The organism is Variovorax sp. GW821-FHT10C12 (genome assembly GCF_059415405.1).
In genome coordinates this window covers 1-56,043 of the sequence record NZ_JBWKNE010000007.1, presented here as the reverse complement: position 1 = coordinate 56,043, position 56,043 = coordinate 1, and the positions used below count along the sequence as shown (strand labels likewise).

Here is a 56,043-nt window from a genome sequence, read left to right as displayed (position 1 = left end):
TGCGCTCACCATGAGCAGCACCGCCATCGTGGTCAAGCTGATGGCCGAGCGGCTCGAGCTGGAGAGCGAACACGGCAAGCGCGTGATGGGCGTGCTGCTGTTCCAGGATCTGGCCGTGGTGCCGCTGCTGGTGCTGATTCCCGCCCTGGGCGCGCCGCCCGAGGCGCTGGCCAAGGCGCTGGGCTTCGCGCTGGTGAAGGCCACCTTCCTCATCGGCGTGCTGCTGTACGGCGGGCCGCGCATCATGCGCTGGTGGCTCACGCTGGTGGCGCGGCGCCGCAGCGAGGAGCTGTTCATCCTGAACGTGCTGCTGATCACGTTGGGCCTGGCCTGGCTCACCGAGCTGGCCGGCCTGAGCCTGGCGCTGGGCGCCTTCATCGCCGGCATGCTGGTGTCGGAGACCGAATACAAGCACCAGGTCGAGACCGACATCCGCCCCTTCCACGACGTGCTGCTGGGGCTGTTCTTCATCACCGTCGGCATGTCGCTCGATTGGCACATCGTGGTCGAGCGCTGGCTGCTGGTGGCCGTGCTGCTGCTGGTGCCGCTGCTGTTCAAGCTGGGGCTGGTGACGGTGCTGGCGCGGGTGCTGGGCGCCACTTCGGGCGTGTCGCTGCGCACCGGCCTGTACCTGGCGCAGGCCGGCGAGTTCGGCTTCGTGCTGCTGGCGCTCGCGCAGGACCGCAACCTGCTGCCGCCGTGGCTGGCCAACCCGGTGCTGGCGTCGATGGTGCTGTCGATGCTGGCCACGCCCTTCATCATCATGTACAGCAACGCCATCGTGCGCAAGCTGGTGGCCAGCGACTGGCTGCAGCAGTCGCTGCAGATGACGAGCATCGCGCGCAAGACCATCAACACCGCGCAGCACGTGATCATCTGCGGCTACGGGCGCTGCGGCCAGAACCTGGCGCGCATCCTGGAGCGCGAAGGCATTCCCTACATGGCGCTCGACCTCGACCCCGACCGCGTGCGCCAGGCCGCTGCGGCCGGCGATTCGGTGGTGTTCGGCGACGCGGCGCGGCTGCAGGCGCTGATGGCGGCGGGCCTGGCGCGCGCCAGCGCGGTGGTCGTCACCTACCTGGACGTGGGGGGCGCGATGAAGGTGCTGGCCAACACCCGCGCCCACGCGGCGCACGTGCCGGTGATCGTGCGCACCCAGGACGACCACGACCTCGAGAAGCTGCAGGCCGCCGGCGCGACCGAGGTGGTGCCCGAGGCCATCGAGGGGTCGCTGATGCTCGCCAGCCATGCGCTGGCGCTGGTCGGCGTGCCGATGCGGCGCGTGATCCGCGTGGTGCAGGACCAGCGCGACGCACGCTACAACCTGCTGCGCGGCTACTTCCACGGCGCCGACGACGACAACGCCGACGAGATCGATCACGAGCGCCTGAACAGCTTCACGCTCACGCCGGGCGCACGCGCCATCGGCCAGACGCTGGGCCGGATGGCGCTGCCGACGCTGGGCGTGCGCGTGGCCAACCTGCGCCGCCAGGACGGCCAGGCGCGCGTGCCGGACGACGACACGCTGCTGTCGGACGGCGACACGCTGGTGCTGTCGGGCAAGCCCGCCGCGCTGGCGATTGCCGTCGAGCGGCTGCAGAAGGGCTGAGGCGGCCGGCGCGGGCGCGCGCTCAGTTCAAGAGCGACGGGTTGCGCTTTTCTTCGTCGATGCGCTGCTGACGGCGCACCGCTTCGCACTGCGCGTGCGACTTGTATTCGGGCTTCGTGCACTGGGCCGCCATGCATTGCGCCTTGGCGATGAAGTTGCGGTCGCCGCATTGGGCCTGCGGGTCGGCCGGTGGGGACGGCGTCGCGGGCACAGGGGCAGGCGCGGCAGCCACAGGCGCCGCGGCGGCTGGGGCCTGGGGCGCTGGCGCTGCAGGCGTCACCGGCTTGCGCGGCTTCGCGACGGGCGTCGGCTTGGGTGCGGTTTCCGCGGGCTCGGCGACCGCTTCTGCGGGCGGTGGTTCGGCCACGGGCGGTGCAGGCTCGGTCGCGAGGGGCGGTGGTTCGACTGCCGCCGGCGTCGCGGCGGGAGCCGGCGCTGCGACAGGAGGCGGTGCCACGGCCGGCTCGGGCGCCTTGCTGCCGGTCCCGTAGCCCAGCCAGCCTGCGACCACCAGCAGCAGCGCGACTGCGAGCAGCCCCAGCCACAACCCGATGCCGCGGGGACGCAGCACCGGCTCGGGCGGCTTGATGCGCTTGACCTTGATCCGCGTCTTGGGCCGGTCGGCCCGCGGGGACGGAGGCAAGGACGACGCCGCGCCTGCGCGCCCCGGCGCCACGATCACGGTTCGTTCATCCGCCGGCGGCGGTGGGGGTGGCGGCTCGGGCATCCAGCCGTTGGACGCAGGCGACGACGCGCGCTTCGACTCGGCAGGGTCGAACAGCGGCGCAGGAATGGTCGGCGCGCGCAACTGGGCGGGCGCGGTGGTGGCCCATTCGCGGTCGGCAGGACTGGGCGCCGGCGGCGGCACGCGGTCGGCGGCCGACAGCCGGCCACCGCAGCTTCTGCAGAAATTGGCACCGTCGCGGTTGTCCGCGTCACAGACCGGGCAGATCAAGGCCATGGCTCACCAGCAATTCTCAGGATCGGAAACGAAGACTTGTTCTTGTTGTTGCGGCGGCTGGCAGCGCGCGGCGAGCTGGAAGGCTCAGGTGACGGCCACCCGCTTGGACCGGTGCGCCATGCGCTTGGCGATCACGGCGCCGAGTGCCATCGCGATGTCCAGCGCCATGTTGGGCTGGCGGTTCGACATCTCGGAAAACCGCACGGCGGTGAGGCGCCACACGCGCCCCGCGCCGGTGACCACCACGTTCGCCGCATGCGGCTCGCGCGAAAAGAACGAGCCTTCGCCCACCACCGAGCCCGGCGACAGCACGGCCAGGCGCATCTGCTCCTTGCTGCCGACGCGGTGCACGCTGATGGCGCCGCTTTCGATGAAGAACACCGAGCGGTCGTGCGTGCCTTGGGAGATCAGCACGTCGCCGATGCTGGTTTCGATGGGCTGCAGATAACCCGCGAGCGTGTCCCACTGCGCGACGCTCAAGGTCAGCGCGAACGCATCGGCGCTCAGGTTCTCCGCGATGGCGCGGCTCAGGTTCTGGATGGACATGTTTTTCTCGACCCCCGCAAGTGATCCGAAGTATCCGCGAAGGCCCCGAGGTTCGGCTACAACTGTTTACGCTTTCACCGGCAAAGCGCAGGCATGTGTCGCTATTTCCCGATACAGAAGCGCGAAAAGATGACACCCAGCAGGTCGTCCGCGCCGAACTCGCCGGTGATCTCGTTGAGCGCGTTCTGCGCCAGCCGCAGCTCCTCGGCCAGCAGGTCGAGCAGCTGGGCCTGAGCCGCCAAGTGGGCTGCCGCCAGCGCGAGGTGCGTCTCGACACGGGCCAGCGCCTGCACGTGGCGCGCGCGTGCCAGGTAGACGCCTTCGGGCACGGCCTGCCAGCCGGCCATCGCCAGCAACTGGTCGCGCAGCGCCTCGATCCCCGCGCCGGTCTTGGCCGACAACGCGATGCCTTCGGAGGGCGGCGCGGCCGAAGCCGCCGCGTCCTGCTTGTTCCACACATCGAGCACCGGCACGCTCGCCGGCAGCTTGCGCCGCAGGCCGGCCAGGATCTCGGCATCCGCGGCCGCGTAGTCGGGCTGGCCGGCGCGCGTGAGGTCGTGCAGGAACAGCACGGCATCGGCGCTTTCGATCTGCCCCCAGGCACGCGCCACGCCGATCTGCTCAACCTCGTCCGTGCTGTCACGCAGGCCGGCGGTGTCAGCCACATGCAGCGGCACGCCGTGGATCTGGATGGTCTGCGAGACCACGTCGCGCGTGGTGCCCGCGATGGCGCTCACGATGGCCAGCTCGGCGCCGGCCAGCGCATTGAGCAGCGAGCTCTTGCCCGCATTGGGCTGGCCCGCGATCACCACCTTGATGCCTTCGCGCAGCAACGCGCCCTGTTTGGCGCGCTGTTGCACGGCGGCCAGTTGCGCCTGCAGCCGCTGCAGCTGGCCGGTCGCGTCGGCTTTCTGGAGGAAGTCGATCTCTTCCTCGGGGAAGTCGAGCGTGGCCTCGACCAGCATGCGCAGGTGGATCAGCGCATCGCGCAGCGTGTGGATCTCGCGCGAGAAGGCGCCCGACAGCGAGCGCCCGGCACTGCGCGCGGCCGCCTCGGTGCTGGCGTCGATCAGGTCGGCGATGGCCTCGGCCTGCGCCAGGTCGATCTTGCCGTTGAGAAAGGCGCGCTGGCTGAACTCGCCCGGCTCGGCCACGCGCAGGCCCGGCAGGCGCGGGCGGCCGGTGGCCGGATCGATTTCGGCCGCGGCCTCGAGGCAGCGCGACAGCAGCAGCTGCAGCACGACCGGGCCGCCATGCGCCTGCAGCTCGAGCACGTCTTCGCCGGTGTAGGAATGCGGCGTCGGGAAGTGGATCGCCAGGCCGTGGTCGACCGGCTCGCCCTGCGCATCGCGAAAGGGCAGGTAGGTGGCTTCGCGCGGCTTGAGGGCGCGGGCGCACAGCGCCTGGACCAGCGGCGCCAGCCGGGCGCCCGACACGCGAACGATGCCGACCGCCCCGCGCCCCGGGGCGGTGGCGATGGCGACGATGGGATCGGTGGTGCGGGCGAGGGTCATGACAGCGCGATTCTTTCAGCAAAAAGCAAAGGGCCGCGGATGCGGCCCTTTGCGGGTGGCGGAGGCCGGCTGGCTTACTTGCCCAGCACGCCCAGTCGCTTGTTGATGAACCACTGCTGCGCGATCGACAGCACGTTGTTCGTGATCCAGTACAGCACCAGGCCGGCCGGGAAGAAGATGAACATCACGCTGAACGCGAGCGGCATGATCCACATCAGCTTGGCCTGCATCGGATCGGGCGGCGTCGGGTTGAGCCAGGTCTGGAACAGCGACGTGGCCGTCATCACGATCGGCAGGATGTACCAGGGATCGGGTGCCGACAGGTCGGTGATCCAGCCGATCCACGGGGCGTGGCGCATTTCAACCGACGACAGCAGCACCCAGTACAGCGCAATGAACACCGGAATCTGGATCACGATGGGGAAGCAGCCGCCCATCGGATTGACCTTTTCGGTCTTGTAGATCCGCATCATCTCTTGCTGCATTTCCTGCGGCTTGTCCTTCAGCCGCTCGCGCATTTCCATGATCTTGGGGTTGATGGCCTTCATCTTGGCCATGCTGGCGTACGCCTTGGCGTTGAGCCAGTAGAAGGCCGCCTTCAGCAGCACCACGAGCGCGACGATCGACCAGCCCCAGTTGCCCAGGATGCCGTGCAGCTGCGTGAGCAGCCAGTACAGCGGCTTGGAGATGATCGCGAAGATGCCGTAGTCCTTCACCAGGTCCAGGCCGGGGGCGATGGCTTCGAGCTTCTTTTCTTCTTCGGGGCCGGCGAACAGCGCGCTGTTCACGACCTGCGTGGCGCCCGGGGCGATCTTCGGCAGCGTGGCGACCATGGCCACGGTGAAGAGGTTGTCGCCCAGGTCCTTCACGCGGAATTCGCGGCGCAGCTGCTCGCTGGCCGGGTCGCCCTTGAGCAGCCAGGCCGACGCAAAGTAATGCTGCACCATCGCGATCCAGCCGTCGTTGGCCGGCGGCGGCGGCTCGATCTTGCCCTTGGCGATGTCCTTGAAGTCGAGCTTGTGGAACTTCTTCTCGTTGGTGTACGCGGCCGGGCCGGTGAAGGTGTTGGTACCGAACATGGTGCCGGCAGCCACGGTGCCGTGGCGCAGCAGCTGCATGTACAGCTGCGCGTCGCGCGGCTGGTCGCTCACGTTGACCACTTCGTGGCGCACGCCGATGACGTAGTCGTCACGCTTGAACACGTAGGTCTTGATGTACTTCAGGCCGCCAACGGGGGCGCTTTCGAAGCTCACCTCGAGCGTGTTCTGGCCGTCGGCCATCGCGCGCGGACCGGCCTTCGGCGTCATGGCCGTCAGGTGGTTGGGGAAGGCTTCGCCGGCGACGGGGTTCAGCAGGCCGGTCTGCGCCACATAGCGCGTGGCGGGCGAACCGTTCTCGAACAGCACGACGCGCTTGGTGCGGTCGGCTTCGTCGTACTTGAGCAGTTCGAGGTGGTTGACCGTGGCGCCTTCGCTGTCGATCGTCGCCTTGAACAGGTCGGTGGTCACCACGACCTGCTCGCGCGGCGCGGCCGGGGCCGCCTGCGTGGGCACGGCACCTGCGGTGCCGCCGGCTGCGGCAGCCGCGGTCGGCACGCCGTTGTTCGTGGCAGTACCGGCAGCCGGTGCCGTGACGGCGGGCTTGGTCGACGGCAGGAAAGTCGGCTTGTTGCCGTTGAAGACCTGCCATTGGTCCCACAGCAGCACGAGCGAGAAACCAAAAATCACCCACAGGATCGTGCGGCGGATATCGTTCATGACGAAGACTTCTTGTCGGAGGAGAGAAGAGACGAAAACAGCGAGCCTGACCGCTCAGTGCGACGCTGTGATTTCGGTGGAACCGGATCGTGGCCGCCCTGGCACCAGGGCTGGCAGCGCGCGATGCGGTGCAGAGTCAGGTAGCTGCCCTTGAGCGCGCCGTGCACTTCCAGCGCCTCGATCGAATACACGGAGCAGGTCGGCGTGAAGCGGCACGACTGGCCGAGCCAGGGGCTCAGCAGCAGACGGTAGGCCTTCACGAGGCCGATCAGCAGGCGTTTCATGCCGGAGCGCGTGCAGGGGAGGGGCCGGCCGGTGCCGGCGGGCGGCCGGCGCGCGCCAGCAGTTGCTGGAGCTCGGCGCGCACGGCGGCCTTGAGCTGGTCCGAGGAGGCGCTCACGAATACCTTGCGATCGAAACCGGCGCGCAGACGCACCACGTGCGCGGCACGCGGCAAAGCAACGCCAGGCGCGGCGCTCACGGTGTAGATCTGGCGCTTGATGGCGTTGCGCGTCACCGCGCGGCGTGCCCAGCGCTTGGGCACCATGGCACCCAGCCAGACCTCATCGGACGGAAACAGCGAAGCAGCGCCCGACGCGGAAGCATCGAGCGCACAGCGGTGCAATGCGAAATGGGCAGTGCGCGCCACGGTGGCACCTGCGAGGACGGCCTGGAATTGCGCGCGGGTCTTGAGCCGCTGCATGGAAGCCGGGCCGCGTACGTCGCTGCTGGCGGGGCCAGGCGCTGGGGCTGCAAGAGCCTGCGCGGACGTATCGGCGGCTGACAACGGCAGGTGAGGTGCCGTCAGACGGCCAGGCGCTTGCGGCCCTTGGCGCGGCGTGCGTTGATCACGGCGCGGCCGCCACGGGTCTTCATGCGGACCAGAAAGCCGTGGGTACGGGCGCGGCGGACTTTGGATGCTTGGTAAGTGCGTTTCATGATGGTTTCCTGATTCCCTGTTTGCGCCGGTTTCCGCATGAAGGCATGCACAAACCCGACGAGCGCTGGGGGAGCGAGTTTCGGATGGCCCCCGAAAGACGCTATGAAGGCTTTTCAGGGAAACCCGCAATTATCGCAAACATTGGCCGCCGGAACAATCTTCGACTGCATTTGCGGGCCTTTCCATGTGCACTGCAGCATGTGGATAAGGTTTTGACAAGTTAGAATGCCCGGCGCCTTCCAGCAGAGAATATCCACAATACCTATACAAGAAATGCCCGAAGGTTCCCTCACTTTTTCAAGCACCCATGTCGACTGACGGCATCGGCGAAAGCCTGTGGCAAGCCTGCGTCGACCAGCTCGCGCAGGAGCTGTCCGAGCAGCAGTTCAATACCTGGATCAAGCCCCTCCATGCGCAGGTCGCCGACGACCTTTCGCGCATGACAGTGTTCGTGGCCAACCGCTTCAAGCTCGACTGGATCCGTGCCCAGTACGCGGGCAAGATCGCGGCCATGGCCGAGAAGATGTACGGCCAGCCGGTCGCCATCGAGTTAGCGCTCGCTCCGCGTGAAGTCCCCGTCCGTGTTGCCCCCATGGCCGTTCTGGCCGAAACGGATGTGCCACGCGACGTGGCCGGTCCGGGCGAAGAGCCCGTTGCCGCCGGCTTCAAGAACCGCCTCAATTCGGGGCTCACTTTCGACACCCTGGTCGAGGGCACGGCCAACCGCATGGCACGCGCTGCGGCGATGCACGTGGCCGGCATGCCGGGCCATCTTTACAACCCGCTTTTCATCTACGGCGGCGTCGGCCTGGGCAAGACCCACCTGATGCATGCGGTGGGTAACCGGCTGCTGGCCGACCGGCCCGATTCCAAAGTTCTCTACATCCACGCCGAGCAATTCGTGTCGGATGTGGTCAAGGCCTATCAGCGCAAGACTTTCGATGAGTTCAAGGAACGCTACCACTCGCTCGATCTGCTGCTGATCGACGACGTGCAGTTCTTCGCCAACAAGGACCGCACGCAGGAAGAGTTCTTCAACGCGTTCGAGGCCCTGCTGGCCAAGAAGTCGCACATCGTGATGACCAGCGACACCTACCCCAAGGGACTGGCCGACATCCACGAGCGGCTGGTGTCGCGCTTCGATTCGGGCCTCACGGTGGCGATCGAGCCGCCCGAGCTCGAGATGCGCGTGGCGATTCTGATCAACAAGGCCCGCGTCGAAGGCACTGAAATGCCCGAGGAAGTCGCCTTCTTCGTGGCCAAGAACGTGCGCTCCAACGTGCGCGAGCTCGAAGGCGCCCTGCGCAAGATCCTGGCGTACTCGCGCTTCAACCAGAAGGAGATCTCGATCGCCTTGGCGCGCGAGGCGCTGCGCGACCTGCTGTCGATCCAGAATCGGCAGATCTCGGTCGAAAATATCCAGAAGACGGTGGCCGACTACTACAAGATCAAGGTCGCCGACATGTACAGCAAGAAACGCCCGGCCAGCATTGCGCGGCCACGGCAGATCGCGATGTACCTGGCCAAGGAGCTCACGCAGAAGAGCCTGCCGGAAATCGGCGAGCTGTTCGGCGGTCGCGACCACACGACGGTGCTCCACGCAGTGCGAAAGATTTCGGGCGAGCGCCAGCAGCTCACCGAACTCAACCAGCAGCTGCACGTCCTCGAACAGACCCTCAAAGGCTGAAGCCGAATGTCATCAAGAACGCCCCTCGCGACAGCGGAGAATGGCGTCCTGAAAGCTGATTCAAAGAGATAAGAGAAGAGGAAGAAGACATGATCGTTTTGAAGGCAACCCAAGACAAAGTTCTTGCCGCGCTGCAGTCGGTGGCCGGCATCGTGGAACGGCGTCATACCCTGCCGATCCTGGCCAATGTGCTGATCCGCAAGACCGGCGGCCAGCTGCAGCTGACCACCAGCGACCTCGAGATCCAGATCCGCACCACCGCCGAACTCGGTGGTGACGAGGGCAACTTCACGACCACCATCGGTGCGCGCAAGCTGATCGACATCCTGCGCACCATGCCGGCCGACCAGACCGTGAGCCTCGAATCGAGCGCCAGCAAGCTGGTGCTCAAGGGTGGCAAGAGCCGCTTTACGCTGCAGTCGCTGCCCGCCGAAGACTTCCCGCTGGTGCAGGAAGCCGCCAATTTCGGCCCCGTGTTCAGCGTGCCGCAAAAGACGCTGAAAGACCTGCTCTCGCAGGTGTCGTTCGCGATGGCCGTGCACGACATCCGCTACTACCTGAACGGCATCCTGTTCGTGGCCGAAGGCAAGCAGCTGAGCCTGGTGGCCACCGACGGCCACCGCCTGGCGTTCTCGTCGGCCCTGCTCGACGTCGAAGTGCCGCGCCAGGAGGTGATCCTGCCGCGCAAGACCGTGCTCGAAATGCAGCGCCTCTTGTCCGACGCCGAAGGCGCCATCGAGATGCAGTTCGCGAACAACCAGGCCAAGTTCAGCTTCGGCGGCATGGAGTTCGTCACCAAGCTGGTCGAGGGCAAGTTCCCCGACTACAACCGCGTGATTCCCAAGAACCACAAGAACACCGTCACGCTCGGCCGTGCACCGCTGCTGGCCAGCCTGCAGCGCACCGCCATCCTGACCAGCGAGAAGTTCAAGGGCGTGCGCCTGAACATCGAGCCGGGCACGCTGCGCATCGCGTCGAACAACGCCGAGCAGGAAGAAGCCCAGGACGAGCTCGACATCGACTACGGCGGCGACAGCATCGAAATCGGCTTCAACGTCACCTACCTGATCGACGCGCTGTCGAACATGGACCAGGACATGGTCAAGCTGGACCTGGCCGACTCCAACAGCTCGGCCTTGTTAACCATCCCCGAGAACGCATCTTTCAAGTACGTCGTGATGCCGATGCGCATCTAGACCCCCCAGGACACAGCGCCTTGCGCACACAACCCGCGGCCCCCCGCGGGTTTGCGCTTTCAAGAGGCGGCGAATTGAGCTTTTGAGAGCCCGAAAAATCACGGGAAACCCGTGAGAGACAGAGGAATTTCCGAATGAGTGCAGAAGAGAACAAGCCCGACGTGCCGCACACCGAGCCGGTCTATACCCCTGAAATCCAGATCGTGGCGCCCGAAGGCGCCCCCGCCGACACCAGCTACGGCGAAGGCTCGATCACGATCCTCGAAGGTCTGGAAGCCGTGCGCAAGCGCCCGGGCATGTACATCGGCGACACCTCCGACGGCACGGGCCTGCACCACCTCGTGTTCGAAGTGGTCGACAACTCCATCGACGAAGCGCTGGCGGGCCATTGCGACGACATCGTCGTGACCATCCACTCCGACAACTCGATCTCCGTCACCGACAACGGCCGCGGCATCCCGACCGGCGTGAAGATGGACGACAAGCACGAGCCCAAACGCTCGGCCGCTGAAATCGCGCTCACCGAACTGCACGCCGGCGGCAAGTTCAACCAGAACAGCTACAAGGTCTCGGGCGGCCTGCACGGCGTGGGCGTCTCGTGCGTGAATGCGCTGAGCGTGAAGCTGCGCCTCATCGTGCGCCGCGAAGGCAAGATCCACGAACTCGAATTCAGCCGCGGCTTCGTGCAGAACCGCCTGCTCGAGACCGTGAGCGGCGTCGAGGTCTCGCCCATGAAGATCATCGGCGACACCGACAAGCGCGGCACCGAAGTGCACTTCCTGCCCGACACGGAAATCTTCAAGGAAAACAACGATTTCCACTACGAGATCCTGAGCAAGCGCCTGCGCGAGCTGAGCTTCCTGAACAACGGCGTGCGCATCCGCCTGCTCGACGAACGCACCGGCAAGGAAGACGACTTCTCCGGCGCCGGCGGCGTGCGCGGCTTCGTGGAGTTCATCAACAAGGGCAAGACCGTCCTGCACCCGAACTCGTTCTACGCGGCGGGCGAAAAGCCGGCCGACACCTACGGCGGCATCCCCGGCACGCACATCGGCGTCGAAGTGGCGATGCAGTGGAACAGCGGCTACAACGAGCAGGTCCTCTGCTTCACCAACAACATCCCGCAGCGTGACGGCGGCACCCACCTCACGGGCCTGCGCGCCGCGATGACCCGCGTCATCAACAAGTACATCGAAGAGAACGAATTCGCCAAGAAGGCGAAGGTCGAGGTCACCGGCGACGACATGCGCGAAGGCCTGTGCTGCGTGCTGAGCGTGAAGGTGCCCGAGCCCAAGTTCTCCAGCCAGACCAAGGACAAGCTGGTGTCCAGCGAAGTGCGCGCGCCGGTGGAAGACATCGTCGGGCGCCTGCTCACCGACTACCTGCAGGAACGTCCGAACGACGCCAAGATCATCTGCGGCAAGATCGTCGAGGCCGCCCGCGCCCGCGAAGCCGCCCGCAAGGCCCGCGAAATGACGCGCCGCAAGGGCGTGCTCGACGGCATGGGCCTGCCCGGCAAGCTGGCCGACTGCCAGGAAAAGGACCCCGCCCTGTGCGAGGTCTACCTGGTGGAGGGTGACTCCGCCGGCGGCTCCGCCAAGCAGGGCCGCGACCGGAAGTTCCAGGCCATCCTGCCGCTGCGCGGCAAGATCCTGAACGTCGAAAAAGCGCGCTACGAGAAGCTGCTCACCAGCAACGAAATCCTGACGATGATCACCGCGCTGGGCACCGGCATCGGCCGCGCCGGCGCGACCACGGCGGGCGGCGGCGCGGACGACTTCAACGTCGCCAAGCTGCGTTACCACCGCATCATCATCATGACCGACGCCGACGTGGACGGCGCGCACATCCGCACGCTGCTGCTCACGTTCTTCTACCGCCAGATGCCCGAACTGGTCGAGCGCGGCCACATCTACATCGCGCAGCCGCCGCTGTACAAGGTGAAGGTCGGCAAGGAAGAGCAGTACCTGAAGGACGGCCCCGCGCTCGACGCCTTCCTGCTCAAGGTGGCACTGAAAGACGCGAGCATCGACACCGGCGGCGCCACTTCGACCACGCTGTCGGGCGACACCCTGGCCGAGCTGGCGCGCAAGCACCAGGTGGCCGAGGCCGTGATTGCGCGCCTGCGCAACTTCATGGACGCCGAAGCGCTGCGCGCCATCGCCGACGGCGTGGCGCTCGACCTCGACACGCCGGCCGCCGCCGAGGCCTCGGCCGTGGCACTGCAGGCCAAGCTGCGCGAACTCAACACGACCGGCGTGCCGGCCGAGGTGAGCAGCGAGTTCGACGCCCGCACCGACAAGCCGCTGCTGCGCATCAGCCGCCGCCACCACGGCAACATCAAGTCCAGCGTGATCTCGCAGGACTTCGTGCACGGCGCCGACTACGACGCGCTGGCGCAGGCCGCCAACACCTTCCGCGGCCTGCTGAGCGCCGAAGGCGCGCTGGTCAAGCGCGGCGAGGGCGAACGCGCCAAGGAAGAAAAGGTCGACGACTTCCGCCAGGCCATGAAGTGGCTGATCGGCGAAGCCGAACGCGCCACCTCGCGCCAGCGCTACAAGGGTCTGGGCGAGATGAACCCCGAGCAGCTGTGGGAAACCACCATGGACCCGACCGTGCGCCGCCTGCTGCGCGTGCAGATCGACGACGCGATCGAAGCCGATCGCGTGTTCACGATGCTGATGGGCGACGAGGTGGAGCCGCGCCGCGAGTTCATCGAGCAGAACGCGCTGCGCGCGTCGAACATCGACGTCTGATCGATCGATGGCGCGGCACCGGTGGTGTCGCGCTGTTCACCAAGGGGGCGCCTGCAAGCGCCCCTTTTTTTTGGCTCCTCTTACTGCTTGCGCTGCACGAACAGGTTGCGCTTCGCGTCCTCGGGGTACGCGAAGGTGATCTGCCCGTTGCGCACCACGCCCATCACCAGCATGTTGGGCGACAGCGCGTCCTTGTCGTTTTCCGAGAACGACTTGTCATACGTCGTGACCACGCCGTAGTACGGCCGCTTGGGCTGCTCGAGCGCGGCCTTGATGAACGGGCCTTCGAGCTTGCCGCTGGGCACATTGAACATCGCGTGGGCCAGCAGGTACGTGGCGTCGTAGGCCTGCGCGGCGGCCATCGGGACCGGGATGCGCTTGGTGTTGAATTTCCGTACGTAGTTGGACAGAAACGACGAGCGGCGCTCGTTGCTGGGCTCGGCGATGAAGCTCTGCGCCATCAACGCGCCTTCAGCGGCCTCCCGCGCGCCGTCGATGAACGAAGGGAAGGACAGCGGCCAGGCGCCGACCTGCGGCACCTTCCAGTTCAGGGCCTGCCGGCCGCGTGCGATGACGGCGTTTTCGGGGCCCACGGTGTAGCTGAAGATGACGTCCGCGCCGGCCGCCTTGGCCTCCGACAGCTCCTTCGTCAGGTCTTTCACACCGAGCTGAAAGCGGCCCACGTACACGGGCTTGAGGTTCCTGGCCGCCAGCGCCTTCTCCACATCCTTCACGCCCGCCTCGCCGTACCCGGTGGTGTCGTGCAGCACGGCAACCCGCTTCCAGCCCCGCGCCAGCAGATCGTCGACCACGAAAGGCGCCTGGATGCTGTCCTTGGGCGAGGTGCGAAACACATAACTCGTGGCCGGCGGATAGGTCGAGGTCAGCGGCGAGCCGGTGGCGCAGGGCACGATCAGCGGCAATTTCGCGTCATTGAAAACCGCCAATGAATTCATCGCCACGCCGGTATTGCAGAAGCCGATGGTGGCGACCACTTTTTCATTGACGAGGGCCTGGGATTGCGAACGGCCGACGTCCGGATTGGCCTGATCGTCCTTGATCACCAGTTCGAGCGAGCGCCCGAGATATCCGCCCACGGCATTGATTTCGTCGACGGCCATCTTCACGCCGTTGAGCATCGGCAGGCCGAAATCGGCCGATGGCCCGGTGAAAGGGCCGATGACACCGATGCGGATCGGCGCCGGTTGCTGTGCGCTTGCCTGGGCGGCCAGTCCCAAACCCATCAACAAGAAAATGAATCGACGATTTGGATGAGGCATTTGGTTTGCGCGCTTTGGAAAGAAGCGCCGAGCCTAATTTCTTTGCGCCTCCTCCCATAGCTAGGGAATGCCCAGTCAATTGCGCACGAATTCCGTCTTTTGTTGCCAATTCAGTACAGGCCGCGGGGCCGGCGACGGGCCGAAACGGGCTCGTTCGCAACGCGTCCGGGGCCCCGTCTCAGGGTTTCCGATGAAGGACACCCGAAAAGCGGAACTGAGGCCCGTCACACGGGCGTCACCAGCTATGAAAACAATAGCATTCACCTGCGCAACGCAGAAGCTTCCTCGTAAACGCTATATCTAGCCCGACTCTTGCTAAGCAAAATTCCTGACGGATTTCCTGTCACGCAAGATCGAGGACACACAGAGCAATGAACCCCAAGCGTTTCCAACAGCCCGTGGCTGCACTGGTTCTGGGCGGCGCATCGGTCGCCGCGGCCTTCCTCGGGGCCGTGTCGCCGGCCCATGCGTTCTCGAACCCACCGATCCAGGTCGCGCAGGGCATCGAATACATGTGCGGCGGTGCCGCCAAGGGCGAAGCCGCCTTCCTGGAAATGGTCGCGCCGCGATGGGCCGCGACCATCGACTTCCGCGTGAACGACGGCAAGGGCGCGCAGCAGGCCGGCTTCCCGGCCAAGGCAGCGATCCAGATCCGCCAGAAGTACACGGGCCAGACCGTCATGGAAGTGCAGACCCAGGCGCCTTACATGCTCGCGCGGCTCGAGCCGGGCGCCTACGACGTCGACGTGACGCTGGGCGGGCTCACGCTCACGCAGCAGCTGGTCGTGATCGCCGGCATCCCGGCGCGTGCCTCGTTCGTCTGGCCGTCGAACTTCGACATGGCCTCGGTCGCGCCGCCGCTGCCCCAGGCGCTGGCACAAACCGCCGCGCGCTGACCCGACGCGGGCCGCTGCGGCCCGCGCGCAGTTAAGTTTTCCTTAAGTCGTGCCCGGCACAGTGCTTTCCTGCGTGGCCTGTCGCCACCACCGCCCGGAAAGGAAGGCTTCGATGTCTCTCACCACCACCACCCCCCTGTTTCTGTTCTCGCACGCGCGGCCCATCGCCGCGGCGACGGGCGCCGCCTTGCTCGTGCTGCTCGGCGGTGCGCTCTCGGCGCAGCCGGCCCAGGCCGCGATGAACCCGCCGATCCTCATGGCGCACGGCGTCGAGTACATGAGCGGCGGCATCGGCCAGGACGAGGCGCAGCTGATGGAAACCGTGTCGCCGCGCTGGCCCGCGAGCTTCGAATTCGCAATCAAGGACGGCCGCCGCGCCGACTTCGCGGCCGGCGTGCACGTGACCGTGCGCGACAGCCACGGTACCGCGCTGCTCAACAACGTGGTCTCGGGCGGACCGTTCATGGTGGCGCGGCTCGAGCCGGGCCGCTATGAAGTGGAGGCTCGCATCGGCGGCCAGACGCTCAAGCAAACGCTGCAGGTGTCACTGGGCGCGCCGACCAAGGCGGTCTTCGAATGGCCGGCGGGCACCGACATGGCATCGGCCGGCACGCGCACGGTGCGGTAAGCACAGCGGCACCGCGCCGCAGCAGACACCGAACCGTCACGCCCGCGGCGCCCCAACGCCCGCTATCCGGTTGCCTTGCGCTATAGAAAAAATAGCGACCCAGGCAGCTTTCGACGCCTTGAATGCGCGGCATGCGCCTTGCAGATGACGTGTCCCGGGCGATGCCCGCGTCCCCCCAGTCCTCATGCCGATCCGTCCCCTGAGCGTCCTGACCGCGCTGCTGCACGTCTACATCGCGCTGCGCCTGCTGCCTGCGCTGGCGTCGCTCACGCCTGCGTGGCCGCTGGCGCTCGTGCTGCTGGCGGTGTCGGCGGTCACGATGCCGCTGCCGTTCGTGTCGCGCAGCCAGAAGGCCGGCCGCAAGGCGAAGCCGGCGGGCGAGACGCTGCACTGGATCGGCCTGATCAGCATGGGCTGGTTCTCCTCGCTGTTCGTGCTCACGCTGGTGCGCGACCTCGGCCTGCTGCTGGCCTGGCTGGCCAGCGCGCTCGGCGGCCTGCAGGTGCCCTGGGACAAGGTCGGGCCCTGGAGCACGCTGGCGGTGCTGACGCTCGCCACGGGCGTGTCGCTCATCGGCTTCATCAACGCGCGCCGCACGGCCGGCGTGAAGCAGGTCGAAGTGCCGATCCGCGGCCTGCCCGCGGCGCTCGACGGCTTCACCATCGCTCAGCTCAGCGACATCCACGTGGGCCCGACGATCCGCAACGGCTACATCCAGCGCATCGTCGACGCGGTGAACCGGCTCGGCGCCGACGCCATCGCGATCACCGGCGACCTGGTGGACGGCAGCGTGCCCGAACTGCGCGAGCACATCGCGCCGCTGGCGGGGCTGCGCGCACGCCACGGCACCTTCGTGGTCACGGGCAACCACGAGTACTACGCGGGCGCGCACGCCTGGATCGACGAGCTGCGCCGCCTCGGCCTGAAGGTGCTGCTGAACGAGCACGTGGTGCTGCAGACGCGCAACGTGCGCGGCGCGCAGACCGACGAAGAGCTGTTCGAGAGCGCGCTGGTGCTGGCCGGCGTGACCGACTTCACCGCCGGCCATTTCGACGCCGCGCACGCGAGCGACCCGCACCTGGCGCTGTACGACGCGCCGCCGCTGGTGCACACGCGCGTGCTGCTGGCACACCAGCCGCGCAGCGCGCCGGTGGCGGCCGCGGCCGGCTACCAGCTGCAGCTGTCGGGCCACACGCACGGCGGCCAGTTCTTTCCGTGGAACCTGTTCGTGCCGATGCAGCAGCCGTTCACGGCCGGCCTGCACAAGCTGCACGACATGTGGATCTACGTGAGCCGGGGCACCGGCTACTGGGGGCCGCCGAAGCGTTTCGGTGCGCCGTCGGAAATCACGCTGGTGACGCTGGTCCCGGCGCAGCCCTGAAACGCAGCGGCTTCAGGCCTGCAGTTCGGCCAGCAACCGCCGCGCGTTCGACGTGGCGGCGGTGTGGATCGGCTTGAGGCCTTCGCGCGCAATGCGCGCCGCCACGCCCGTGAGCTGACCCATCGTGCTGGCGCCGCGCGCCGTGGCCTGCACGAGCGCGTCGCCGTGCGTGGCCGCCTGCGCCGGCGTGAAGCTGCCGGCCAGCGAGAAGAGGGCGGTGGTGCCCTGCAGCCATTGCTGCCATGCGCGCTGGGCCAGCGAGGCCTGGCTGCTGTGCCACTGCCTGGCCATCGCCAGGCCCGACTCGCTGGCTGCCGCGAGCTTTTCGTGGCCCATCAGCTGGAACTCCGCGAGGTCGGCGGCGCTGGGCGTGAGCCCGGCTTTGGCGATGCGCTCGGTGCGCATGCGGATCACCGTGCCGGACGACAGCAGGGTCTCGTGGGTCTTGAGGGCCAGGTCGACCCATTGCATCAGCGGGCTGGCCACGCGGGCGGTGGTACTGAAGGACGACATGGGAAGAGGGCACGTAGGGGAACAGAGGGCCACTATAGGCCTGCAAAGTGAAAATTGTTGCAGTGCAACAATTCCTGACCGTCATTTCACCGATCGATTGCTTTCTGCGGGCAATATTTAACGTTTGTTGTGGTTGTTGCCGGCATCCGCGCGCAAACGCCCTGCACGCGCCTCGGTGACGAGGTAAGCGACCAGCGCCACGGCCAGCGGCAACAGGTAATACAGCGCGCGGTAGGCCAGCAGCGCCCCCAGCAGCCGGGTGCTGGGCACCTCGTGCGCCAACAGCGCCACGAACACGGCCTCCAGCACGCCGAGCCCCGCCGGCACGTGCGTGACCACGCCCGCCACGGCGGCGACCAGCAGCACCGCGAGCACCTGCGGATACCCGACTTCGCCCTGCAGCAGCACCCAGATCACGCCGCCGATGAGCGACCAGTTGAGGCACGACATCGCCAGCTGCAGCAAGGCCATCGGCAAGCTCGGCGTGCGCAGCGCATGGCCGCGCACGCGCCAGACGTGGCCATCGGAGAACGCGCACAGCGCCAGGTACGTCAGCGACACCATCAGCAGCACCGCGCCGAGCATGCGCAGGCCACCGCCGTCGATCTTCCAGTCGGGCGGCAGCGCCATCGGCCAGAAGCAGAAGGCCGCGCCGGCCACCACGAGGTAGCCGAGCCAGTTGGTCAGCATGCTGAAGCCCAGCACGCGCGTGATGGTCTCGTTGCCCAGCCCCAGGCGCGAGTACAGCCGGTAGCGGAAGGCCACGCCGCCCACCAGCGAGCCGAAGTTGAGGTTGAAGGCGTAGCTGATGAAGGTCACGCCGATCACGGTGCCGGCGCCGAGCCGGTGCTTCGTGAGGTGACGCCCGAGCAGGTCGTAGGTGCTGTAGAGCGCGAAGCTGGCGGCGGCCAGCGCGCCGGCCGCGAGCAGCGTGAGGGCCGGCAGCGCGCGCAGTGCGGCGAACACCTCGGCCCAGTCGATGGTGCGCGCCTGCTTCAGCAGCAGCCAGGCGATGGCGCCGAAGAAGGCCCAGATCGCCACGCGCCGCGCCCACGGCCACCAGGGCCGGTGCGTGAGCGCGAGCGAGGCACTCATGCGGTCTCCGTGCGCGCCGTGCCCTCGTCGCCCGTGTGCTTCTTCTGTTGCTGCGCCATGAGGTCGGTCGCCTCGGCCGGCGTGAGACGCGGCGCGTGGCGCGGCAGGCGGTTCAGCCACGACGGGTACCAGCGTAAGAAGTGGAAGACGAAGAAGCTGCGCACCAGCCGCCAGCCGCTCCACTCGCTGGCCAGGTCGTGCGTGCCGATCTGCTTGCAGCTGTGCTGCATGAGATGGTCCATGCGCTCCCACAGCAGGTGGTTGAACGCGGTGTCGCGCACGACCACGTTGGCCTCGAGGTTGAGCGACAGGCTCAGCGGGTCGAGGTTGCTCGAGCCCACGGTGCTCCAGCGGTCGTCCATGAGCGCGACCTTGCCGTGCAGCGGGCGGTCGCAGTACTCGTAGATGCGCACGCCCGCGTGCAGCAGGTGGTGGTACAGCATGCCGGCGGCCGTCTTCACGATCGGCATGTCGGGCTCGCCCTGCAGGATGAGGCGCACATCGACGCCGCGCCGCGCCGCGCGCCGCAGCTCCTTGATGAGCCGGTAGCCCGGAAAGAAGTACGCGTTGGCGATCACGATGCGCTCGCGCGCGGCGCGGATCGCGGCGCGGTAGTGGCGCTCGATGTCGTTGGTGTGGCGGCGGTTGTCGCGCGTGACGAAGATCGCGTCGGCCTCGCCCGCCGCGGCCTGCAGCTGCGACGCGGGCGGTGCCTGCTTCAGCCTTCGCCGGAACCAGCCCACGCCCTTGCCGCCGACTGCAATCGCGCGCAGCACGAACTGGTGGATCTCGGCCACGATCGGCCCGGCCAGCTCGACCGCGTAGTCCTGCTTGGCCTTGGGGCCGAAATCGAGCAGGTGGTCCTCGGAGTAATTGATGCCGCCCACGAAGGCGCGCTCGCCGTCGACCACCACGATCTTGCGGTGCATGCGGCGGAACACGTTGAGCCGCTGGCCCAGGAAGCGCTGGCCCGGGTCGAACACGCGCACCTTGACGCCGGCCGTGGCCAGGCTTTCGAGGTACTCGTGAGAGAGGTCGGGCGAGCCAAATCCGTCGATCATCAGGTCGACCTTCACGCCGCGCTGCGCCGCCGCGCGCATGGCCGCATGCAGCGCCAGGCCCACCTTGTCCTCGAACAGGATGAAGGTCTCGATGATCACTTCGCGCCGCGCCGCGCCAATCGCTTCGAACACGCGCGGAAAGAATTCCTCGCCGTTCTCCAGCAGGTCGATGCGGTTGCCGCCGGTCCAGTGGCCGGCGCGCTCGGGGGTGTCGCGCATGGGGGCCTCGGTGCTCACAGGTCGATGTCCGCCACCAGCGGGGCATGGTCCGACAGGTGCGACCAGGGCCGGCGCGGCAGCACCACGGGCGCGTGCGCGCCCGCGTTGCGCACGTAGATGCGGTCCAGCGGCAGCAGCGGCAGGCGCGCCGGAAAGGTGCGCGCGGCGCGGCCGTGGGCATGCACGAACACCTCGCGCAGCGACGCGCCTTCGGCCAGCACGTCGTGCGCGCGGGCGCGCCAGTCGTTGAAGTCGCCCGCCACGATCAGCGGCGCGTCGGCCGGCACCTCGTCGCGCACGATGTGGCACAGCAGCTCCAGCTGCTGCTGGCGTTGCGCCTCGGCCAGCCCGAGGTGCGCGCAGATCGCATGCACATCGACCGTGCGCCCGGGCAGGCGCAGCACGCAGTGCAGCAGGCCGCGCTTCTCGGGGCCGCTCACCGACACGTCGTGGTTGCGGAAATGCACGATCGGAAACTTCGACAACACCGCGTTGCCGTGGTGCCCCTTCGGATACACCGCGTTGCGCCCGTAGGCGAACTGCGGCCACATGGTGTCGGCCAGGAATTCGTAGTGCGGCGCCTCGGGCCAGTTGTTCACGGTGCGCGAATGGCGCGCGTGCGTGCCCATCACCTCCTGCAGGAACACCACGTCGGCGCCCACGGTGCGCACCGCATCGCGCAGCTCCGGGAGGATGAAGCGGCGGTTCAGCGCCGTGAAGCCTTTGTGGGTGTTCACGGTCATGACCTTGAGCGAGGCCGGTGCGGCGGCGACAGCGGCCTCGGGCAGCGGGGAAATGATGGGGGAGGACATCGGTGTTCCCGTTGTACGTGGCCGCGCCCGCGCCGACTGTAGGAACGCGCCACCTTCTTCGCGTGCCTTTCACGCAAGGGCGGCGGGCTCCTACAGGCAGGCCTGCCGCACCCCCACACAGCGCCCGAAACGAGGCTCCTACGGTGGTTTCAAAGCCGATGCCATCGCGCTCGTGCTTTGTGCCTTTTTCCATCTGCAAAGGAGCTTTCCATGATGACCACCCTGCAACGCCTGACGATCCCCACCGCGCTGCTCGCCGCCCTGCTGGGCGCGGGCCTCGCCCAGGCCCAGAAGCCGGCACCTGTCGAACCGATGGCGGGCGACAGCTCGATGCCCGTCTCGCGCGAGGCCGTGAAGGCCGAGGCCCGCGCGCAGAACCGCAACAACGCCAACAGCGTGGTGCCCAAGGGCGAGGCCAGCACCACCGTGAACCACCAGCCCAACGCGATGCCGTCGCCGACCGGCGAGCGCTCGCGCGCGGAAGTGCGCGCCGAGACGCAGCATGTGAAGCCGCGCTTCGGCCAGCCGGGTGAACGCCCGGCGGTGCCGACCAACCCGACCGAGAAGACGGGCACGCCGCAGTAACACCGCGCGCCCACGAAAAAGCCCGCGATGCTTTGCGCATCGCGGGCTTTTTTCTGCCCTTTCCTGGAGGCCGGCTCCCTTCAGCCGGCCGCCTGGTCGTCAGCTCTTGGCCGGCGCCGCACCGTGGTGGCCTTCATGCCCACCGCGATGGAAGCGATGGCCGTGGCCCGCGAACTTCGCGGTCTCGGCGTCGAAGGTCTTCTGCTGCTCGGGCGTCAGCGCGGCGTAGAAGGTCTTGGTCGCTTCGGCGCGCTTGGCGAACCGGGCGCTGCGCTCGGCCTGGCGGGCCTGCATGTGCTCCAGGCGCTGGGGCGTGGTCAGCTTGGCGAACTCGGCGCGGTCCATGCGCTGCGGGCGGGCGGCACCGGCCGGCGGCTGGCTGGCCTCGGTGAAGCTGCCCCACGCGCCTTCCTGGGCGCTGGTGAGCTTGAGCTTGTCCTTCAGCGCGGCCAGGCGCTTGGCACGGTGCTCCTTCATGCGCTCCATGCGCTGGGCCGGGTCCATGCGCTTGTGCTGCGCCTTGGGTGCGGCGGTGGCATCGGCGGGGGCCGTGGCGGCCGTGGGTGCGGCGGTCGACGGCGCGGTGGCGGCCGGCGCCTGAGCGAAGGCACCCGAAGAGGCGAGGGCGGCCGAACCCAGCAGGCTGGCCCAGACGATGCGTTGGCGAAGAGAGATCATGAGAGTCGCTTCCTTTCGAAGAAGTCCGCCACCAAAGGGCAGCGGGTGAGACGAAGTGTGGAGCGCCTCTGTAACGCGTCCGTGAGCCGAACGTGAGCGTGCGTAAAGAAGCATGAACCGCAGCGCGGTCCTGTGGCCTGCAGCGTGACTTATTTGGGCCGGGGCGCCTTCAACCCGCGGTCGGGCACCTGCAGCTTGCCGGCGCGCAGCGCGGCCACCGCAGCACCACGGCGCGCGCGACGTTGCGCACCTCTTCCTGCACATCGGCATCGGCGTCCAGCGCCTCGTGGCTGGTGGCGTAGGGCGCGTAGTAGCCGATGTAGCGGTCCAGCCGCGCCTGGGCGCCCGCGTCGACCAGGCCCATCCAGTCGAGCCAGTCCGTGAGGTTGCGGCGCAGGCCCTCGGGGCCGGCCACGTCGCCGTGCACCACCACGCCGTAGACGCGGCCTTCCAGGTGCTTGGGGTAGCCCCAGCCTTCGAGCTCCAGGGCCTTGGCCTCGTCGGGCTTCTTGCCGTGCGTGCTGGTGGGGTCGGGGTTGCCGCCGTCGGCGCACACGAGGCGGTCGATCATGAGCTTGAGCGGGCTCGCGGCCTGGTACCAGTGCGTGGGCGTGAGCACGATCACGCCGTGCGCGGCCACCCAGCGTTCGTAGATCTCGTTCATCCAGTCGCCGGTCTGGCGCAGCGCGTGGTTGGGGTAGCAGCTGCAGGGCCAATGGCACAGCGGCATCGCGGTGGAGACGCAGCCCTTGCACGGGTGGATGTGGCGGCCGTAGTCCGACGTGAGCCGGCTCAGGTCGAGCACGTCGACCTCGATGCCGCCGCCTTCGAGCACCTCGCGCGCGCACTGCGTGAGGCGCCAGGTCTTGGAGATTTCGCCGGGGCAGGTGCCGTCGTTGCGCGGCGAGCCGTTGACGAGCAGCACGCGCGAGCGGGTCTCGGGCCGGCCCCAGGCGTCCTGCGCCGCGTCGATGCGCGCGCGGGCGTCGAGCCAGTCGACCGAGAGTTCGTAGTCGGGGTCGGCATAGCCGGGCCCGGCGCGGCGCGTGACGGGCGCCTTGCGGCCTTCGTCGTAGGCTTGCCAGGCGATGTCTTCCAGGCGCCGCAGCGCCTCGGTCTCGGCCCGGAACGCCGGGTCGTGGAAGCTCTGCATGAAGCGGTCGTGGAACTCGGCGCGCTGCAGCATCGGCGGCGCCTGTCCCTTGCGTATCGTGGGAGGCATGTCCGCAATCTAGGCGGCGCACCGGCCGGCGCGACCCGCACGCGACGCCGACTTGCGGTAGGCGAGCGACTACAGAGGCTTCGGGCTCAGCCCAGCTTGCCGTTCTGGAAGTCGTGCACCGCCTGCTTGATCTGCTCGGGCGTGTTCATCACGAAGGGTCCGTACTGCGCGATGGGCTCGTTCAGCGGACGGCCCGCGATGAGCAGCGCGCGCGCCGGGCTGTGGTTGCTGGCGCCGGCGCGCAGCACGGTGCCGTCACTGCCGGGGTCGTTCGCCAGGATGGCCATGCGCCGCGTCGGCACCTCGCTGCCCGCGATCCACAGCGATTCGCGGAACACGTAGACCAGCGCGTTGTGGTCAGGCGGCAGCGGCTGCGCGAACTCGGCGCCGGGCGGCAGCGTGATGTCCAGGTACAGCGGTTGGGTGTGCGCGCGCTGCTCCGCGCCTGCGACGCCGTGGCTGACGCCGGCGATCACGCGCACATGCGCGCCGCTGGCGGTGGTGAACTCGGGGATCTCGCTGCTCTGGATGTCGCGGTACCAGGGCTCGCGCATCTTGTCCTTCGCCGGCAGGTTGAGCCACAGCTGGAAGCCTTCCATCAGACCTTCTTCCTGCTCGGGCAGCTCGCTGTGCACGAGGCCGCGGCCGGCCGTCATCCACTGCACGCCGCCGTTCTCGAGCAGGCCTTCGTGGCCCGCGCTGTCGCGGTGGCGCATGCGCCCGGCGATCATGTAAGTGACCGTTTCGAAGCCCCGGTGTGGATGGTTCGGAAAGCCGCCGATGTAGTCGCCCGGGTTGTCGCTGCCGAAGGCATCGAGCATCAGGTAGGGGTCGAGCCGCTTCTGCAGCGGCTGCTGCAGCACGCGGGTGAGTTTGACGCCGTCGCCGTCACTGGTGGAAACACCGGCCACGATGTGGTCGATGCCGCGCGGGGTGGCGACGGGATCGGTGGGGTGGTGGTGGGCATGAACGTTCGTCATGCCGCCCATGGTGGCACCAAAGCCCCGACCGCGCCACCGGTGGGGATGCCCACTGCGGGTGGGGTTCAGCTCAGCGCGGCCACTGCTGGCGCTGCCAGTAGCAGTACTGCCAACGCGTCTCGAAGCCCGCGCGGCGGTACAGGGCCAGCGCCGGCTGGTTCTGCGCGTCGACCTGCAGGAACACGCGCTCGACACCGCGTGCCAGCGCCGCCTGCGCCAGGCCGGCGAGCACGCGCCCGGCCAGGCCGCGCCCGCGCTGCGAGGGAGCGGTGCGCATGCCGTGCACGCTGGCCCAGCCGTGGCCGAAGGCCATGGCGCCGGCCGCCACGGTGGCGCCGTTTTCGCGCACGCTCGCAAAGAGCGAACCCGTGGCGCGCGACAGCGAACGCACGCGGTGCACGCCGTCGACCGGGTCGAAGCCTTCGCCCAGGAACAGCGCGGCCCAGGCCGGGTCGGGCGTCGCGTCGACATCGGCCAGCCGCAGGTCCGCCGCGACGAGGTCGCGCATGCGCCGCGACGAGCCGGTCTGCACGCAGGTCGGGCTGTCGGCCACGTAATGCCGGCGGGCGAGTTCGGCGCGCAGCGTGTCGAAGCAGGCGGCGTCGGCCAGCCGCAGCGCAGGCGCGACCTGGCGGCTGTCGCAGCGGTCTTCGATGCGGTCCAGCGTGGCGGGCTCAACCGGGTCGCGGTGCAGCGGCACGGCGGAGCGGGCACGTTTGACGGTGCCGCGGTCGAAGGGCAGCAGCCAGCCGTCGAGTTCTTCGCAGGCTTCGGGTGCGACCGCCGCGACGGTGGCGCGTTCGATGGCTTCGATGTCGTGCGGGGCAATGCTCATTGCACGGCTTCCGGCGGCGCGTACTTGGCCGCGGCCACGCTCTTGAGCAGCGCCTCACGCTGGTTGCGGCTGATGCCGCGCACGCTCTCGGCCACCCACTTGGTGCGGTCGGGATCGATCTGGCCGTCGCGCCGCCATTGCTCCAGCACGGCCTGCGGCTTGTGCAACATGGCTGCGAGCCAGACCGCCTGCGCCGGCTCGAGCGTGCGCGCGCTGCGCTTGAAGTAGCGCCGCGCCGCCGCCTCGCCGCCGCAGAGGTTGCCGCCCCACGGGGCGTTGTCCAGGTACAGCTGCAGGATGCGGGCCTTGCCCAGCGTCTGCTCCATCTCGACCGCATAGAGCAGCTCGCGCAGCTTGCGCTCGGCCGTGCGGTCGCTGCCGGTGACCAGCAGCTTGGCCAGCTGCTGCGTGAGCGTGCTGCCGCCGCGCCGGGTCTGGCCGGGCTTCTGGTTGTGGTCGATCGAGGCGAGGATTTCGGTCAGGTCGTAGCCGGCGTGGCTGAAGAAGCGCTGGTCTTCCGCCGCGATGACGGCGCGCGCCAGCCAGCTGTCGTTGGCCAGCTTGCCCGACGGGCCGCAGCTGGTGCGTGCGCCCAGCATGGCCTCGGTGCCAAGCCCCTCGACGGTGAACTGGCTGATGGCCGGCTGCACCGCGAAGGTGGCGTCGGGCAGCAGCAGCTGCGCCTGCAGCGCCAGCGTGCCGCCGATGCGGGCGCGTTGCAGCTCGGGCAGCGCCGGCACCAGCACGGCATACCAGCGGGCGATGGGCGCGTCCTGCACGCGGACGTCGAGCTGCAGGTTCTTCGGCGCGAGGCGGCCGGTCCAGCTGCCCTGCAGCAGGGCGTTGCTGTCGGCTGCCTGTGGCGTGGCCTCGAAGGTGCCGGCCAGCGTGTTGCCGTCGCGCCGCACGGTGGCCACCAGCCGCTCGACCTGGATGGGCTGTGTACCGAGCGCAGGCACGTCGGCGCTGCACGGCGCGCAGCGCATCTGCTGCTGGCCGGTTTTCTCGTCCCAGGTGAAGTGCACGGTGCCGAAGCGGGTGTCCAGCGCGTGGCCGTTCAGCCGCGGCGCGAACCACGACGAGGTGGCCAGCCGCACCGCGGTCGGCACGCCGACCTCGAAGTCGAGCGGGCCGGCCTTGACCGTGGTGCTCCACTCGCCCGCGGAGGGGGCGAGGGCGATCTTGGCTATCAGGAAGATAGCCACCAGGGCTGTCAGCACCAGGGCCAGCAGCCCGTAAATCACGAATCTCAGGGTCTTCTTCACAAACACGTTCTCATCACATCGGTCTTGCCACGGTGACAGCTTGCCACGGACCGTGCGACTGGCCGCTGGCCGCCGCCCAGTACCAAGCCGAAGTGTCAGTGAAAGCCGTGCCTTGGGCGTCGACGATGCGCTCGCAGACGCGGAAATTTGCCGTACCGTGCCGTTGCGCCACAAAACAGCGCCACATCCGCGCCTGCGCGTCGCGTTCCAGCCGCGCCTGCTCGATGCGGTAGCCCAGCGCGCGGTAGCAGTCGGCGGCCGGATGCAGCATGCGCGTGGGCCGGTTCACGGCGCGCATCACCAGCGTCTGCTGGCCGTCGGTCATGCGGCCGATGGCGCCCGGGAAGCGATCGGCAAAACGCTGCTCGACCTCGCTCAGCGCCAGCGGGCGCAGCGGCACGCCGTCCCACTGGCTGGGCCATTCGTGGGAACCCACGGCGTCGGCCTCTTCGGCCGGCGCGCGCAGCGCCGCCGCGGCCGACCAGAGCACGCACAGCAGCATCGCCAGCGCGAACGCGCTCTTGTGGCCCACGCGGTTGATGAAATGGTTGGCGAACCAGCGCTCAACGAACGGTATCGACACGGCGGCCTCCTTCGGCGGTGATCAGGCCCGGCAGCGGGCGGTCGAGTTCGATGCGCGGTGCGACGCGCGCCGGCACCATCAGGCGCGCGATGGCGCCGCACACCACGGCCAGCAGCACCAGCCCCAGCGCGTTGTGCGCCCACGGCGCGAGCGCATGGCCGGCGCCTTCGAAGGCAATCAGCACGCTGTTGCGCACGATGTTGCCGGCCAGCACCAGCAAGCCGACGGCCGGCAGGCGGCGCAGGAAGGCGCGGTCGCTGCGCCGCGCCCACAGCGCGACCGCGCAGGCCGTGAAATAGCCCAGCCACACCATCTGCACGCCCGAGCAGGGCGCGTCGACGATCACCAGGCGGCCGTCAACCATCAGCGTGGCGCCTTCGCGCGCCACCTCGAAGCCCGGCGCGAGCAGCCAGCGGCTGGCCTCGGCCGTCACCACGCGCAGCGGGTAGCCGGCGTAGAACTGCAGCGACGACAGCAGCGGCAGCGCCAGCACCGACAGCCCGGCCACCGGCAGCGCCGCCACGCCGCGTGGCAAAAAGGCCAGCAGCCCGGCCGCGAGCGAGAGCACCGCCACCAGGCCCGAAGCCAGCGGCGGCAGCGCGGGCAGGCCGCCCCCGCCCGTGCGCAGCAGCGTGGCGAGCACGGCGCCCACGCCGGCCAGCGCGAGCCAGCCCAGGCGCGGCGAAGCGCGCAACTCGCGCCGGCACTGCCAGGCGAGCGCGGCCAGGGCGACCAGCGCCACGAGGCCCAGCGGATCGTCGGAACCGTCCTGCAGGCGGCGCGCCATCCAGGCCCAGGTGGGCGCGAGCGCGGCGCACTGCAGCGCGAGCCAGCCGAAGGCCGGCGTGCGGTCGATGCGGATGGCCCAGTCCACGACGCGCGGATGGTGGTGGGCCAGGGTTGCCAGAGACATGGTCGTGCGTCCTGTATTCAAGCCGTGAAGCGGCGCGGGTCGTTGCGGCGCGCGCGGCGGCGCAGCATGGCCAGCATCGACAGCACCACGGCGATCGCGCCCAGCGTTTCCGGCTCCGGCGTGCTCGGCACCTCGGCGCCCAGTGCCAGGTCGCTCACGCCCTGGGGCATCGGCAGCGGCTGGTTCACGTCCACGCTGTTCTGCGGCGCGACGTTGCGCACCACCTTGTCCACCGCGATGAAGCTGGTGTACTGCGTGAGCAGGCTGTACTTCAGGCCCAGCTCGGTGATGCGGTCCTTGAAGGCGGCGCTGCCCTCGAGCGCTTCCTGGTCGCTCAGGCTCTGGATGCGGTGGCGTGCCCACAGCGTGCGCAGCGCGGCGGTGTCCTGGCGCGTCTGCGGCGTGATGCGCACTTCCTCGCGGTACGGGCCGGTGGCGCTCTGGCCTTCGATGATCACGCGGCCCTTGGGCTCGCCGCGCCACTTGCCGAACACGATCACCGGGCGCTCGCCCAGCACGTCGGGCAGCGCCTGCGGCTCCACGTCGTACACGTCCAGCCCGCCGAAGGTGGCCTTCACGTTCGTGAGCACGGGCGACTCCACCATGCGGCGAAAGCGCGCGGCCTGCTCGGGTGCCTGCACCGGGTCGGTGATGATGAAGGGCTCGCCCATGCCGGCGCGCGCGATGCCTTCCATGAGGCTGCGGTTCACCGACGAGCCGATGCCGAAGGCGAACACGTTGGCCTTCGAGAGGTTGCTGCGCACCAGCTCGAAGGCTTCGCGCTCGACCGTCACGTAGCCGTCGGTCACCACCACCACGGTGCGCGACACGTTCGCGGCCTTGGGCTCGGCGTACACGCGCTTGAGCGCCGGAATCAGCTCGGTGCTGCCGCTGCCGCTGTAGTTCTTGATCGTGGCGAGCGCCTGCTCGATGTTGGCGCGCGTGGCCGGCACCGACTGCGGCGACAGCATCTTGTTGCTGCCCGAGAACAGCAGCACGTTGAAGGTGTCGCTGGGGCGCAGGCCGCCGATCAGGCGCTCGAGCACGGTCTTGGCGGTGTCCAGCGGAAAGCCGTGCATCGAGCCCGAGATGTCCACCACGAAGATGTAGTCGCGCGGCGAGATGGCGCTGGCGGTCACGGCCTTGGGCGGCTCGACCATGGCGAGGAAGAAGTTTTCTGCGTTCTCGCCCTGGCCCTTGTAGAGCATGAGGCCCGACTCGATCTTCTCGCCCGCCAGGCGGTAGTCGAGCACGAAGTCGCGGTTGTCGGCGGGGCGGCCGTCGGCGCCCAGCGTGATGTCCGCGTGCTGGTCTTCGTCGCGCTTCTTCACGTCGATGGTGTGCGTGGCGGAGCGGATTTCCTTCAGGCCCATCGGCGTGTCGATGCTCGCCGTGAGCTTGAAGCTGGTGCTGGGCGCCACGCCGGCGCGCAGCGTGGGCTGCGCCGGCCATGCGGCCTTGGCGTTCTCCGACTGCGGCGAGTTGTAGCGCGGCCCGACCACGGTCGGGAACACGAATTGGTAGTTGCCCGACTGCGGCACCAGCAGCTCGGTGTAGCGCAGCTCCACCTTCACGTCGTCGCCCGGCAGGATGTTGGCGACGTTCATCTGGAACACGTTGGGCAGGTGCTGCTCGAGCAGCGCGGCGGTCTTGCCTTCCTTCTTGGCCGTGTCGTATTCGATCCTGGCCTGCTGCTTCTCGCGGATCTGCGCCGTGATGAGCCGGTCGGCCAGGCGCACGTTGAGGCCGCTCACCGCCGCCTTGGTGGAACCGGGGAACACGTACTTCGCCTCGATGGCGCGCTGGCCTTCGTTGCGGTAGGTCTGCGTGACCGTGACGTCGGCGATCACGCCCGAAATCTTGACCGAGACCTCGGTGCCCTTCAGCGGCAGGCGGTCGACCGAGGGGTCGTCGCTCTTGACGAAGAAGTACGGGCTCTCGGTCTTCAGGCGCGGACCGGCGGGCGCTTCCTGCGCGTGGACCGGGCGGGCGCCCATGGCGATGAAACCCACGGTGGCCAGGCTCACGGTGGCGAGCCAGAGCCAACGGCCGGGGCGTGGGGTGGTGGGGGTGTCCATGGCGGGTGTCCTTCTGCGTGCGAACTTGCACGGCCCTCACTGTCGTGAGCGTGCGAGAAGGCAGTTGGAAGGCGCGTTGAAGTCGCCACAACCGGATGCGCCGCTGTGTGAAGTCTGTGTGAAGTGCGCGGCGCGGCGGCTTCATACGGCCTTCGGATCGGGCGGAGAGCATCGGCGCCTCATCACGAAAAAACACGGGAAAGAGGGGAGAAACCCATGCTTCAACTGTTGAAGGCCCTGCAGGCCTCGGTGCTGGTCAAGGTGGCCGGCCTGTTCTTCCTGCTGCTGGTGCTGTGCATCCCGCTGGCACGGATCGACGACCTGAACCGCGCCCGCGGCGACAGCCAGCAGGAGGCCGCGCGCGAACTCGCCGCGTCCTATGCCGGGCCGCAAACCATGGTCGGACCGGTGCTTCTGGTGCCGTATGTGGAGCGCTGGATGGAGCCGCTGCGCGACGCGCAGGGCAAGGTGATCGGCCAGGCCCCGCAGAGCAAGGAGATGACGCACGCCGTGTTCCCCGACAAGCTGCACATCGAGGGCGACATGGCGCCGCAGGAGCGCTACCGCGGCATCTTCCGCATTCCGTTCTACACGCTCACGGCCGCGCTCGGCGGCGGCTTCGCAGGCTTCGATCCGCGGTCCGTGCCGCACAGCGAAAGCGATTCGTCGATCGAGTTCCGCCCGCCGCTGATCGCCTTTCACGTGAGCGACCTGCGCGGCCTCGACGGCTCGCCCGCGCTCACCATCGAAGGCGAAGCACTGCGCTTTCGCCAGCGCGTGCCGGGCCTGCCCGACAACGCCACGTACGCCGACGGCATCCACGCGCCGCTCTCGGGCGCCGCGCTCGCCGCATGGCAGACGGGCAAACCGCTGACCTTCGACATGAAGCTCTCGCTGGTGGGCCAGGACACGCTCTCGATGGTGCCGATCGCCGAGGAAACCACCGCGCACCTGCGTTCACCGTGGGCGCACCCCAGCTTCGGCGGTCGCTTCCTGGCCACGCAGCGCGAGGTGACGCCGCAGGGCTTCGACGCGCACTGGCGCGTGTCCTCGCTGGTGACCACGGCGCGCGAGCAGGTGCGTGCCGGCCTGTGGGGCGGCGAAGGCGATGCCGCGCAGAACGCCGCGGCAGCCGTCGTGCGCACGGCGCCCTCGGCGTCCATGTCGCGCCATGCCTCGGGCCCTCTGCAGACCTTCGACGTGTCGCTCGCACAGCCCGTCAACGTGTATTCGATGAGCACGCGGGCCGGCAAGTACGGCGCGCTCTTCATCGGCCTGGTGCTGATGGCGGCCTTCATGTTCGAGCTGTTCCGCAAGCTGCGCCTGCACCCGGTGCAGTACGGGCTGGTGGGCCTGTCGATCGCGCTGTTCTTCCTGCTGCTGCTCGCGCTGTCGGAGAAGTTCGCCTTCTGGATGGCCTACACGGGCGCGGCCGCAGCCAGCGTGGCGCTGCTGGCCGTGTACTTCAGCGCGGTGCTCGAAGGCTGGCGCCGCGGCCTGTCGTTCGCCGCTTTCGTGGCGCTGCTGTACGGCGCGCTCTACGGCCTGCTGGCCTCGGAAAGCAATGCGCTGCTGCTGGGCGCGCTGCTGATCTTCGGCATGCTGGCCGCGCTGATGCTGGTGACGCGCAAGGTCGACTGGTATGCGCTGTCGCGCCGCAACGAGGCGGCGCCAGCGGCTACGGTGGACGCATGAAACTGCTGCGCGCCATCCCCGGCGTGCTCGGCTGGCTGCTGCTGGCCGTGCTGTGCGCCTGGGCCTGGAACCTGAAGGACCCGCACCTGCGCTTCCTGCGCGAGGAGGAGCTGCCGCTGCTGCTCGCCGCGCTGTGCGCCGCCGCCGCGATCGCCTGGCGCAGCGCGCGCGGCGCACGCCGAGTCGTGGCGCTGGCCCTGACGGTGGGCGCGGTGCTGACGGCGCTGGGCCACGAGCTGGCCTCGCGCCAGCACCGGCTGGAAGTGAACGCCGCTTCGGGCCCGGTGGCGCAGGCACTCGGCGCGCGCTTCATCGTCGGTTATGACGACGCGAACGACCTGCGCGAGCTGGCCCGCCGGGGCCTGATCGGCGGCATCTTCGTCACCGGCCGCAATGTGAAGGGCCGCAGCGCCGACACCCTGCGCGCGGAAATCGCCAGCCTGCAGGCGCTGCGACAGGCGGCCGGCCTGCCGCCGCTGGTGGTGGCGACCGACCAGGAGGGCGGCGGCGTCTCGCGCCTGTCGCCGATGGTGCCGCACCAGCCGGCGCTGGCCAGCCTGCTGGACGCCGACGTGCCCGCACACGAACTGTTGCAACGTGCCCGCGCCTACGGCGCACAGCAGGGCGGGGCGCTCGCCGCGCTGGGCATCACGCTGAACTTCAGCCCGGTGGTCGACCTGCGCCCCGGCCGCGCCCCGGGCCGCTGGGACCTGCACACCCGCATCGAGGAACGCGCCATTTCCAGCGACCCCGAGGTCACCGCGCAGGTGGCGCTCGCTTACGAGCAAGGCCTTGAATCGGCTGGGGTGCGCGGCACGCTCAAGCACTTTCCCGGCCTGGCCGGCGTGACCGAGGACACGCACCACATGGGTGCCGAACTGCGCACGCCCGTGGCCCGGCTGGCCGCGCACGACTGGAAGCCGTTTCAAGACGTGTCGAAACATTCGGATGCCGCGATCATGCTGGGCCATGTCATCCTTGGGGAACTCGACGCGGACGCGCCGGTCTCTTTCTCACGCAAAATCGTGCGGCAGGTGATTCGAGGCGAATGGGGCTTTCAGGGCCTGCTCGTCACCGACGACCTCACGATGGGCGGGGCCTACAACCGAGGTCTTTGCAACGCCACGCTGGGCGCACTCGACGCCGGGGTGGACCTGCTGCTCATCGCCTACGACCACGACAAGTATTTCGATGCCATGCACTGCGCGCTGGAAGGCGTGCGGCGCGGCGCGCTCGATCCCCGGGTGACGGAACGCCCGCGCGCGCCACGGCTCCAACCTCTTCGCTAGCCCCCATCCCATGTCCCAAGAACCTCGCCCTTCCCAACCCGCCGGTGCGCTGCGCCAGCTCCCGTGGAAACGCATCGCCGGCTGGAGCGCCATCGCGGCCGGTGCCGGCGCCGTTGCGCTGCTGGGCGCTGCCATCGTGGGGGTGGTCGCCATCTACCCGAAGCTGCCCGACATTTCCGAGCTGGCCGACTACCGGCCCAAGCTGCCGCTGCGGGTGTACACGGCCGAGGGTTCGCTGATCGGCGAGTTCGGCGAGGAGCGCCGCAACCTCACGCCCTTCGCCAACATTCCGAAGGTCATGAAAGATGCCGTGCTGGCCGTGGAAGACGCGCGCTTCTACGACCACGGCGGCGTGGACTACAAGGGCTTCGCGCGCGCGGCCGTGGCCAGCTTCAAGGGCGGGCGCAAGCAGGGCGCCTCGACCATCACGATGCAGGTGGCGCGCAACGTCTACCTGAGCTCGGAGCGCACGCTCAGCCGCAAGGCGTCGGAGATCGTGCTGGCCTTCCGGCTCGAGCAGCAGCTGAGCAAGGACCAGATCCTGGAGATCTACCTGAACCAGATCTACCTGGGCAACCGCGCCTACGGTTTCGCCGCCGCCTCCGAGGCCTACTTCGGCAAGCCGCTGCAGCAGGTGACGATCGCCGAGGCCGCCATGCTGGCCGGCCTGCCGAAGGCGCCCGGCGCCAACAACCCGGTGGCCAACCCGCGCCGCGCGCGGGCGCGCCAGCTCTACGTGATCGACCGCATGCACGAGACCGGCTTCATCACCGCCGAGCAGGCGGTCGAGGCCAAGAAGGAAGAACTGCACCTGCGCGACGCCGCCGACCCGAACCGCCTGCACGCCGAGTACGTGGCCGAGACGGTGCGCCAGATGATGTACGCGCAGTACGGCGACAGCATCTACACCAGCGGCATGAAGGTCTACACCTCGCTGATCGCGGCCGACCAGGCGGCGGCGTACAAGTCGCTGCGCAAGGGCATCATGGATTACGAGCGCCGTCAGGTGTACCGCGGCCCCGAGAAGTTCGTCGACCTGCCGGCCAGCGGCCAGAAGGAAATCGACGAGGCGGTCGACGAAGCCCTGGCCGAGCACCCCGACAACGGCGACGTGATCTCGGCCGTGGTGCTGGAAGCCAGCGCCAAGGAAGTGACCGTGGTGCGCGCCAACGGCGAAGCCTTCGAGATCTCCGGCGAGGGCCTCAAGCCCGCGCAGTCCGGCCTGGCCGCGAAGGCGCCGCCGAACATCAAGATCCGCCGCGGCGCCGTGATCCGCGTCGCCAGGACGCCGAAGAACACCTGGGAGATCACGCAGCTGCCCGAAGTGGAGGGCGCCTTCATCGGCATGGACCCGCGCACGGGCGCGATCACGGCGCTGGTCGGCGGTTTCGACTTCGGCAAGAACAAGTTCAACCACGTCTCGCAGGCCTGGCGCCAGCCGGGTTCGAGCTTCAAGCCGTTCATCTACTCGGCCGCACTCGAAAAGGGCTTCACGCCCGCCACCGTGGTGAACGACGCGCCGCTGGTCTTCGATGCCGCCGCCAACGGCGGCCAGCCCTGGGACCCGAAGAACTTCGACGGCGGCTTCGAAGGCCCGATGCCGCTGCGCAACGCGCTCATGAAGTCGAAGAACCTGGTCACGCTGCGCGTGCTGCAGTCGATCGGCGCACCCTACGCGCAAGACTGGGTCACCAAGTTCGGCTTCGACAAGGACAAGCACCCGGCCAACCTGCCGATGGGCCTGGGCGCCGGCTCGGTCACGCCGATGCAAATGGCGGTGGGCTATTCGGTGTTCGCCAACGGCGGCTACCGCGTGAACCCGTACCTCGTGACGCGCGTGACCGACCTCAAGGACAAGGTGCTGATGGAAACCGAGCCCCCGGTGCTCGACGAAAGCCGCCGCGCCATTCCCGCGCGCAACGCCTTCATCATGGAATCGCTGCTGCAGAGCGTGGTCAAGGGCGGCTCCGGCTTCAAGGCCTACCAGGCGCTCAAGCGCGACGACCTGTACGGCAAGACCGGCACCACCAACGACTCCTTCGACACCTGGTTCGCGGGCTTCCAGCCCACGCGCGTGGGCATCGCCTGGGTCGGCTACGACACGCCGCGCCAGCTCGGCGTGCGCGGCGAGACCGGCGGCAGCCTGAGCCTGCCGATCTGGATCGGCTACATGCAGTCGGCGTTGCGCGGCGTGCCCGTGACCCTGCCGGCCGAACCGCCCGGCGTGGTCAACGTCGACGGCGAGTGGTACTTCGACGACTTCACGCCGGGCCACAACGTGGCGAGCCTGGGCCTGGAAAGTGCCGAGCAGCCGATACAGCCGGTGGAAGTGCTGACGGGCGCGCCGGTGGGCGCACCGCCGCCGCCTGAAGAGCGCAACCGCATTCTTGATTTCTTCCGCTAGCCGGCAGCGAGATCACCCAAAGATGCGGGGGACGCGCGGTGCCTACACTCGGTGCCGCGGCCCCCGCTTCTTTTTGTCTCTTCTTTTTTCTCCCCTTTTCTCGCATCCATGGAAATCCTCACCCTGGTGGCCCTGATCGCCGCCGGCTTCTACATCCTCAAGTCCAAGGAACAGCGCCAGCGCATCGCGCTGCTCGGTCGCCATCTGGGCCGCTACCAGATCGAAAAGCTGATGGAGAGCCTGACCCAGGGCTACCTGCGCTGCCTCGGTGAAGACGACGCCGAACGCCGCCAGCAGATCTGGCACCTGCTCGACGCCACCGAGGAAAAACTCGCCGCCCAGTTCGAAACCTTCGCCGCCGAGCTGGCGCGCGAACCCGAAGCCGACACGCGCGTGAGCCGCCTGCCGGTGGCCTTGCCGTTCGCCACCACGCTGTTCCCTTCCGCCAGCTTCGACCTGCGCGAAGCACTGCGCATTCATGCGCGCGGCATCGCGGGCGTGGCGAAGAACGCGGCAGGCCGTTCGCCGAAATCGAAGGCCTTCACGATGTCGGCCGAGCTGTTCCTGATGCAGCACACCTGCCACTGGTTCTGCAAATCGAAGGCCGTGGCCTCGGCGCGCATGCTGGCGCGGCACCAGACCTCGTACGAGCAGTTGCTCGAGGCGGTGAGCCCCGAGACGCGCGAGGCGTACCGCGTCCTGGTCGGTCAGTGATGCGTTGACAACAGCGGCAGCGTGAGCGTCGCCACGGCGCCGCCACGCGTCGCGTTGCCCAGGTCGATGCGGCCCCGGTGCAGCGTCGCAATTTCCTTCACGAACGCCAGCCCCAGCCCCGTGCTCTTCTTCTGGCTGTGTGGCCGGGCGAGCGAATAAAACTTCTCGAAGACCTTGTCCTGCGCGTAGTCCGGGATGCCCGGGCCGTGGTCGCGCACGTTGATGCGCGCCAGGCGCGCTGTGGTTTCCAGCGTCAGCAGCACCTCGCTGTCGGGCGGTGAAAAGTCGAGCGCGTTGTCCAGCAGATTGCTGATCGCGCGGCGCAGCAGGAACGGATCGCCTTCGACGCGCGCAGGCTCGCGAATGTTCACGATCAGCTGGATGCCGCGCCGGCCCGCGGCGGGTTGCGCGCTCGCGGCAATGTCTTCGATCAACGGGCCCAGCGCCACCGGCTCGGTGCGGTCGAGGGTGCGCCGCGTTTCGAGCGCTGTGAGCTCCATCATGCGGTCGACGATTTCCTGGATGCGCTGGGTTTCGCGTTCGATGTTTTTCAGGAAACGTTCGCGCTGGTCGTGCGGCATCTGCGGTTCCTGCAGCAGCTCGGCCGCGCCGCGGATGGCCGAGAGTGGGCTCTTCACTTCGTGCGTGAAGGTCTGCACGTAGTCGGCCACGTAGTTGCGCCCGGTGAGCGCGTCGCGCATTTCACCGAAGCCGGTGCGCACCGCATCGACCGCGCGCCGCGCCATGCGCGACAGGCTCAGGCTGCGCTGTGCGCGCACCCAGGTCCAGTAGTCGCGGATCAGGCCGAAGGGCCGCACCAGCCACACCGAGACGATCACGGTGAGCAGCAGCAGCGCCAGCGCCGAACCCACGCCGACCCAGATGGTGCGCACGCGCGCGTCCTCGACGAACTGGCCGAAGCTCTGCACCGGCTTGCCGACGCTGACGACACCGACGATCTCGTCGTTCCAGCGGATCGGCGCGCCGACGTACATCACCGAGGTGCGCGGATCGCCGTCGACGTCGCGCGAGGTGCGCGCGCCGTACAGGCCGCCGAGCGTGCGCTTCACGTCGCTCCACTGCGAGTAGTCGTTGCCCTGGTGGCGGCCGAGCGAATCGAACATCACGCGGCCGGTGCGGTCGGTGACGTACACGCGCAGCTCGACCCGGCTCTTGTGCAGGTTGTAGATCTGGGCCGAAAACTCGCGCGTGTAGACGCTTCGAAAGAGCGGCTCCAGCCGCGCCGTGTTGATGGCGCCGGCGATCACGTCCTGCTCGACCAGGCTGGCCATGAGCTGCGAGGTTTCGACCAGTGATTCTTCGGCCGACTCGCGGTAACGCGGGTCGATGTCGGAGACGACGCGGTACAGCAGGAAGGCGATGCCCGCCGTGTAGATCAGCAGGATGCCGATGAAGATCCGGGTCCGGCGGGTCATTCCCTGCTGGCGGGCAGATCTTCGTGCAGCGCGTAGCCGGTGCCGCGCAAGGTGCGGATCGGTTCCACCTCGGGCGCGATGGTCTTGAGCTTGGCGCGCAGCGTCTTGATGTGCGCGTCGACCGTGCGGTCGAAGCTGTCGCTGGCGTCGTCCCAGACGAGCTGGAGCAGTTCGTCGCGCGTGAACACGCGCCCCGGGCGCTGGACCATGAGTTTCAGCAGGCCGTATTCGTAGCGCGAGAGTTCCAGCAGCCGTCCGTAGTAACGGATTTGCATGCGCTCGCTGTCGAGCGAAAAGGGCGTTGCAGGGGTCTGTGGCGCCGCTGGAGGCGGCGCCGGCGCGTTTTGATGGGGTACCCCATGAATCGGCGCTGCGGCGACTGACGGGCTTCCTGAGCCGTTTCTGGCACTGCGCCGCAGGATGGTTCGCACCCGGGCGACCAGTTCCCGGGGGGAGAACGGCTTGGCAATGTAGTCGTCTGCACCGAGTTCGAGGCCCACCACGCGGTCTATTTCGTCGCTGCGGGCCGTCAAAAACACCATCGGTACCTCCGGGCCGCCCATCGACTGATTCAGCGCCTGGAGGCGTTTGAAGAGCTCGAAGCCGTTCAGGTCGGGCAATCCGATGTCGAGGATGGCCAGCGCGGGGCGTTCCTGCGCGAACTGCGCGATGGCTTCTTCGGCCGTGGCGCACCAGACCGGCTGGAAGCCGTCGCTGCTCAGAACGTACTGGAGCGTGTCGGCGATGCCCGATTCGTCTTCGGCAATCAGGATCCGGGGTTTGAAGCTCATCCGGCGATGTTAGCGAGGGCCACGGACGACCCGTGCCCGGTTTTTCGCCCGAGGCGCCGGGGACCGGCGCGGCCTTTCGCGGCTTTTTTTCGGGCGCGGCTTTTCCTCTTCCTGTCTTCTTATTCTTCTTATTCAAATTAGTAGTAGTAGATAAGGGTCGCACCCGTCTGTGGAAAGGTCACTTTTTCCTTGACGTGACAACGACTTGTCATGCCCGCGTCACTGTGCGCACCCGCGCTTCCGTGGTGTACCCGCAACTTGGACAACATGGGGTAACCCGCCGGCCCTGTGGATAACCGATGGCTTGTGCAAAAACTCTCCCCAGAGTTGTCCTTTGACAGCCTTCGCCAATTCTGCGAAAGACGGTTTTCGGGTCGAGAAATTCATTGCCTGTTAATTGAGCAGGTTGTAGATTTCCCTTGCAAATCAATGACTTGCAACACCCCTACAGAGCAGTGCCGGGGTTATCCACAGAGTTGCCCCAGTTTTGTGGGGAGAACGCACAGAGGAACCTTCGGGCGCGGCGCGGACCCAATCCGCTCCTTCACATGACGAAAAATCTCGAACATGACACCTTCTGAAACAAAAGCGATCGTCACTTTGAGCCTGCTGGCGGCCTTCGTCGACGGCGAAAAGCACGAACGCGAGCGCGCCGAGATCAAGCGCATCGCCGAGGGCCTGTCGCAGGCCGACGGCGTGAACCTGCCGACGATCTACGAGGACGTGCTCATGAAGCGGGTGTCGCTGGCCTCGGTGGCCGGCGAGCTGAAAAGCGCCGAGTCGCGCCAGCTGGCGTACGAGATGGCGGTGTGCATGTGCGACGCCGACGGCGTGCAGTCGGAGCCGGAGCGGCTCTTTTTGATGGACGTGCGCAGCTCGCTGGGCCTGGACGCCTCGGCGGCGCAGTTCTCGCAGCGGGCGGAAGACATTGCCGCCGCGGTGCCGGCGGCGGTGGCGGTGACGGCCGGAGCGGCGGCAACCCCCGCGGCGCCGCAGGCGCCCGACAGCACCGAGCTCGACCGCGCGATCCTCAACGCCGCCATCCTCAACGGCGCGCTCGAACTGCTGCCCGAGACGCTGTCGACCATGGCGATCATTCCGCTGCAGATGAAGCTGGTCTACCGCATCGGGCAGGCGCACGGCTACCAGCTGGACACCGGCCACATCAAGGATTTCCTGGCCACCGTGGGCGTGGGCCTGACCTCGCAGTACCTGGAGCAGGCGGGTCGCAAGCTGCTCGGCGGCCTGCTGGGCAAGGTCGGCGGCGGCCTCTTGGGCGGTCTCGGCAAGCAGGCCGTGAGCTCGGGCATGAGCTTCGCGTCGACCTACGCCCTGGGCCACGTGGCCAAGCGCTACTACGCGGGCGGGCGCACGCTGTCCACGCAGATGCTGAAGGACGCGTTCTCCAGCGTGGTGAAGGAAGGGCAGGGCCTGCAGACGCAGTACCTGCCGGCGATCAAGGAACGGGCGCGCACCCTCGACACGAGCCAGGTGCTGTCGCTCGTGAAGAACGCCTGATCACAGGCTCGCCCCCAGGCTTCGCGCACTTCGTGTCGCTTCTCCAACCCCCTACCGGGGGCAACACCTGAGGCCCGGCAAAGCCGGTTCCTCGGTGTTCCACGAAGGGAGCGCCGGCTAGACCTGGCTCAGATCGTCGAGGATCGGGCAATCCGGCCGCGCATCGCCATGGCAGCAATGCACGAGGTGCGCGAGCGTGCTGCGCATCGACTGCATGTCGGCGATGCGCTGTTCCAGTTCACCCAGGTGCTTTTGCGCGATGCGCTTCACGCTCGAACTGGCGCGGCGGCGGTTGTGCCACAGGCCGACCAGTTCGGCGATTTCTTCCATCGAGAACCCGAGATCGCGCGAGCGCTTGATGAAGCGCAGCGTGTGGATGTCGGCGTCGTTGTACTGGCGGTAGCCGCTCTCGGTGCGCGCCACCGCCGGCAGCAGGCCCAGGCCTTCGTAGTGGCGGACCATGCGCGCCGACACGCCCGACAACCGCGCGGCCTCGCCGATGGCGACCTGGCGGCCGGGGGCGGAGGTCGCCGTCATCATTGAACGGTGTAGCCGGCGTTCTCGATCGCGGCCACGATGTCCTGGCGCGGCTGCTGGCTCAACACGTCCACATGGCCGGTTTCGAGATCGACCGTGACCTGCGCATGCGGATCGACCGTCTGTACCGCGTCTTGCACGGCGTCCACGCAGTGGCCGCAGCTCATGCCGGAGACCTGGAATTTCTGGCTCATCGTCGTTGCTCCTTGTGGGAATGAATGAAGGGTGGAAGGATTGAACACCCGAATCGGGGACAACGCCAGTTTCAACCCTCTCACGATGTCAACGTCCAGTCCAGGGCTTTGAACAATCCGCGCTTGACCTTGCCATGGTGTCAGGCTTTAGCCTCGGGACCATGGAACACATTCAGCCCCAACCTTCCGCAGCCGCCGCCACGCTGGACCTCTCGGTCGGCGGCATGACCTGTGCCTCGTGCGTGATGCGCGTGGAGCGCGCGCTCAAGAACGTGCCCGGCGTGCAGGACGTGAGCGTCAACCTCGCGACCGAGTCGGCCCGCATCGTGGCCACCGGCGGCGAGGACATGGCCTTGCTGCTGCGCCGCGCCGTGCGCGCCGCCGGCTACGAACCGCGTGCCGAAAGCACCGCGCAGGACGAAGCGGCGGCGATGTCGCCCTGGCACGGCTTCATGCCCGTGGCCGTTGGCCTGGCGCTGTCGATCCCGTTGATGGCGCCGATGCTCGGCGACCTGATCGGCCAGAGCTGGATGCTGCCGCCCTGGGTGCAGCTGCTGCTCGCGACGCCGGTGCAGTTCTGGCTCGGCGCGCGTTTCTACCGCGCGGGCTGGCATGCGGCCAAGGCCCGCACCGGCAACATGGACCTGCTGGTGGCGCTGGGCACCAGCGCGGCCTTCGGCCTGTCGCTGTGGCTGTGGTGGCGCGCCGCCACCGGCGAGCATGCGGGGCACGGCATGGTGCCGCACCTGTACTTCGAAGCCTCGGCGGTGGTGATCACGCTGGTGTTGTTGGGCAAGTGGCTCGAGGCGCGCGCCAAGCGCCAGGCGACCTCCGCGATCCGCGCGCTGCAGCAGCTGCGGCCCGAAGTGGCGCACCTGATCAACGCACGCGGCAAGGAAAGCGACGTGCCGCTGGCCGACGTGATGGTCGGCGACCGCCTCGCCGTGCGCCCCGGCGAACGCGTGCCGGCCGATGCGTGCGTGCTTGAAGGGCAGTCCGAGGTGGACGAATCGATGCTCACGGGCGAACCGCTGCCCGTGGCCAAGAACCCCGGCGACGCATTGACCGGCGGCGCGGTGAACGGCGACGGCCGCATGGTCATCGAGGTGCGCGCGGTCGGCGCCGAGAGCGTGCTGGCACGCATCATCCGGCTGGTCGAGGACGCGCAGGCCGCCAAGGCGCCGATCCAGCGCATGGTCGACCAGGTGGCGGCGGTGTTCGTGCCGGTGGTGCTGCTGATCGCGCTCGTCACCTTCGCCGGCTGGATGGTCGCGGGTGCCGGTGTCGAGACCGCGCTGATCCATGCGGTGGCGGTGCTCGTGATCGCTTGTCCGTGTGCGCTGGGCCTCGCGACGCCGGTCGCGGTGATGGCAGGCACCGGCGTGGCCGCGAAGCACGGCATCCTCATCAAGGACGCACGGGCACTGGAAATTGCACACCGCGTCGACACCGTGGCTTTCGACAAGACCGGCACGCTGACGGTGGGCCGCCCCGTGCTCACGGCACTGTTGCCTGCGGCCGGCGCGCTGGCCAACGAGAACGACCTGCTCGCCACGGCCGCCAGCCTGCAAGGCGGCAGCGAGCATCCGCTCGCACGCGCCGTGTTGTCTGCCGCTGCCGAACGCGGCGTGCAGGCGCCGCCGCTCGGTGCGATGCAGGCGATGCCGGGGCGCGGCGTGCGCGGCGAAGTGAACGGCGCGACCTGGGCCATCGCGAGCCTGCGCTGGTGCCGTGAACTCGATGCGATGCCTGCTGAAGACGACATCGAACGCCTGCAGTCGCAGGGTGCCACGGTCTCCGCGCTGCTGCGCTTCGACGATGCCGGTTCCGCGCATGTGCAGGCGCTGCTGGCTTTCGCCGACGAGCCGAAGCCGCAGGCCGCCGAAGCGATCCGCACCTTGCGCGGGCGCGGCCTGCGCGTGGTGATGATCTCGGGCGACAACCTGCGCGCGGCGCGGGCGATGGCCGCGCGCCTGGGCATTCCGGCCGAGGACGTGCGCGCCGACGTTCTGCCCGCCGACAAGGCCGAGCAGGTGAGCGCGCTGCGCAAGAACGGCCACGTGGTCGCGATGGTCGGCGACGGTGCGAACGATGCGCCCGCGCTCGCCGCGGCCGACGTGGGCATCGCGATGGCGCCGTCGGGCGGCGGCACCGACGTGGCGATGGAAGCGGCCGGCATCACGCTGATGCGCGGCGACCTCGCGCTCGTGGCCGAAGCGCTCGAACTTTCGGGCCGCACGGTGGCGAAGATCCGGCAGAACCTGTTCTGGGCCTTCGCCTACAACGTGGCCGGCATCCCGCTCGCGGCTTTCGGTTTGCTGAGCCCGGTGGTGGCCGGTGCGGCGATGGCGTTGTCGAGCGTGAGCGTGATGGCCAATGCGCTGTTGCTGCGGCGCTGGAAGCCCAAGCACCAACAACATTGACCCGACAGCGGATCAGTCGAACAGCAGCGCCATCAGGTGCTCGTCGACGAAGTCCGCTTCGCCGGCCCGGCGGTAGAACTGGCGCAGCGTGCCTTCCTGCACGAAGCCCAGCCGGGCATAGAAACGCAGGGCCGTGGCGTTGTCGCTCTCGGCCATCAGCTCGACGCGGCGAACGCCTTCGGCCTTCAGCCGCGCGAGCACGTCGGTCACCATGGTCTGCGCGACGCCGCGGCCATGCAGATTAGGATCGACGGCGAGCGTGCCCAGGCTCGCCACATGCTGCGCACGGCCCGGGTAGCGCGTGACGCGGTAGAAGCCGGCGAGCCGGCCATCGACTTCGAAGATGAAGAAACCACGGCTGTCGAGCAGGTCCTGGAAGACCGTGCGGAAGTCCTCGCGCGGCATCGGGTCGTAGCCCAGGAAGGGCACGACTTTCTCATGCATGTAGAGATCGAAGACGGCGTCGAAATCGGAGGATGTGGCGAGGCGGTGCAGGGGCATGTCGCGCTTCTTCTATGAGGTCCGCAAGGATGGATGCGGCCGAGCATAGCCATGGCAAGGTGGTGCTGACAACCGCCCCGCTTTTTTCCTCCCCCGAAGTTCAACCGTCCGGGAAGCGCCGGCTCGCCACGATCACCGCGTTGGTGCCGCCGAAGGCGAAGGAATTCGACAGCACATGGCGCAGCCCCCGCGCCTCGCGCGCCGCGCCGCGCACGAAGTCGACGTTCCCGAACGCGGCATCCGGCGTGTGCAGGTGGGCGATGGGCGGCAGGGTCTCACGGGCCAGTGCGCGCAACGCGGCCACGAGTTCGATGGCACCGCCGCCGCCCAGCACGTGGCCGTGGATCGCCTTGGTCGCACTGACCGGTGCGGCGTTGCCGAACAGTTCGCCGATCGAGGCTGCCTCGGCCGCGTCGCCGGCGCTCGTGGCCGTGCCGTGGGCGTTGATGTGGCCGATGTCCGAGGGCACGAGCCCGGCGTCGCGCAGCGCGGCACGCATCGCGCGCACCTGGCCGGCCGGGTCGGGGTTGGTGATGTGCGTGCCGTCGCAGTTGCTGGCGTAGCCGCTGAGCACCAAGGGCTGCGCGCCGGCACCACGGGCGCGTGCATGGGCTTCCGATTCGAGCACCAGCGCGGCGGCGCCCTCGCCGATGGCGAAGCCCGCGCGATCGGCCGAGAACGGTCGGCAGGCGGCGGCGGGCGCATCGGCCGGCGGCGGCGCCATGACGCGCATCGCGTGCCAGCTGGCCATCACGCCGGGCGTGAGCATCGCGTCGTGGCCGCCGACGATGGCGATGTCGATCCAGCCGCCGCGGATGGCGCGCATGGCTTCGCCGATCGCCACCGCGGAGGAGGCACAGGCGCAGGCATACGCCAGCGCCGCGCCGCGCGCGCCGAAGTGCAGCGCCAGTTCGGCGACCGCGGCGTTGGGCATCACGGTGAGCACGGTGGTGGGGCGCATGCGGCGCTGCTCGCCGTAGAGCGCGCGCGTGGTGGCGTCGAAGGTGCCGGCACCGGCCAGGCCGCTGCCCCAGAAGACGCCGAGGCGGTCGCGGTCGATGGCGTCGAGGTCCAGCCCGGCATCGGCCGCGGCATCCTGTGCGGCGGCCAGGGCCATCGCGGTGCCGCGGTCCAGCGGCAGGCGCGAGGCGCTGCGCACGCCGCTGGCGTCGAAGTCGCAGGTGGCGGCGGCGATGGCCATCGGGTCCATGCCCGGGATCTCGAGCGTCTGCGCGCGCACCGCGGAGCGGCCGGCGAACAGCGCATCGTCGAAGGCCTCGATGCTGCGCCCGAGCGGCGTGACGAAGCCGAGGCCGCTCACGTGCACGGGTGCGGCGGCGGTGTGCGCGGTCGAAGCGGCCGCGAGCACGGCATGGGCGGCGCCGCTGCTCATGCGGCGGCTGCCATGGGCTCGGCGCGTGCAGCGACGGCTTCGCCTTCGGCATCGATCACTTCGCACAGCCGTTGCAGCGTGATGCCTGCTTCGCGCGGGTCGAGCCGGTCTTCGGGAATGCGCAGATGGAAGGCGTCTTCCACCGCGAAGACGAACTCCATGAGCGCCAGCGAATCGAGACCGAGGTCCGACAGCGCGGTGGTGGGCGAGATGTTCGCGCGTTCCACACGGAAATCGGTCTCGAGGATGGTGGCGATGCTGTTGAAGGTGGGAGAGGAAGACATGAGGAGGTTCCTTTCTTTCAGGCGTGAAGAGCAAGTCCGCGGGCGCGGAACACGGGTTCGGGCACCGGGCCGTGGGCCACGGTCTCGGCGAAGGCGAGGGTCTCGCGCACCACCTGCTGGCGGTCGTTGTCGATGCTGATCATGTGGTAGCTGTTGTTCAGGACCACGGTGCGCAGCGAGGCGCAGCGCAGCCCGCGAACGAGCAGGTCGAGGTTGGACAGGCTGGCCACCTCGTCCTCGCGCGCATGCAGCGCCAGCACCTGCTCGCACTGCACGTCGTTCAGGCGGCGTCGCACGTGGCGGATCAGCCGGTCGTGCTCGCGCAGGTGGCCCACGCCGATCACCGCGCTGCCGGCGCGCGAGACCTGGCGATGCCGCAGCTCGCGCTCGATCCAGGTGCGCACGCGTTCGTTCTTCACGCCGTAGGGCGGGCGCTCGCGGTACTGCCAGAGGCGGCCCAGCGGCGTGTAGAAGGCCAGCGGCAGCAGGAAGCGCGTGCGCGGCACGGCCCAGCCGTCGAAGCGCAGCGTGGTCGACATGAGCACCAGCGCGTCCACCTCGCGCCCGCAGCGGATGGCGCCGCCCAGGGCCAGCGAGGCGCCGGCCGAGATGCCGACCAGCATCACGCGGTCGTGCGTGCGCCGCAGCGTCTTCACGTGCGCCTCGAGCGTGTCGAGCCAGCGCTCGAAGGGCACGGCCTGCTGCAGCGGCGCGGCGGCGTCGAACGAGTAGCCCGCGATGCTCAGCGGCTGCACCGCATACCCGTGGCGCTGCAGGGTCGATTGCACGGTCAGCAACTCGTCAGGCGTGCTGCATAAACCATGGAGCAGGACCACCGCGGTGCGCTGCACGGCGGGGGACACCAGGCTCAAGGGATCGGAGGGATCGCGTGCACTCATCGGGAGGTGTGTCGTATGCTCATGTCGCGTTTATCGCGGGGAGCGACTGACCGGCCGCTGACGCGTCCATCGCCAGGGCAGACCAACAAATCACCCACCACTCATTCACTCACCATGCGAATCCTGCTTGTGGAAGATGACACCGTGCTACGCGACGTGATGTTGCGCAGCCTCGCCGACGCCGGCCACCGGGTCGACGTGTCGACCAACGTCGAAGACGCCGACCACCTGTGGCGCGTGCAGCCCTTCGACGCCGTGCTGCTCGACCTCAACCTGCCCGCCACCGCCAGCCCCACCAGCGGCTTGGCGAGCGGCCTCACGGCCTTGCGACAGGCCCGTGCGCGCGGCGACCGCACGCCGGTGCTGGTGCTCACGGCACGCGGGCGCACCGAAGAACGCATCGCCGGGCTCGACGCGGGCGCCGACGACTACCTGGGCAAGCCCTTCGACCTCGCCGAGGTCGAAGCCCGGCTGCGCGCCCTGGTGCGGCGCGCCAAGGGCACCGAAGACATCGTGGTGCTCGGCCAACTCAAGCTCGACCGCAAGGCGCGGCGCTTCGCGGTCGCGAACGCACCGCTGGACCTGCCGGCGCGCGAGTTCGAGGTGCTGTGGGAACTCATGAGCCCGCCGGGGCGCACCGTGAGCAAGCGGGCGCTGTCGGACAAGCTCTCGGGCTTCGACGAATCGCTGGGCGACAACGCGCTCGAGGCCTTTATCTCGCGCCTGCGCAAGAAGCTGCTCGGCTCGGGCGCGGGCATCCGCACCTTGCGCGGCATCGGCTACCTGCTCGAAGCCGAGGTGTGAGAAGCGACCCGTGAGTGAGGCCACCCCATCGGTCACGCGCACCGCACCTTCGCTCACGCGGCGCGTGCTGCGCAACGTGCTGGTGCCGCTGGCGCTCACCTGGATGACCGGCGCGGTGATCGCGCTGGTCATCGCCAACTACTTCTCCGAGCAGGCCTTCGACCGTGGCATGCTCGACGACGCTTATGCGCTGTCGGCCAACGTGCAGGCCGGCGAGCGCGGCATCGAGCTGCTGCTGACGCCGCGCGAGGTGGCGACCGTGCTGTTCGACCAGACCGACAAGGTCTACTTCTCGGTGCAGCGGCTCGACGGCACGACGATCTCGGGCGATCCCGACCTGAAGGCGCCCCTGCCGGGCGAAAGCTCGCGTTACCGCTTCTCCGACATCGACTACGCCGGCCAGGTGCTGCGTGCCGTGGTGCTCGACCACGACGCCGAGCCTGGCCTGCACGTGCCCTACCGCGTGATCGTGGCGCAGACCACGCTCAGCCGTGCGGCGCTCGTGCAGCGGCTGCTGTTCTATGCCATGGCGCCGCAGGTGCTGCTGCTGGTGCTGCTGGCCGTGTGGCTCTGGCATGGCATCCGGCGCGATCTGCGACCGCTCGGCGAACTGCAGCGCGCCCTCGACACGCGCGATGTGCGCGACCTCTCGCCGGTGACCGTGGCGCAGACCTCGAAAGAGTTGCAGCGCCTGGGCGATGCCGTCAACGCGCTGTTCGACCGGCTGCGCTACAGCGTGCGCGCGCAGCGCGAGTTCGTGGGCAACGTGGCGCACGAGCTGCGCACGCCCCTCGCGGGCATTCGCGCCCTGGCCGAGTACGGGCTCGCGCAGCACGACACCGGGGTGTGGCGCGAACAGCTGACGCGCGTGTCCGAGCGGCAGGCGCGCGCGAGCCACCTGATCGACCAGCTGCTCGCCCTGGCGCTGGCCGACGAGGCGCGCACTGACCTGCAGCGCACGCCTGTGCAACTCGACATGCTGGCCGAACAGACCGTGCTGCGGCATCTTGCGCGGGCCGATGCGCGCGGCGTCGACCTGGGCGCACGCGGCCTCGACGAAGGTGGCGTGACGGTGTTGGCAAACGAAGCACTGGTGGAGGGCATCCTCGACAACCTGATTGACAACGCGCTGCGCTATGGCGGGCGCACGATCACGGTCGAACTCGCGGGCCGCACGCTGAGCGTGATCGACGACGGACCCGGCATTCCGATCGAAGCGCAGCGCGACCTGATGCAACGCTGGGCGCAAGGGCCCGCGGGCCAGAAGCTGGGGCAGGGCGCGGGGCTGGGGCTGTCGATCGTGGCGCGCTATGCCGAGCTGTTAGGAGCAGAGCTGCGGCTCGAAGCCGCCGAGCCGACCGGTCTGCGCGTGAGCGTGACCTTCGGCGACGACGCCTGAGATTTCATGCGGCCGGCAGTGGCTTGCGCAGATAGACGCGCGTGCGCCCGTCGAGGGATTCGCGCCGGTACTCGACGTAGCCGATGCGCTGGTAGAGCGCGAGGTTCTCGGTCATCTTCTCATTCGTGTACAGGTAGATCGACGCGTGGCCCTGGCGCAGCGCTTCGCGTTCGGCCAGTTCGAGCAGCGCGCGGCCCGCGCCGCTGCCCTGGTGGTCGGGGTGCACGGCGATCACGTCGATCAGGAAGCCTTCGTCGGTCACGTCGAGCAGCAGTGCCGCGCCGATCTGTTGCTCCGGCCGCTCGGCCACCCAGACCTGCAGGTGCGCGACGGCCTCGGCGTAGTCACGGGTCATTGGCCTCGGTGTGAGGCCCAGGCGTGGGATGTAGGTGCGGAAAGCCTCGACGGCGCACGCGGTGACGGCCGCCACGTCGTCGGCGTTTGCGCGGCGCAGGGTCCAACGCGTTGCGTCGGCGCTCACACGTCGAACTCGACTTCGCCCTCGATCTCCACAGGGATGCCGAAAGGCAGCTCGGCCATGCCCACGGCGCTGCGCGCATGCGCACCGACCTCAGGGCCGAAGAGCTCGAGGATCAGGTCGGAAAACCCATTGATCACCGCTGGCTGCTGCTGAAAGCCAGGCGCCGAAGCGACCATGCCGAACACGCGTGTCCATGCGGTGATGCGGTCCAGGTCTCCGAGCGCGCGCTGCAGGCTGCCGAGCATCGCGAGTGCGGTGAGGCGCGCGGCGGTGTAGCCCTGCTCGACGGTCAGCTCGGCGCCGAGCTTGCCGAGTGGCGCGGCGATGCTGCCATCTGCATTCAACGGGCCGTGGCCCGAGAGGATGGCGCGCCGGCCGATGAGGCGGACGAATTGGAAGGGGAGGAGGACGCCGGGAGGTGGCGTGACCGGCGGAGGAAGGGCGAGGCCCAACTCAGTGAGGCGATCGGTGATGCGAGGCATGGCGATGGTCGGCGGCGCGTGATGGACAGGCGTCGAGGGTATGCGCGGATGTCCTGGGTGGCAATCCGGGATGAGGCGCTTCAATACGAGGGGGTGAGCTTGGCGTTCAAGCGGTCCTTCCTCGGCAGCGAATGAAAGGCCTCGATGGCGAGGCATTGTCCCAATGCGGTCAACGAGCCTTGAGATTGGAGCCGTCGAACTTGGCTTGATCCTTCGCGAAAACCTGAACCTTGCTTTCTCTCACTTGTGTGTTGGCGAGGTTTACCGAGCGATCGACGGAATTTCCATTGACTTCCAGCTGTCCGATGCGGCCATTGGAAATGTCGAGACTTCCGATGGTGTTGCCCTCGAACACAAGGCGTTGCGTTTCCAGCCAGGAGGCATCGACGATGGGCAGGGTGCAGTTGCGAACGACCGCCAATTTGTTGATCGGGACAGCCCGCCATTCGCTGTCCTGAAGCGGTCGTCCTGGTCCCAGATTGATGCGTTGCATCGGGCCAGTGCCGAAGCTCGTTCCTTCGAGCAAGACCTGTTGCGCACTGTCCATCGGCATGACGAATGAAATGCTCTTGCCGTTGCCGAAGACTTCGCTGTTGCGGATGGTGAAGTTCTTCGCGGTGACGCCAGCATTGATGAATCCACCCTTGACCCTTTCAATCAACATGTCGTTCTTGATGGCGGCATTGTTCAGATTCAAATGTTCCAGTACGGTGTCGCGAATAGTGAGGGATTGAAGATCGCGTGCAGCCATGTCGAGAACCCCACGGAACCTCGAGTTCTGGATGGTCACTGCGGCTGATTCGTAGCTCGTTCCGCTGTTTGCTGCACTGTCTGTCCAGATGCCTATGTCTTGTGCTTCACATCTGTCCAAAACGATTTTCTTATAGCCGGCAAGCTCGAACCACTTTGCCTTGCAGTCGACGAAAGTGGCATCGCCTCTGCTCCCGATGCCGCCCCAATTGTTTGGATTCTGACCCTTACCGACGAAACTGCAGGATTCAAAGTGGACATCGGAACTCCCGCTGAGGTCGATCACATTGCTTTGTCCTCCGGCTTGGCAACGGACAAAGCGAATCGATCTGGAAATGCCCCAGCTGATGATTCCAGCGAATCGACAGTCCTCAAAAACACAATCGTGTAGTTCGCTGAGCTTGATTTCGTAGGCACCTACGAAGTCGCAATTCACGAACCTGACTTTGTGCCATGCGACGCCCTGAAAAGCGACGCCGCTGAATTCTGCGCTGTCGATCACCAGCTGCAAGTTCCCCACTTCTCGTTGACGGAGCGCTGGCTCGAGCAGGTAGTCATAGGCTTTGCCAAATGACTTGATGTTTTTCTTAGTACCCATGGCATATCCAAAAAGAAGGGGCGAGAACGATGCGAATGCGGCGGTTGTCAACAAGAGGGATCGGCGATCCATCGGTTTCCTTCGGATTCACTTATTGCCATCGGGATTGATGGCCTCCTTCGATAGCACGTACCCTTTGCCTTTGTAGTTTTCCGCAAGAAACTTCCAGTCAGGAACTTCCCCCCGCTCTTCCGCTGGCCTGCGGAAGAACCACTTCGAGGTTCCCGTGGCGCCGTAGTCCACGCCACCGCCCTTGAGGGCTGTGCCGAATACGCCGATTTCGAATGGAAACATCCAAGGGTCCGAGCAATCCATGTCTTTGCTCCAATCGTCCTTGCCGACCTTGGGTTGCTTCAACAGCACCTCACAAAATGCTTGCTCGGTGATTGCGCCGTTGTCCAGGATTCGCGTCAGCAAGGCGTGGTCTTTGGCTTCGAGCTCGATGAAGGGGCTGTGGACTTCGGAGGTGTACCTGGTGGTCAAGGTGTGCCAGATTCTCATGGCCCTTGCTCCCGTGCCGACTTGCTCAAACACCCAGAACCTGATCCCTGCAATGCACTCCAGCTTGGCCATGGTTGCGCTCAGCGTCAACGGCACCTTCCACCCCGCCTGTATCAGCGGTGTCGGCACGAAGACCAGGGGCGGGTCAATGCCTTTGTCTAGATGCCGGCTCATCACGGCCATGTAGTCGAGTGCCACCGCGAGGCGCGGCTTCTCGTTCAGCGGGGCGCCGGCGCTCTTGCTTGAGCGTTGCGTCATGACCTGGGTGATGATGCCCGTCGCGGGGTCCAGGAGCGTGCCTGAGGGCGGACGCAAGGTCCAGCTGTCGAGTTCTCGGTCGAGGTTCTGCTTGCCGACCGGACCGCCGCTGCTGCTGACGATGAAGCGCGTGCGCTGGCGTGCCGGCGCTTTCACGGTCTCCTTGCGGATGCCGGGGTCGACAGCACTGGTGACCTGGATCATGCGCGCGCCGCTGGACGGCTGGCACCACGCGACGTTGTAGACGCCGCTGCGATGGCTGTGGCCGCTGAAGTGCCAATCCACCGCGGTCTCGGGTGTGGCCTTGCCCTTGCCGCCACCGTCGACGCACACGAAGCGTTCGAAATAGACGTCCTGGTTGACCTCGCATGTGCCGGTGTTGACGTTGTTGAAACCGGGTTGCCCGCGAAGAGGGGCGCCCAAGGGGCCGCTCGAAGGAATGAAGCGTGCCTGCTCCGGGGTGGCCGAGTAGAGCAGAGGTTCGTCGTAGTTGATGATGGTGAAGTGCGTCGCTACCGTGAGGCTGGCACCCGGGCTTGCGCGTTTGTGGCTCTGGGCCTGCCCCAGCAACTGCAGCTGCTTGTTGCTGAAGGAGTGGGTGGCGCGGGGCAGGATGCCGGTTCCCTGGCGATCGGTCGAGGTGATCAACAGGCCACTCACCGTGAGGTTCTTGAAGTTCTCCCCTTGGCCCCAGCCCAGCGCAGCGATCACCTGGGTGGCCGATCCGGGCCGGTCGGGTTCAACGCCCAGCGCGATCAGCACGTCCTCGAGCGGCGTGAAGAGGGCGTAGAACCAGTCGTAGTTTTCGGTCCTGTAGTTGTTGCCGGTGAGGGCCTGCGCGTAGGTGGGACCGTATGCCAGCGTGGTCTCGTAGATGCTCATGTTGTGGTCGGCCGAGATGCCTTCGTTGGCCTTGTTGTTGTGCCATTGGCTGGCCTTGTCGAAGTCCCGGTAGGTTTCCGCCAGATCCTCGATGTGGAGCTTCTTGTTGCTGTTGACGACTCGCCTGCCGATTTCGGCCTTGATCCCGATCCGGCTGACTGGGTGCGGTCCTGTACGCGTAGCGACGGTGGTGGTGGGCTCGAAGGCACGCTCCCTGCCCCAGCCATCGGTGTCCAGTGTGTCGGTGGTGTCTTCGAGCACGCCCATGGCGGCGCCCCAGTCGTTGATGCGCGGGCTGATGCCGTAGGGCACCGTGTATGCCTCGTGGTTGCCGCTGGTCATGAACACAGGCAGCTTGAGTTCGTTGTAGGCGTAGCGAACGAGACTGAAGGCGAGCATGTCGTCCTGCCCGCGTGGGTACAGGCCTGGCGTGTTGAAGTGATTCAACACGTTGAACTTCTTCCATTGCTCGCCGATGCCGTCGCCGACCTGTCGGGGATCGATGTTGCGGTTGAAATCGATCAGGTCGCCGGTGAAGAGCAGGGCCGTGTCGGGCTTCTTGCCGGCACCGATCTTGTCGAAGAGCTCCTTGAGCGCGTTGAAGCTGTTGCACACGCGTGCGCCCACTGCAGGGCCGTCGAAGCTGCTGCTGTCTTCGATGATGCGCGCCGGTGACTTGGCCAGTGCATTGTGCCGCACGTTGATGTGAACGTCGCTCAGGTGCCCGAGCTTCAGTGGCCCGTCACCGGCCAGTCGGATGACGGGGTGCCACGCCGCCAGGCGCTGGGAATCGTCGAGGGCCAGCGTGCGAGCTTTCTGCGCCGTTTGCGCGACGTCGTATTCCATCAGATTGGTTTCCTTCCCTTTGGGCGCGCCGTTGGTGTTGGCGGACTGGTGCCGGTGCCGCAGGTCGTTGACCTGGGCGGCAAGGAAGGACTCGACCAGCAGGTCTTGAGAATGCACCGTGCTGGCAGCACACAGCGTGGGGAAGCTCTCCTTTTGCTGGCGGGTGGGCTCGACCATCCAGGCGAAGCTCTTGAAGCTGTCGGTCTCGGGCTGGACGGCCAGCTTGTCGATGTCGAGCTCCACTTCGTAAATGTGCCCGCCCGCGAAGCCCGAGGCGGTGTACGCGCTCGCAGCCTGCGGACTGAGGGTGGCGAAGATTTCGCCTTTCTGGTTGTAGATGAGCGCGCCGGCTTCGAACTTGGCGACGCGCCAGACCCTGATGGCGCCCTTGGCCTTGGCGCAGTCTGCGCCGTCTCCGGTCAGTTCACCCACGCGGATGTCGGCTTCGGGTTTGGCACCCTTCATGCCGACGAGGCGCAGATGACGTGCCACGGTGGCTGCGGCGGTCTGCTCTTCGTCGCCATCCATGGAGACGACCTCCGCGCGCTCGTCACGCGTGGTTCGTCGGCCAGCGCTGTTGGCCACGCCGAGCGTCGCGGTGGCGATGAAGAGGCTGCACTTTTTCTGGCTGGAAGAGATCAGCATCGGCGTGCCGAGGCTGGGATAGAGGATCACGGCCACTTGCTGCGCCGGGTCGCTGCAGTCGCACACCGATGCGCCGGTCTTGGGTTCGTTTGCCATGGATCAGAAGGTCTTGGTGTCGGACATGAAGTCACCGCCCGTGGTGTTGAAGGAAGACAGAAGGGTGTTGGACTGCTCGTCGCAGAGGCGGACCAGCGCCGCGTCGCGGTCGTGCGCCCAGTCTTCCTGCACTGCCGATGGCGTGTGCGCCAGGACATCACGGAGATTCAGCGGTGTGCGTGCAACCGACAAAGCGTCGAGGAAGCCGGGGTGGGTGTGGAAGCGCGCGTGCTTGAGCAAGGCAAGGCGGCATGCGTGTGCCTTGTTGTCCCAACCCGCCAGGCCTGCGCGACGGGTGAATGCCAGTGCGGCTTGTGCGATCTGCCTGCGAAGCAATGGATGCATCTGTGCGAGCAGGTCGGCCGCGGGGGGATTCGATGTTTCCAGTTCTTCGCAGAGCAGAGCGACGACAAGATTCGCTTCCCCCGCCTTGTCGATGGCCTGGACCCATTCGGCAGTGAGTTCGAATCCCTCGTTCGACGGCGCGATCTCGGTGTCTGCGCCGCCCTTGATGTACCGAATGCGAAGGTCACCGTCCCAGCCCGCCCACCAGGCGAGCGGACGGCTGAATTTGCGCTGCACGGGGTCTGACCAGTGCGCGAACATGTCGAAGCCGATGCGGGGATCGAAGTAGCGCAACAGAACGGGCGATCCATCGGGCAATGTGCCGGACAGGAATCCGCGCAGATGCGCGGAGAGCTTCGGTAAGCGCAACGGGCTGGCCATCAGGGTGAGCGCTTCGGCCGCGGCCTGATGCGCGAGCGCATGGCGCAGTGATTCGGAGGACGGGGCTGGTATCTCGATGAGCCAGGGGCCGATGTCAGCCATCTCGGCTTCGGGCGTCTGCATGAACAAGCGTTCGCAGGAGAGCTCTTGCATCGCGACCATGCGGGCGACGACGCCTTCTTCGCATTGCCCCGCACTGACGAGTGCGTAGTGGTGCATGGGCGTGGCAGTCGCAGCGCTTTCGGCACGGAGCCAGTGTTCGATCTGCGTCGACATGGCTCGATGCAGCGCCACATCGAGCCTGGTTCGTGCAGCGCGTGTGAGGTCGGATGACGGTTGCGCGGTGTGGTTCGGCATGTCACTCCCGAGGGGCAGCCGCCGTCGCGCGGCGCATGGCGCGTTGCATGCACTCCCAGCACACGGTCTGTGCCGTGGGCCCCGGCTTCTTGTCCGGCCCCGGCGTTCCGTGCATCGCGGCATGTTCGATCCATGTGCCCAACGTGCCGTGCCGGATGCCGCCTTCGCTCCATTCGCTGAAGCTGGTGCCGCCGTTGATCGTGACCTTCTTCTTGGCGGTGATGTAGACCGTGTCTTCCGTGCTCACGATGTCGATGTCTTTCAAGGCCGTGGCCTCGATGGCGTCGCTTTGGGCTTCGATGCAGATGTCGCCTTGCGAGGCAAAGGCCTTGATGCCGCTCTTGAGCGTGAAGATGCGCATGCCCTCGGCCACGCTGGCGAGGATGCGTTGCGCGGCGCTCAAGGAGGTGTGACCGGCGCTGGTGAGTTGGATGTGCGTGCCGGTGTGCGCGTGCAGATGAGTGGTCGCCGTGGCTGCAATGCCTGCGGGGCTGGCGAGCACGAGATGCGGTGCGGCCAACTCGGGGAAGCGGCCTTCGGTCGACGGACTGCCGTGGCCCCGGAGGTCTTCGTTCTGCTGCTTGATGGCTTGGGCGAGGGTGGACTGGTCGTCGTTGCCGTCCTGGGCCTCGGCTGTGCGGGCCGCTTCGGCCAGGCCTTCGATCTGGTCGCGTGCACTCGTCAGGCGTTGGATGGTTTCGCCCATGTCCTTGGCGTGGCGGGCCGCATCGGGGCGGCCTTCGGTCGTGATGAGCATCCCGTCCTGCGCCCTGAGCACGCCATGGGCGTCAGTGCGCAACTCGAAGCCCTCACCCCTGGGGTCCTTGCGCCCCGCGTTGTCCTCGATGCGCGTGATCGCTCCCAAACTCAAGCTTGAGCTTTGGTGATCGCTCTTGAGCTGCGCCTGGATTTTTTCGGCCGTGTCATCCAGGATCAGGTGGTTCGACCGGCCCGCCACACTGTTGCCTCCACCTTCCGTCAGCTCCCGGCTCCTGAACCCGCTCAATGCGCTCTGGCCAGGAAGTTGCCACGGCGGCAGGTTCACCTGGTTGTGCACCCTTCCCATGCAGATGGGCAGGTCTGCGTCTCCCGCGATGAAGCCAATGACGACTTCCTGCCCGATACGCGGAATCTGGATACCCCCGAGCTG

Annotated in this window: 49 protein-coding genes and 1 pseudogene (1 of these 50 only partly in view); 16 read left to right on the top strand and 34 right to left on the bottom strand. The window is 67.7% G+C overall.

Annotation, left to right across the window (positions count from 1 at the left end; genetic code table 11):
• A protein-coding gene (locus tag AC07OH_RS24910; protein ID WP_495302495.1) for a monovalent cation:proton antiporter family protein crosses the window boundary here: on the top strand, window positions 1-1,609 show its 3' portion. It extends 377 nt beyond the left edge of the window; only the last 1,609 of its 1,986 coding nucleotides appear in the window; its start codon lies beyond the left edge, outside the window; it ends in the stop codon at window positions 1,607-1,609.
• Between the two features lie 22 nt (window positions 1,610-1,631).
• On the opposite strand, the gene AC07OH_RS24905 is transcribed toward AC07OH_RS24910, so the two are convergent.
• The 7 genes from AC07OH_RS24905 to rpmH all read right to left on the bottom strand — a co-directional run bounded on the left by AC07OH_RS24905 (window position 1,632) and on the right by rpmH (window position 7,326).
• Complete coding sequence (locus AC07OH_RS24905; protein ID WP_495302494.1) at window positions 1,632-2,570, bottom strand: zinc ribbon domain-containing protein; 939 nt, start codon at window positions 2,568-2,570, stop codon at window positions 1,632-1,634.
• 84 nt (window positions 2,571-2,654) lie between these two features.
• Window positions 2,655-3,116 carry a Crp/Fnr family transcriptional regulator gene (locus AC07OH_RS24900; RefSeq protein ID WP_495302493.1) on the bottom strand — a complete coding sequence of 154 codons (462 nt, stop codon included), beginning with the start codon at window positions 3,114-3,116 and terminating at the stop codon, window positions 2,655-2,657.
• 101 nt (window positions 3,117-3,217) lie between these two features.
• Window positions 3,218-4,630 (bottom strand): tRNA uridine-5-carboxymethylaminomethyl(34) synthesis GTPase MnmE, encoded by a 1,413-nt coding sequence (mnmE, locus tag AC07OH_RS24895; RefSeq protein ID WP_447748546.1) that lies wholly within the window; start codon window positions 4,628-4,630, stop codon window positions 3,218-3,220.
• Between the two features lie 74 nt (window positions 4,631-4,704).
• Window positions 4,705-6,387 carry a membrane protein insertase YidC gene (gene yidC, locus AC07OH_RS24890; protein WP_492681967.1) on the bottom strand — a complete coding sequence of 561 codons (1,683 nt, stop codon included), beginning with the start codon at window positions 6,385-6,387 and terminating at the stop codon, window positions 4,705-4,707.
• The gene (gene yidD / locus AC07OH_RS24885; RefSeq protein ID WP_099794243.1) at window positions 6,384-6,671 is read right to left on the bottom strand and encodes a membrane protein insertion efficiency factor YidD; all 288 of its coding nucleotides are present in this window, start codon (window positions 6,669-6,671) and stop codon (window positions 6,384-6,386) included. The genes yidC and yidD overlap by 4 nt, the downstream gene beginning before the upstream one ends.
• Window positions 6,668-7,090 carry a ribonuclease P protein component gene (locus tag AC07OH_RS24880; protein WP_489060452.1) on the bottom strand — a complete coding sequence of 141 codons (423 nt, stop codon included), beginning with the start codon at window positions 7,088-7,090 and terminating at the stop codon, window positions 6,668-6,670. The genes yidD and AC07OH_RS24880 overlap by 4 nt, the downstream gene beginning before the upstream one ends.
• A gap of 101 nt (window positions 7,091-7,191) precedes the next feature.
• Window positions 7,192-7,326 (bottom strand): 50S ribosomal protein L34, encoded by a 135-nt coding sequence (gene rpmH / locus AC07OH_RS24875; protein WP_007834827.1) that lies wholly within the window; start codon window positions 7,324-7,326, stop codon window positions 7,192-7,194.
• A 308-nt stretch (window positions 7,327-7,634) separates the two neighbouring features.
• Between rpmH and dnaA the strand changes: the two genes are divergently transcribed.
• The 3 genes from dnaA (at window position 7,635) to gyrB (ending at window position 12,966) form a co-directional block, all read left to right on the top strand.
• Window positions 7,635-9,014 (top strand): chromosomal replication initiator protein DnaA, encoded by a 1,380-nt coding sequence (gene dnaA / locus AC07OH_RS24870; RefSeq protein ID WP_495302492.1) that lies wholly within the window; start codon window positions 7,635-7,637, stop codon window positions 9,012-9,014.
• Between the two features lie 89 nt (window positions 9,015-9,103).
• Complete coding sequence (gene dnaN, locus AC07OH_RS24865) at window positions 9,104-10,210, top strand: DNA polymerase III subunit beta (RefSeq protein ID WP_099794246.1); 1,107 nt, start codon at window positions 9,104-9,106, stop codon at window positions 10,208-10,210.
• A 134-nt stretch (window positions 10,211-10,344) separates the two neighbouring features.
• Entirely contained in the window at window positions 10,345-12,966 is a 2,622-nt protein-coding gene (gene gyrB / locus AC07OH_RS24860) for a DNA topoisomerase (ATP-hydrolyzing) subunit B (RefSeq protein ID WP_495302491.1), read from the top strand.
• Between the two features lie 80 nt (window positions 12,967-13,046).
• Here gyrB and AC07OH_RS24855 read toward each other — a convergent pair whose 3' ends face one another.
• Window positions 13,047-14,210: an ABC transporter substrate-binding protein gene (locus tag AC07OH_RS24855; protein WP_495302490.1), complete on the bottom strand. Its 1,164-nt coding sequence runs from the start codon at window positions 14,208-14,210 to the stop codon at window positions 13,047-13,049.
• A gap of 407 nt (window positions 14,211-14,617) precedes the next feature.
• Here AC07OH_RS24855 and AC07OH_RS24850 point away from each other — a divergent pair, with 407 nt between their 5' ends.
• From AC07OH_RS24850 to AC07OH_RS24840, 3 genes are all read left to right on the top strand, one after another.
• A complete protein-coding gene (locus tag AC07OH_RS24850) occupies window positions 14,618-15,142 on the top strand; it encodes a hypothetical protein (protein WP_495302489.1) in 525 nt (174 codons plus the stop codon).
• A gap of 112 nt (window positions 15,143-15,254) precedes the next feature.
• Window positions 15,255-15,770, top strand: a complete 516-nt coding sequence (locus AC07OH_RS24845) for a hypothetical protein (protein ID WP_495302488.1) — start codon at window positions 15,255-15,257, stop codon at window positions 15,768-15,770.
• Window positions 15,771-15,954: 184 nt separating this feature from the next.
• Window positions 15,955-17,151 (top strand): metallophosphoesterase, encoded by a 1,197-nt coding sequence (locus AC07OH_RS24840; protein WP_495302487.1) that lies wholly within the window; start codon window positions 15,955-15,957, stop codon window positions 17,149-17,151.
• A 12-nt stretch (window positions 17,152-17,163) separates the two neighbouring features.
• Here the strand turns inward: AC07OH_RS24840 and AC07OH_RS24835 are convergent, their stop codons facing one another.
• From AC07OH_RS24835 to AC07OH_RS24820, 4 genes are all read right to left on the bottom strand, one after another.
• Window positions 17,164-17,664, bottom strand: coding sequence for a polyhydroxyalkanoate granule-associated phasin (locus AC07OH_RS24835; RefSeq protein WP_495302486.1), 501 nt, complete (start codon window positions 17,662-17,664; stop codon window positions 17,164-17,166).
• 117 nt (window positions 17,665-17,781) lie between these two features.
• Window positions 17,782-18,759, bottom strand: a complete 978-nt coding sequence (locus AC07OH_RS24830) for a lysylphosphatidylglycerol synthase domain-containing protein (protein ID WP_495302485.1) — start codon at window positions 18,757-18,759, stop codon at window positions 17,782-17,784.
• Entirely contained in the window at window positions 18,756-20,039 is a 1,284-nt protein-coding gene (clsB, locus tag AC07OH_RS24825; protein WP_495302484.1) for a cardiolipin synthase ClsB, read from the bottom strand. The genes AC07OH_RS24830 and clsB overlap by 4 nt, the downstream gene beginning before the upstream one ends.
• A 14-nt stretch (window positions 20,040-20,053) precedes the next feature.
• Window positions 20,054-20,851 carry an endonuclease/exonuclease/phosphatase family protein gene (locus tag AC07OH_RS24820; RefSeq protein WP_495302483.1) on the bottom strand — a complete coding sequence of 266 codons (798 nt, stop codon included), beginning with the start codon at window positions 20,849-20,851 and terminating at the stop codon, window positions 20,054-20,056.
• Window positions 20,852-21,061: 210 nt separating this feature from the next.
• Between AC07OH_RS24820 and AC07OH_RS24815 the strand changes: the two genes are divergently transcribed.
• Window positions 21,062-21,436, top strand: a complete 375-nt coding sequence (locus AC07OH_RS24815) for a serine/threonine protein kinase (RefSeq protein WP_235944255.1) — start codon at window positions 21,062-21,064, stop codon at window positions 21,434-21,436.
• Between the two features lie 99 nt (window positions 21,437-21,535).
• Here AC07OH_RS24815 and AC07OH_RS24810 read toward each other — a convergent pair whose 3' ends face one another.
• The 8 genes and pseudogenes from AC07OH_RS24810 to AC07OH_RS24775 all read right to left on the bottom strand — a co-directional run bounded on the left by AC07OH_RS24810 (window position 21,536) and on the right by AC07OH_RS24775 (window position 29,990).
• Window positions 21,536-22,114, bottom strand: a complete 579-nt coding sequence (locus tag AC07OH_RS24810; protein ID WP_495302482.1) for a Spy/CpxP family protein refolding chaperone — start codon at window positions 22,112-22,114, stop codon at window positions 21,536-21,538.
• Window positions 22,115-22,263: 149 nt separating this feature from the next.
• Window positions 22,264-23,336: pseudogene (locus tag AC07OH_RS24805) on the bottom strand (flavodoxin family protein).
• Window positions 23,337-23,422: 86 nt separating this feature from the next.
• Window positions 23,423-24,316 (bottom strand): pirin family protein, encoded by an 894-nt coding sequence (locus AC07OH_RS24800; protein ID WP_495302481.1) that lies wholly within the window; start codon window positions 24,314-24,316, stop codon window positions 23,423-23,425.
• Between the two features lie 70 nt (window positions 24,317-24,386).
• Window positions 24,387-25,151 (bottom strand): GNAT family N-acetyltransferase, encoded by a 765-nt coding sequence (locus AC07OH_RS24795; RefSeq protein ID WP_495302480.1) that lies wholly within the window; start codon window positions 25,149-25,151, stop codon window positions 24,387-24,389.
• Window positions 25,148-26,416, bottom strand: a complete 1,269-nt coding sequence (locus AC07OH_RS24790; RefSeq protein WP_495302479.1) for a biosynthetic peptidoglycan transglycosylase — start codon at window positions 26,414-26,416, stop codon at window positions 25,148-25,150. Before AC07OH_RS24790 ends, AC07OH_RS24795 begins: the two co-directional genes overlap by 4 nt.
• Window positions 26,417-26,429: 13 nt before the next feature.
• A complete protein-coding gene (locus AC07OH_RS24785) occupies window positions 26,430-26,999 on the bottom strand; it encodes a hypothetical protein (protein WP_062480445.1) in 570 nt (189 codons plus the stop codon).
• A complete protein-coding gene (gene xrtQ / locus AC07OH_RS24780) occupies window positions 26,980-27,912 on the bottom strand; it encodes an exosortase Q (RefSeq protein WP_495302478.1) in 933 nt (310 codons plus the stop codon). The genes AC07OH_RS24785 and xrtQ overlap by 20 nt, the downstream gene beginning before the upstream one ends.
• A gap of 17 nt (window positions 27,913-27,929) precedes the next feature.
• A complete protein-coding gene (locus tag AC07OH_RS24775; RefSeq protein WP_495302477.1) occupies window positions 27,930-29,990 on the bottom strand; it encodes a VIT and vWA domain-containing protein in 2,061 nt (686 codons plus the stop codon).
• Window positions 29,991-30,206: 216 nt separating this feature from the next.
• Between AC07OH_RS24775 and creD the strand changes: the two genes are divergently transcribed.
• The 4 genes from creD to AC07OH_RS24755 all read left to right on the top strand — a co-directional run bounded on the left by creD (window position 30,207) and on the right by AC07OH_RS24755 (window position 36,092).
• On the top strand, window positions 30,207-31,685 hold the full coding sequence (gene creD / locus AC07OH_RS24770; protein WP_495302476.1) for a cell envelope integrity protein CreD: 1,479 nt from the start codon (window positions 30,207-30,209) through the stop codon (window positions 31,683-31,685).
• A complete protein-coding gene (locus AC07OH_RS24765) occupies window positions 31,682-32,974 on the top strand; it encodes a glycoside hydrolase family 3 N-terminal domain-containing protein (protein WP_495302475.1) in 1,293 nt (430 codons plus the stop codon). The genes creD and AC07OH_RS24765 overlap by 4 nt, the downstream gene beginning before the upstream one ends.
• A 10-nt stretch (window positions 32,975-32,984) precedes the next feature.
• Window positions 32,985-35,378, top strand: a complete 2,394-nt coding sequence (locus AC07OH_RS24760; RefSeq protein WP_495302474.1) for a penicillin-binding protein 1A — start codon at window positions 32,985-32,987, stop codon at window positions 35,376-35,378.
• 108 nt (window positions 35,379-35,486) lie between these two features.
• A complete protein-coding gene (locus AC07OH_RS24755; RefSeq protein ID WP_492681929.1) occupies window positions 35,487-36,092 on the top strand; it encodes a hypothetical protein in 606 nt (201 codons plus the stop codon).
• Here AC07OH_RS24755 and creC read toward each other — a convergent pair.
• Window positions 36,086-37,528: a two-component system sensor histidine kinase CreC gene (gene creC, locus AC07OH_RS24750; RefSeq protein ID WP_495302473.1), complete on the bottom strand. Its 1,443-nt coding sequence runs from the start codon at window positions 37,526-37,528 to the stop codon at window positions 36,086-36,088. The two genes, AC07OH_RS24755 and creC, sit on opposite strands and share 7 nt — an antisense overlap.
• The gene (gene creB, locus AC07OH_RS24745; protein ID WP_495302472.1) at window positions 37,525-38,319 is read right to left on the bottom strand and encodes a two-component system response regulator CreB; all 795 of its coding nucleotides are present in this window, start codon (window positions 38,317-38,319) and stop codon (window positions 37,525-37,527) included. The genes creC and creB overlap by 4 nt, the downstream gene beginning before the upstream one ends.
• 567 nt (window positions 38,320-38,886) lie before the next feature.
• Here creB and AC07OH_RS24740 point away from each other — a divergent pair.
• Window positions 38,887-39,837 (top strand): YcjF family protein, encoded by a 951-nt coding sequence (locus tag AC07OH_RS24740; RefSeq protein ID WP_495302471.1) that lies wholly within the window; start codon window positions 38,887-38,889, stop codon window positions 39,835-39,837.
• A 117-nt stretch (window positions 39,838-39,954) separates the two neighbouring features.
• On the opposite strand, the gene cueR is transcribed toward AC07OH_RS24740, so the two are convergent.
• Window positions 39,955-40,374: a Cu(I)-responsive transcriptional regulator gene (cueR, locus tag AC07OH_RS24735; protein ID WP_495302655.1), complete on the bottom strand. Its 420-nt coding sequence runs from the start codon at window positions 40,372-40,374 to the stop codon at window positions 39,955-39,957.
• Window positions 40,374-40,568 (bottom strand): heavy-metal-associated domain-containing protein, encoded by a 195-nt coding sequence (locus AC07OH_RS24730; RefSeq protein ID WP_192194276.1) that lies wholly within the window; start codon window positions 40,566-40,568, stop codon window positions 40,374-40,376. The genes cueR and AC07OH_RS24730 overlap by 1 nt, the downstream gene beginning before the upstream one ends.
• A 161-nt stretch (window positions 40,569-40,729) precedes the next feature.
• Between AC07OH_RS24730 and AC07OH_RS24725 the strand changes: the two genes are divergently transcribed.
• Entirely contained in the window at window positions 40,730-42,991 is a 2,262-nt protein-coding gene (locus AC07OH_RS24725) for a heavy metal translocating P-type ATPase (RefSeq protein WP_495302470.1), read from the top strand.
• 12 nt (window positions 42,992-43,003) lie between these two features.
• On the opposite strand, the gene AC07OH_RS24720 is transcribed toward AC07OH_RS24725, so the two are convergent.
• The 4 genes from AC07OH_RS24720 to AC07OH_RS24705 all read right to left on the bottom strand — a co-directional run bounded on the left by AC07OH_RS24720 (window position 43,004) and on the right by AC07OH_RS24705 (window position 46,068).
• Window positions 43,004-43,492 carry a GNAT family N-acetyltransferase gene (locus tag AC07OH_RS24720; protein WP_495302469.1) on the bottom strand — a complete coding sequence of 163 codons (489 nt, stop codon included), beginning with the start codon at window positions 43,490-43,492 and terminating at the stop codon, window positions 43,004-43,006.
• A 100-nt stretch (window positions 43,493-43,592) separates the two neighbouring features.
• Complete coding sequence (locus AC07OH_RS24715; RefSeq protein WP_495302468.1) at window positions 43,593-44,885, bottom strand: beta-ketoacyl-[acyl-carrier-protein] synthase family protein; 1,293 nt, start codon at window positions 44,883-44,885, stop codon at window positions 43,593-43,595.
• A complete protein-coding gene (locus AC07OH_RS24710; protein WP_495302467.1) occupies window positions 44,882-45,169 on the bottom strand; it encodes a phosphopantetheine-binding protein in 288 nt (95 codons plus the stop codon). The genes AC07OH_RS24715 and AC07OH_RS24710 overlap by 4 nt, the downstream gene beginning before the upstream one ends.
• Before the next feature lie 17 nt (window positions 45,170-45,186).
• Complete coding sequence (locus AC07OH_RS24705; RefSeq protein WP_495302466.1) at window positions 45,187-46,068, bottom strand: alpha/beta hydrolase; 882 nt, start codon at window positions 46,066-46,068, stop codon at window positions 45,187-45,189.
• Between the two features lie 114 nt (window positions 46,069-46,182).
• Between AC07OH_RS24705 and AC07OH_RS24700 the strand changes: the two genes are divergently transcribed.
• Entirely contained in the window at window positions 46,183-46,872 is a 690-nt protein-coding gene (locus AC07OH_RS24700; protein WP_056574813.1) for a response regulator transcription factor, read from the top strand.
• 10 nt (window positions 46,873-46,882) lie between these two features.
• Window positions 46,883-48,271 (top strand): sensor histidine kinase, encoded by a 1,389-nt coding sequence (locus AC07OH_RS24695; RefSeq protein ID WP_495302465.1) that lies wholly within the window; start codon window positions 46,883-46,885, stop codon window positions 48,269-48,271.
• Between the two features lie 4 nt (window positions 48,272-48,275).
• On the opposite strand, the gene AC07OH_RS24690 is transcribed toward AC07OH_RS24695, so the two are convergent.
• The 6 genes from AC07OH_RS24690 to AC07OH_RS24665 all read right to left on the bottom strand — a co-directional run.
• On the bottom strand, window positions 48,276-48,752 hold the full coding sequence (locus AC07OH_RS24690) for a GNAT family N-acetyltransferase (RefSeq protein WP_495302464.1): 477 nt from the start codon (window positions 48,750-48,752) through the stop codon (window positions 48,276-48,278).
• The gene (locus tag AC07OH_RS24685) at window positions 48,749-49,234 is read right to left on the bottom strand and encodes a RidA family protein (RefSeq protein WP_495302463.1); all 486 of its coding nucleotides are present in this window, start codon (window positions 49,232-49,234) and stop codon (window positions 48,749-48,751) included. The genes AC07OH_RS24690 and AC07OH_RS24685 overlap by 4 nt, the downstream gene beginning before the upstream one ends.
• A gap of 169 nt (window positions 49,235-49,403) precedes the next feature.
• On the bottom strand, window positions 49,404-50,654 hold the full coding sequence (locus AC07OH_RS24680) for a hypothetical protein (protein ID WP_495302462.1): 1,251 nt from the start codon (window positions 50,652-50,654) through the stop codon (window positions 49,404-49,406).
• Between the two features lie 15 nt (window positions 50,655-50,669).
• Complete coding sequence (locus AC07OH_RS24675; RefSeq protein ID WP_495302461.1) at window positions 50,670-53,810, bottom strand: metallophosphoesterase; 3,141 nt, start codon at window positions 53,808-53,810, stop codon at window positions 50,670-50,672.
• 3 nt (window positions 53,811-53,813) lie between these two features.
• A complete protein-coding gene (locus AC07OH_RS24670) occupies window positions 53,814-54,893 on the bottom strand; it encodes a DUF4123 domain-containing protein (protein ID WP_495302460.1) in 1,080 nt (359 codons plus the stop codon).
• A gap of 1 nt (window position 54,894) precedes the next feature.
• On the bottom strand, window positions 54,895-56,043 hold a 1,149-nt coding region (locus tag AC07OH_RS24665), incomplete at its 5' end, for a DUF2345 domain-containing protein (protein WP_495302459.1).

Excerpts from the sequence above, each read along its gene's own strand:
- AC07OH_RS24720 (WP_495302469.1), bottom strand. The coding sequence starts at position 43,492 with ATGCCCCTGCACCGCCTCGCCACATCCTCCGATTTCGACGCCGTCTTC.
- AC07OH_RS24685 (WP_495302463.1), bottom strand. The coding sequence starts at position 49,234 with ATGCCTCGCATCACCGATCGCCTCACTGAGTTGGGCCTCGCCCTTCCT.
- AC07OH_RS24765 (WP_495302475.1), top strand. The coding sequence starts at position 31,682 with ATGAAACTGCTGCGCGCCATCCCCGGCGTGCTCGGCTGGCTGCTGCTG.
- AC07OH_RS24710 (WP_495302467.1), bottom strand. The coding sequence starts at position 45,169 with ATGTCTTCCTCTCCCACCTTCAACAGCATCGCCACCATCCTCGAGACC.
- AC07OH_RS24800 (WP_495302481.1), bottom strand. The coding sequence starts at position 24,316 with ATGACGAACGTTCATGCCCACCACCACCCCACCGATCCCGTCGCCACC.
- AC07OH_RS24835 (WP_495302486.1), bottom strand. The coding sequence starts at position 17,664 with ATGTCGTCCTTCAGTACCACCGCCCGCGTGGCCAGCCCGCTGATGCAA.
- AC07OH_RS24905 (WP_495302494.1), bottom strand. The coding sequence starts at position 2,570 with ATGGCCTTGATCTGCCCGGTCTGTGACGCGGACAACCGCGACGGTGCC.
- creC (WP_495302473.1), bottom strand. The coding sequence starts at position 37,528 with ATGACCCGCCGGACCCGGATCTTCATCGGCATCCTGCTGATCTACACG.
- AC07OH_RS24670 (WP_495302460.1), bottom strand. The coding sequence starts at position 54,893 with ATGCCGAACCACACCGCGCAACCGTCATCCGACCTCACACGCGCTGCA.
- AC07OH_RS24730 (WP_192194276.1), bottom strand. The coding sequence starts at position 40,568 with ATGAGCCAGAAATTCCAGGTCTCCGGCATGAGCTGCGGCCACTGCGTG.
- AC07OH_RS24795 (WP_495302480.1), bottom strand. The coding sequence starts at position 25,151 with ATGAGCATTGCCCCGCACGACATCGAAGCCATCGAACGCGCCACCGTC.
- clsB (WP_495302484.1), bottom strand. The coding sequence starts at position 20,039 with ATGCGCGACACCCCCGAGCGCGCCGGCCACTGGACCGGCGGCAACCGC.
- AC07OH_RS24700 (WP_056574813.1), top strand. The coding sequence starts at position 46,183 with ATGCGAATCCTGCTTGTGGAAGATGACACCGTGCTACGCGACGTGATG.
- mnmE (WP_447748546.1), bottom strand. The coding sequence starts at position 4,630 with ATGACCCTCGCCCGCACCACCGATCCCATCGTCGCCATCGCCACCGCC.
- AC07OH_RS24845 (WP_495302488.1), top strand. The coding sequence starts at position 15,255 with ATGTCTCTCACCACCACCACCCCCCTGTTTCTGTTCTCGCACGCGCGG.
- AC07OH_RS24840 (WP_495302487.1), top strand. The coding sequence starts at position 15,955 with ATGCCGATCCGTCCCCTGAGCGTCCTGACCGCGCTGCTGCACGTCTAC.
- AC07OH_RS24820 (WP_495302483.1), bottom strand. The coding sequence starts at position 20,851 with ATGTCCTCCCCCATCATTTCCCCGCTGCCCGAGGCCGCTGTCGCCGCC.
- dnaN (WP_099794246.1), top strand. The coding sequence starts at position 9,104 with ATGATCGTTTTGAAGGCAACCCAAGACAAAGTTCTTGCCGCGCTGCAG.
- cueR (WP_495302655.1), bottom strand. The coding sequence starts at position 40,374 with ATGACGGCGACCTCCGCCCCCGGCCGCCAGGTCGCCATCGGCGAGGCC.
- AC07OH_RS24740 (WP_495302471.1), top strand. The coding sequence starts at position 38,887 with ATGACACCTTCTGAAACAAAAGCGATCGTCACTTTGAGCCTGCTGGCG.
- AC07OH_RS24760 (WP_495302474.1), top strand. The coding sequence starts at position 32,985 with ATGTCCCAAGAACCTCGCCCTTCCCAACCCGCCGGTGCGCTGCGCCAG.
- AC07OH_RS24715 (WP_495302468.1), bottom strand. The coding sequence starts at position 44,885 with ATGAGCAGCGGCGCCGCCCATGCCGTGCTCGCGGCCGCTTCGACCGCG.
- AC07OH_RS24705 (WP_495302466.1), bottom strand. The coding sequence starts at position 46,068 with ATGAGTGCACGCGATCCCTCCGATCCCTTGAGCCTGGTGTCCCCCGCC.
- AC07OH_RS24850 (WP_495302489.1), top strand. The coding sequence starts at position 14,618 with ATGAACCCCAAGCGTTTCCAACAGCCCGTGGCTGCACTGGTTCTGGGC.
- yidD (WP_099794243.1), bottom strand. The coding sequence starts at position 6,671 with ATGAAACGCCTGCTGATCGGCCTCGTGAAGGCCTACCGTCTGCTGCTG.
- AC07OH_RS24855 (WP_495302490.1), bottom strand. The coding sequence starts at position 14,210 with ATGGGTTTGGGACTGGCCGCCCAGGCAAGCGCACAGCAACCGGCGCCG.
- dnaA (WP_495302492.1), top strand. The coding sequence starts at position 7,635 with ATGTCGACTGACGGCATCGGCGAAAGCCTGTGGCAAGCCTGCGTCGAC.
- AC07OH_RS24680 (WP_495302462.1), bottom strand. The coding sequence starts at position 50,654 with ATGGATCGCCGATCCCTCTTGTTGACAACCGCCGCATTCGCATCGTTC.
- AC07OH_RS24900 (WP_495302493.1), bottom strand. The coding sequence starts at position 3,116 with ATGTCCATCCAGAACCTGAGCCGCGCCATCGCGGAGAACCTGAGCGCC.
- AC07OH_RS24775 (WP_495302477.1), bottom strand. The coding sequence starts at position 29,990 with ATGGACACCCCCACCACCCCACGCCCCGGCCGTTGGCTCTGGCTCGCC.
- AC07OH_RS24725 (WP_495302470.1), top strand. The coding sequence starts at position 40,730 with ATGGAACACATTCAGCCCCAACCTTCCGCAGCCGCCGCCACGCTGGAC.
- xrtQ (WP_495302478.1), bottom strand. The coding sequence starts at position 27,912 with ATGTCTCTGGCAACCCTGGCCCACCACCATCCGCGCGTCGTGGACTGG.
- AC07OH_RS24755 (WP_492681929.1), top strand. The coding sequence starts at position 35,487 with ATGGAAATCCTCACCCTGGTGGCCCTGATCGCCGCCGGCTTCTACATC.
- creD (WP_495302476.1), top strand. The coding sequence starts at position 30,207 with ATGCTTCAACTGTTGAAGGCCCTGCAGGCCTCGGTGCTGGTCAAGGTG.
- AC07OH_RS24830 (WP_495302485.1), bottom strand. The coding sequence starts at position 18,759 with ATGAGTGCCTCGCTCGCGCTCACGCACCGGCCCTGGTGGCCGTGGGCG.
- AC07OH_RS24810 (WP_495302482.1), bottom strand. The coding sequence starts at position 22,114 with ATGATCTCTCTTCGCCAACGCATCGTCTGGGCCAGCCTGCTGGGTTCG.
- creB (WP_495302472.1), bottom strand. The coding sequence starts at position 38,319 with ATGAGCTTCAAACCCCGGATCCTGATTGCCGAAGACGAATCGGGCATC.
- AC07OH_RS24815 (WP_235944255.1), top strand. The coding sequence starts at position 21,062 with ATGATGACCACCCTGCAACGCCTGACGATCCCCACCGCGCTGCTCGCC.
- gyrB (WP_495302491.1), top strand. The coding sequence starts at position 10,345 with ATGAGTGCAGAAGAGAACAAGCCCGACGTGCCGCACACCGAGCCGGTC.
- AC07OH_RS24880 (WP_489060452.1), bottom strand. The coding sequence starts at position 7,090 with ATGCAGCGGCTCAAGACCCGCGCGCAATTCCAGGCCGTCCTCGCAGGT.
- rpmH (WP_007834827.1), bottom strand. The coding sequence starts at position 7,326 with ATGAAACGCACTTACCAAGCATCCAAAGTCCGCCGCGCCCGTACCCAC.
- AC07OH_RS24675 (WP_495302461.1), bottom strand. The coding sequence starts at position 53,810 with ATGGCAAACGAACCCAAGACCGGCGCATCGGTGTGCGACTGCAGCGAC.
- yidC (WP_492681967.1), bottom strand. The coding sequence starts at position 6,387 with ATGAACGATATCCGCCGCACGATCCTGTGGGTGATTTTTGGTTTCTCG.